The 57671-nt window shown below is 56.0% G+C and carries 45 protein-coding genes, 3 tRNA genes and 2 pseudogenes (2 of these 50 only partly in view); 15 read left to right on the plus strand and 35 right to left on the minus strand.

What is annotated here, in order from left to right:
- From KQI12_RS05145 to KQI12_RS05175, 7 genes are all read left to right on the plus strand, one after another.
- Positions 1-10, plus strand: the 3' end of a protein-coding gene (locus tag KQI12_RS05145) for a D-alanyl-D-alanine carboxypeptidase family protein (RefSeq protein WP_216571069.1). Its footprint begins 1130 nt before the window's first position; the window shows 10 of its 1140 coding nt (coding positions 1131-1140); the start codon falls outside the window, past its left edge; it ends in the stop codon at positions 8-10.
- A 262-nt stretch (positions 11-272) separates the two neighbouring features.
- Positions 273-2261 carry a 1,4-alpha-glucan branching protein GlgB gene (glgB, locus tag KQI12_RS05150; protein ID WP_216571071.1) on the plus strand — a complete coding sequence of 663 codons (1989 nt, stop codon included), beginning with the start codon at positions 273-275 and terminating at the stop codon, positions 2259-2261.
- A 74-nt stretch (positions 2262-2335) separates the two neighbouring features.
- The gene (locus tag KQI12_RS05155; protein WP_216571073.1) at positions 2336-3553 is read left to right on the plus strand and encodes a glucose-1-phosphate adenylyltransferase; all 1218 of its coding nucleotides are present in this window, start codon (positions 2336-2338) and stop codon (positions 3551-3553) included.
- A complete protein-coding gene (gene glgD, locus KQI12_RS05160) occupies positions 3550-4671 on the plus strand; it encodes a glucose-1-phosphate adenylyltransferase subunit GlgD (protein ID WP_216571075.1) in 1122 nt (373 codons plus the stop codon). Before KQI12_RS05155 ends, glgD begins: the two co-directional genes overlap by 4 nt.
- A gap of 115 nt (positions 4672-4786) precedes the next feature.
- Positions 4787-6385, plus strand: a complete 1599-nt coding sequence (glgA, locus tag KQI12_RS05165; protein WP_216571077.1) for a glycogen synthase GlgA — start codon at positions 4787-4789, stop codon at positions 6383-6385.
- Positions 6386-6435: 50 nt separating this feature from the next.
- Positions 6436-8880 (plus strand): glycogen/starch/alpha-glucan phosphorylase, encoded by a 2445-nt coding sequence (locus tag KQI12_RS05170; protein ID WP_216571079.1) that lies wholly within the window; start codon positions 6436-6438, stop codon positions 8878-8880.
- 179 nt (positions 8881-9059) lie between these two features.
- Positions 9060-9133, plus strand: a tRNA-Gln gene (locus KQI12_RS05175).
- A 149-nt stretch (positions 9134-9282) separates the two neighbouring features.
- Here KQI12_RS05175 and KQI12_RS05180 read toward each other — a convergent pair.
- Positions 9283-11046, minus strand: a complete 1764-nt coding sequence (locus KQI12_RS05180) for a carbohydrate-binding domain-containing protein (RefSeq protein ID WP_216571081.1) — start codon at positions 11044-11046, stop codon at positions 9283-9285.
- Positions 11047-11078: 32 nt separating this feature from the next.
- Complete coding sequence (locus KQI12_RS05185) at positions 11079-11408, minus strand: hypothetical protein (RefSeq protein WP_216571510.1); 330 nt, start codon at positions 11406-11408, stop codon at positions 11079-11081.
- Here KQI12_RS05185 and KQI12_RS05190 point away from each other — a divergent pair.
- Both KQI12_RS05190 and KQI12_RS05195 read left to right on the plus strand, forming a co-directional pair.
- Positions 11409-11519: pseudogene (locus KQI12_RS05190) on the plus strand (DNA-binding response regulator); the annotation flags it as partial. It abuts the gene before it with no gap.
- Entirely contained in the window at positions 11516-12805 is a 1290-nt protein-coding gene (locus KQI12_RS05195; RefSeq protein WP_216571082.1) for a cell wall metabolism sensor histidine kinase WalK, read from the plus strand. The pseudogene KQI12_RS05190 and the gene KQI12_RS05195, both read left to right, overlap by 4 nt.
- 67 nt (positions 12806-12872) lie before the next feature.
- On the opposite strand, the gene KQI12_RS05200 is transcribed toward KQI12_RS05195, so the two are convergent.
- Positions 12873-13247 carry a DUF4186 domain-containing protein gene (locus tag KQI12_RS05200; protein ID WP_216571084.1) on the minus strand — a complete coding sequence of 125 codons (375 nt, stop codon included), beginning with the start codon at positions 13245-13247 and terminating at the stop codon, positions 12873-12875.
- Positions 13248-13434: 187 nt separating this feature from the next.
- Between KQI12_RS05200 and KQI12_RS05205 the strand changes: the two genes are divergently transcribed.
- Positions 13435-13956 (plus strand): TIGR04002 family protein, encoded by a 522-nt coding sequence (locus tag KQI12_RS05205; protein ID WP_216571086.1) that lies wholly within the window; start codon positions 13435-13437, stop codon positions 13954-13956.
- Positions 13957-14026: 70 nt separating this feature from the next.
- Here the strand turns inward: KQI12_RS05205 and KQI12_RS05210 are convergent, their stop codons facing one another.
- The 3 genes from KQI12_RS05210 to KQI12_RS05220 all read right to left on the minus strand — a co-directional run bounded on the left by KQI12_RS05210 (position 14027) and on the right by KQI12_RS05220 (position 19125).
- Entirely contained in the window at positions 14027-15865 is a 1839-nt protein-coding gene (locus KQI12_RS05210; protein ID WP_216571088.1) for a hypothetical protein, read from the minus strand.
- Positions 15866-16085: 220 nt separating this feature from the next.
- A complete protein-coding gene (locus KQI12_RS05215) occupies positions 16086-17330 on the minus strand; it encodes a dicarboxylate/amino acid:cation symporter (protein WP_216571090.1) in 1245 nt (414 codons plus the stop codon).
- 262 nt (positions 17331-17592) lie between these two features.
- The gene (locus tag KQI12_RS05220) at positions 17593-19125 is read right to left on the minus strand and encodes a hypothetical protein (RefSeq protein ID WP_216571092.1); all 1533 of its coding nucleotides are present in this window, start codon (positions 19123-19125) and stop codon (positions 17593-17595) included.
- A 208-nt stretch (positions 19126-19333) separates the two neighbouring features.
- Between KQI12_RS05220 and KQI12_RS05225 the strand changes: the two genes are divergently transcribed.
- Both KQI12_RS05225 and KQI12_RS05230 read left to right on the plus strand, forming a co-directional pair.
- On the plus strand, positions 19334-19492 hold the full coding sequence (locus KQI12_RS05225; RefSeq protein WP_216571094.1) for a hypothetical protein: 159 nt from the start codon (positions 19334-19336) through the stop codon (positions 19490-19492).
- Between the two features lie 157 nt (positions 19493-19649).
- Positions 19650-22127 (plus strand): excinuclease ABC subunit UvrA, encoded by a 2478-nt coding sequence (locus KQI12_RS05230; RefSeq protein WP_216571096.1) that lies wholly within the window; start codon positions 19650-19652, stop codon positions 22125-22127.
- A gap of 287 nt (positions 22128-22414) precedes the next feature.
- Here the strand turns inward: KQI12_RS05230 and KQI12_RS05235 are convergent, their stop codons facing one another.
- From KQI12_RS05235 to KQI12_RS05260, 6 genes are all read right to left on the minus strand, one after another.
- Positions 22415-23464, minus strand: coding sequence for a type IV pilus twitching motility protein PilT (locus KQI12_RS05235; protein WP_216571098.1), 1050 nt, complete (start codon positions 23462-23464; stop codon positions 22415-22417).
- A gap of 29 nt (positions 23465-23493) precedes the next feature.
- Positions 23494-23832: a flavodoxin family protein gene (locus KQI12_RS05240; protein WP_216571100.1), complete on the minus strand. Its 339-nt coding sequence runs from the start codon at positions 23830-23832 to the stop codon at positions 23494-23496.
- A 331-nt stretch (positions 23833-24163) separates the two neighbouring features.
- Positions 24164-25543, minus strand: coding sequence for an MATE family efflux transporter (locus KQI12_RS05245; RefSeq protein ID WP_216571102.1), 1380 nt, complete (start codon positions 25541-25543; stop codon positions 24164-24166).
- Between the two features lie 504 nt (positions 25544-26047).
- Positions 26048-26491 (minus strand): hypothetical protein, encoded by a 444-nt coding sequence (locus KQI12_RS05250; RefSeq protein WP_216571104.1) that lies wholly within the window; start codon positions 26489-26491, stop codon positions 26048-26050.
- 486 nt (positions 26492-26977) lie between these two features.
- Complete coding sequence (locus KQI12_RS05255) at positions 26978-27568, minus strand: hypothetical protein (RefSeq protein WP_216571106.1); 591 nt, start codon at positions 27566-27568, stop codon at positions 26978-26980.
- Between the two features lie 147 nt (positions 27569-27715).
- A tRNA-Pro gene (locus KQI12_RS05260) sits at positions 27716-27791 on the minus strand.
- A 151-nt stretch (positions 27792-27942) separates the two neighbouring features.
- Between KQI12_RS05260 and KQI12_RS05265 the strand changes: the two genes are divergently transcribed.
- Positions 27943-28395, plus strand: coding sequence for an SWIM zinc finger domain-containing protein (locus KQI12_RS05265; protein ID WP_216571108.1), 453 nt, complete (start codon positions 27943-27945; stop codon positions 28393-28395).
- 78 nt (positions 28396-28473) lie between these two features.
- Here KQI12_RS05265 and KQI12_RS05270 read toward each other — a convergent pair whose 3' ends face one another.
- Both KQI12_RS05270 and trmB read right to left on the minus strand, forming a co-directional pair.
- Positions 28474-30084 (minus strand): Na/Pi cotransporter family protein, encoded by a 1611-nt coding sequence (locus tag KQI12_RS05270; RefSeq protein ID WP_216571110.1) that lies wholly within the window; start codon positions 30082-30084, stop codon positions 28474-28476.
- 204 nt (positions 30085-30288) lie between these two features.
- Positions 30289-31008, minus strand: coding sequence for a tRNA (guanosine(46)-N7)-methyltransferase TrmB (gene trmB / locus KQI12_RS05275; RefSeq protein WP_253290814.1), 720 nt, complete (start codon positions 31006-31008; stop codon positions 30289-30291).
- Positions 31009-31294: 286 nt separating this feature from the next.
- Here trmB and KQI12_RS05280 point away from each other — a divergent pair.
- Positions 31295-31370, plus strand: a tRNA-Pro gene (locus KQI12_RS05280).
- Between the two features lie 184 nt (positions 31371-31554).
- Here the strand turns inward: KQI12_RS05280 and KQI12_RS05285 are convergent.
- The 9 genes from KQI12_RS05285 to KQI12_RS05325 all read right to left on the minus strand — a co-directional run bounded on the left by KQI12_RS05285 (position 31555) and on the right by KQI12_RS05325 (position 40164).
- Positions 31555-32736, minus strand: coding sequence for a DEAD/DEAH box helicase family protein (locus KQI12_RS05285; protein WP_216571114.1), 1182 nt, complete (start codon positions 32734-32736; stop codon positions 31555-31557).
- Positions 32737-33211: 475 nt separating this feature from the next.
- A complete protein-coding gene (locus KQI12_RS05290; protein ID WP_216571116.1) occupies positions 33212-34789 on the minus strand; it encodes a site-specific integrase in 1578 nt (525 codons plus the stop codon).
- Positions 34753-35955, minus strand: coding sequence for a site-specific integrase (locus KQI12_RS05295; RefSeq protein WP_216571118.1), 1203 nt, complete (start codon positions 35953-35955; stop codon positions 34753-34755). The genes KQI12_RS05290 and KQI12_RS05295 overlap by 37 nt, the downstream gene beginning before the upstream one ends.
- Positions 35956-36258 (minus strand): hypothetical protein, encoded by a 303-nt coding sequence (locus tag KQI12_RS05300; RefSeq protein ID WP_216571120.1) that lies wholly within the window; start codon positions 36256-36258, stop codon positions 35956-35958.
- Positions 36259-36375: 117 nt separating this feature from the next.
- Positions 36376-38343 carry a MobP3 family relaxase gene (gene mobP3, locus KQI12_RS05305; protein WP_216571122.1) on the minus strand — a complete coding sequence of 656 codons (1968 nt, stop codon included), beginning with the start codon at positions 38341-38343 and terminating at the stop codon, positions 36376-36378.
- The gene (locus tag KQI12_RS05310) at positions 38331-38744 is read right to left on the minus strand and encodes a hypothetical protein (RefSeq protein ID WP_253290815.1); all 414 of its coding nucleotides are present in this window, start codon (positions 38742-38744) and stop codon (positions 38331-38333) included. Before KQI12_RS05310 ends, mobP3 begins: the two co-directional genes overlap by 13 nt.
- Before the next feature lie 91 nt (positions 38745-38835).
- Complete coding sequence (locus tag KQI12_RS05315; protein ID WP_216571124.1) at positions 38836-39078, minus strand: hypothetical protein; 243 nt, start codon at positions 39076-39078, stop codon at positions 38836-38838.
- Positions 39079-39544: 466 nt separating this feature from the next.
- Positions 39545-39958: a helix-turn-helix domain-containing protein gene (locus KQI12_RS05320; protein ID WP_216571126.1), complete on the minus strand. Its 414-nt coding sequence runs from the start codon at positions 39956-39958 to the stop codon at positions 39545-39547.
- Complete coding sequence (locus KQI12_RS05325; RefSeq protein WP_050618000.1) at positions 39955-40164, minus strand: AlpA family transcriptional regulator; 210 nt, start codon at positions 40162-40164, stop codon at positions 39955-39957. Before KQI12_RS05325 ends, KQI12_RS05320 begins: the two co-directional genes overlap by 4 nt.
- Positions 40165-40670: 506 nt before the next feature.
- On the opposite strand from KQI12_RS05325, the gene KQI12_RS05330 reads away from it, so the two are divergent.
- The gene (locus KQI12_RS05330) at positions 40671-41627 is read left to right on the plus strand and encodes a DUF6076 domain-containing protein (RefSeq protein ID WP_216571128.1); all 957 of its coding nucleotides are present in this window, start codon (positions 40671-40673) and stop codon (positions 41625-41627) included.
- Positions 41628-41716: 89 nt separating this feature from the next.
- On the opposite strand, the gene KQI12_RS05335 is transcribed toward KQI12_RS05330, so the two are convergent.
- The 12 genes and pseudogenes from KQI12_RS05335 to KQI12_RS05385 form a co-directional block, all read right to left on the minus strand.
- Complete coding sequence (locus KQI12_RS05335; protein WP_216571130.1) at positions 41717-42574, minus strand: Bro-N domain-containing protein; 858 nt, start codon at positions 42572-42574, stop codon at positions 41717-41719.
- A gap of 16 nt (positions 42575-42590) precedes the next feature.
- Positions 42591-45428, minus strand: a complete 2838-nt coding sequence (locus KQI12_RS05340) for a UvrD-helicase domain-containing protein (RefSeq protein ID WP_216571132.1) — start codon at positions 45426-45428, stop codon at positions 42591-42593.
- 189 nt (positions 45429-45617) lie between these two features.
- Positions 45618-46181: a hypothetical protein gene (locus KQI12_RS05345; RefSeq protein ID WP_216571134.1), complete on the minus strand. Its 564-nt coding sequence runs from the start codon at positions 46179-46181 to the stop codon at positions 45618-45620.
- 11 nt (positions 46182-46192) lie between these two features.
- Positions 46193-46381, minus strand: a pseudogene (locus KQI12_RS12445) (hypothetical protein); the annotation flags it as partial.
- Positions 46382-46637: 256 nt separating this feature from the next.
- Positions 46638-47354, minus strand: coding sequence for a M48 family metallopeptidase (locus KQI12_RS05350; protein WP_216571136.1), 717 nt, complete (start codon positions 47352-47354; stop codon positions 46638-46640).
- On the minus strand, positions 47354-50479 hold the full coding sequence (locus tag KQI12_RS05355) for a type I restriction endonuclease subunit R (protein WP_216571138.1): 3126 nt from the start codon (positions 50477-50479) through the stop codon (positions 47354-47356). Before KQI12_RS05355 ends, KQI12_RS05350 begins: the two co-directional genes overlap by 1 nt.
- 38 nt (positions 50480-50517) lie before the next feature.
- The gene (locus KQI12_RS05360; RefSeq protein ID WP_216571140.1) at positions 50518-51369 is read right to left on the minus strand and encodes a hypothetical protein; all 852 of its coding nucleotides are present in this window, start codon (positions 51367-51369) and stop codon (positions 50518-50520) included.
- A 73-nt stretch (positions 51370-51442) separates the two neighbouring features.
- The gene (locus tag KQI12_RS05365; protein WP_216571142.1) at positions 51443-52078 is read right to left on the minus strand and encodes a hypothetical protein; all 636 of its coding nucleotides are present in this window, start codon (positions 52076-52078) and stop codon (positions 51443-51445) included.
- Positions 52071-52748, minus strand: a complete 678-nt coding sequence (locus KQI12_RS05370) for a hypothetical protein (RefSeq protein ID WP_216571144.1) — start codon at positions 52746-52748, stop codon at positions 52071-52073. Before KQI12_RS05370 ends, KQI12_RS05365 begins: the two co-directional genes overlap by 8 nt.
- A 15-nt stretch (positions 52749-52763) precedes the next feature.
- Positions 52764-53981, minus strand: a complete 1218-nt coding sequence (locus tag KQI12_RS05375; protein ID WP_216571145.1) for a restriction endonuclease subunit S — start codon at positions 53979-53981, stop codon at positions 52764-52766.
- Positions 53975-56425, minus strand: coding sequence for a type I restriction-modification system subunit M (locus KQI12_RS05380; protein ID WP_216571146.1), 2451 nt, complete (start codon positions 56423-56425; stop codon positions 53975-53977). Before KQI12_RS05380 ends, KQI12_RS05375 begins: the two co-directional genes overlap by 7 nt.
- 74 nt (positions 56426-56499) lie before the next feature.
- A protein-coding gene (locus KQI12_RS05385) for an RNA-binding domain-containing protein (protein WP_216571148.1) crosses the window boundary here: on the minus strand, positions 56500-57671 show its 3' portion. It continues 286 nt past the right edge of the window; the window shows 1172 of its 1458 coding nt (coding positions 287-1458); its start codon lies off the right edge, out of view; it ends in the stop codon at positions 56500-56502.

Consider the following 57671-nt stretch of genomic DNA (forward strand, 5'->3'; position numbering starts at 1 on the left):
GGCTGGGTGACAAGACCGGTCTCCGCCGTCCATACGGCGGGACACCGTCATTTTGGACCGTGTCCCGTTTTCCCGTTGTTTCGGCAGATCGTTTCCTGTAAGATAGTTTTTACAAAAGCAAAGCCCCATGGACTTGACGCTCATGCGTTTGTGTTGTATGATTTTTACAGATCGTGGCCTACGTTTTTGGTGAGCCGTCATCATTCCAACGGCACTTCTGAACTTGTCAGGTCAATTTTTGGATGTTTGATGTACGAAGGAGCGATCCTCATATGAAGCATGCCGCGAACCGCGAACCAGCGCTGTCCGCGTTCCTGGAGGGCAAGGCCGTCCGGGCGCAGCAGTATCTGGGTTCGCACGCCGAAACGAGAGACGGCGCGGACGGCTATGTGTTCCGCGTCTGGGCCCCTCATGCCGAAGCCGTGGCCGTCATGGGCGACTTCAACGGCTGGAGCGACTCGGACCATCCCATGGTGCCCCTGGGCGGTGGCGTCTGGGAGACGTTCATCCCCGGTCTGGCCCGCTATGACACCTATAAGTACGCGGTCCATACCAGAGACGGCCGGGTGCTGGCCAAGGCTGACCCCTACGCCTTCCATGCGGAGACCCGTCCCGGGACCGCCTCCAAGCTCTACGAGCTGGGGGACTATGTCTGGGGCGATGACGCCTGGCTGGCCCACCGGAGGAAGGCGCTGGTCTATGACCGGCCCCTGAACATCTATGAGCTCCATCTGGGCTCCTGGCGGCGCACCGGGGACGACCAGTTCCTCAGCTACCGGGACATCACCCGCTATCTGGTGCCCTATGTGAAGGAGATGGGCTTCACCCATGTGGAGCTGCTCCCCGTGACGGAGTTCCCGCTGGACGACTCCTGGGGCTATCAGTGTACCGGATACTTCGCCGCCACCAGCCGGTACGGCACCCCTGACGACTTCATGTATCTGGTGGACCAGCTCCATCAGGCGGGAGTCGGCGTCATCCTGGACTGGGTGCCCGCCCACTTCCCCAAGGACGCCTTCGGCCTCTATGAGTTCGACGGCCGTCCCTGCTATGAGTACGAGGACCCCAAGAAGGGGGAACACGCCGACTGGGGCACCCGGGTGTTCGACTACGGCCGGAACGAGGTCCGCTCGTTCCTCTACTCCTCCGCTCTTTTCTGGCTGGAGGAGTTCCATATCGACGGCCTGCGGGTGGACGCAGTGGCCTCCATGCTCTATCTGGACTACGGCCGGGGGCCCGGCCAGTGGACGCCCAACGCCTTCGGCGGACACGAGGACCTGGATGCGGTGGAGTTCCTCCAGGCGCTCAACTCCCATGTGTTCCAGGACCACCCCGACGTGCTCATGATCGCGGAGGAGTCCACGGCGTGGCCCCGTGTCTCCCACCCGGTGGGGCCGGGCGGCCTGGAGGGCGGACTGGGCTTCAACCTCAAGTGGAACATGGGCTGGATGAACGACATCTGCCACTACATGAAGATGGACCCCTATTTCCGGCAGTTCAACCACAAGGACATCACCTTCTCCCTGATGTACGCCTTCTCGGAGAACTTCGTCCTCCCCCTCTCCCACGATGAGGTGGTCCACATGAAGGGTTCCCTCATCAACAAGATGCCGGGGCCGGACGAGGAGAAATTCGCCGGGGTCCGGGTCTTTTATACCTATATGCTCACCCATCCGGGGAAGAAGCTCCTCTTCATGGGGGCGGAGTTCGGGCAGTTCAATGAGTGGCATTTCGAGCACTCTCTGGATTGGCACCTGCTGGAGCAGGAGCGTCATCAGCAGCTCCAGACCTTCTTCAAAGCCGCCAACGAGTTCTATCTGGAGCGGCCGGAGCTGTGGGAGCTGGACTTCTCTTGGGAGGGCTTCCAGTGGCTCTGCGCCGACGACGCTCAGGGCAACTGCGCCGCCTTCCTGCGGAAGGACAAGAAGGGCCGGAGCCTGCTGGTCCTGTGCAACTTCTCCCCGGTCCACCGGGCGGGCTATCGGCTGGGCGTCCCCTGTCCCGGCCGGTATGAAGTCTGCTTCGATACCGACGATCCCGCCTTCGGCGGCTCTGGCCTGGGGGACCACGCGCCCCTCAAGTCGGAATACGTCCCCTGCCATGGGCAGGAGCAGTCCATCTCCGTGGATCTCCCCCCCATGGGGGCCGTGATCCTGCGGTGTACCAAAAAATTCCCGCCCCGCCGGAAGAGAGCGGAGCTCCATCCGGCGGCCAAGCCGGTCCCGAAGCGCCGTCCCCGGGCCAGCCGGTCCGAGGGCTGATCCGACGGATATCCCAAGCACGTCCCGGATCGGCCGGGACATCTCAGAACAGCAACGCGAGAGGTGAATCTGTCATGAAAAAGGAATGTGTCGCTATGCTCCTGGCTGGCGGACAGGGCAGCCGTCTCCATGCCCTGACCAGCCATGTGGCGAAGCCCGCCGTCCCCTTCGGCGGAAAGTACCGCATCATCGACTTCCCCCTGTCCAACTGCATCAACTCCGGCATCGACACCGTGGGCGTGCTCACCCAGTACCGCCCGCTGGAGCTGAACGCCTATCTGGGCAACGGTCAGCCCTGGGATCTGGACCGCAGTGACGGCGGCGTACATATCCTCCCCCCTTATATGCGGGAGGGCGAGAAGGGCACCTGGTACAAGGGCACCGCCAACGCGATCTTCCAGAACATGGGCTTCATCGAGCTCTACGATCCCGACTATGTGCTGATCCTGTCCGGCGATCATATCTACAAGATGGACTACGCCAAGATGCTCTCCTTCCACAAGGCCAGCGGCGCCGCCTGCACCATCTCCGTGCTGGAGGTCCCCATGAAGGAGGCCTCTCGTTTCGGCATCATGAACGTGGACGAGCACGACCAGGTCTATGAGTTTGAGGAGAAGCCCAAGCATCCCAAGAGCGATCTGGCCTCCATGGGCATCTACATCTTCACCTGGTCCAAACTTAAGGAGTACCTGATGGCCGACGAGGCCGACGAGAAGAGTTCCAACGATTTCGGCAAGAACATCATCCCCGCCATGCTGGCCCGCCAGGAGAAGATGATGGCCTACCGCTTCCAGGGCTACTGGAAGGATGTGGGCACCATCGACTCCCTGTGGGACGCCAACATGGACATGCTCTCCCCGGAGAACGGCATGGACCTCTACGACACGGAGTGGCCCATCTATGCCCGCACCCCCACCAAGCCCCCCCACTATACCGGCAAAGACGCGGTCGTGGCGCACTCCATGCTCACCGGCGGCTGTGAGGTCTATGGCACCGTGGAGAACTCGGTGCTCTTCCACTCGGTCCGGGTGGAAGAGGGCGCGCGGGTGTCCTACTCCATCCTCATGCCCGGCACGGTCGTGAAAGCCGGCGCTGTGGTGGAATACGCCATCATCGCCGAGAACACCGTCATCGGCCAGAACGCCAAGGTGGGCACGCCCCCGCCAGAGGACGTTCCCCGTGACGACTGGGGCATCGCCGTGGTGGCCCAGAACCTGAAGGTCGGCGACCGGGCTGTGGTCCCCGCCAAGGCCATGATCACCCGCAACGTGAAAGGAGGGAAGGAGAAATGATCAACAAGCTCCACGGGATCATCTTCGCTTACCGCTCCAATCCCAACCTGCGTGAGCTGACCCAGCACCGAAACACCTGCTCCATCCCCTATGGCGGACGCTACCGCGTGGTGGATTTCATGCTCTCCAACTTCGTCAACGCCGGCATCTCCGACGTGGGCCTGATCGTACACGCCAACTATCAATCCCTGCTGGACCATGTGGGCTCCGGCAAAGATTGGGACCTGTCCCGCAAGCACGGCGGCCTGCGGATCCTGCCCCCCTTCGGCTACGCCAACAAGCGGGGCGACGGGAACAACTACCACGGCCGCATGGACGCCCTGGCCGGGGTCTACTCCTATATCAAGCGCATCCGGCAGGAGTATGTGATCCTGGCCGGCGGCGATCTGGCTGTGAACCTGCCCATCGCGGAAATCTTCCAGTCCCACATCGACAGCGGCGCCGACCTGACCGCCGTGTGTACCTCCAAGCTCAACGGCGATCCCCGGAGCTGTGACTACTTCACCATGGGCCCGGACGGCTTCGCCTCTGATGTGGCGGTGCGCCCCATCGCCCCCGTCGGCATGGAGTCTCTGGAGGTCTACATCCTTTCCAAGGAGTTCCTGCTGTCCCTGGTGGACTACTGCGTGGCCCACAACATCTCCTCCTTCGGCGAGGGCGTCCTGCTGAACATCATCGGCAGGAAGAAGATCAATATCTACCCCTTCGACGGCTACGCCGCCCGCCTCCAGTCCGTGCCCGGCTACTTCGCCCGGAGCATGGAGCTGCTGGACCCGGAGGTCCGCCGGGAGCTCTTCGTCCCCGAACGGCCTATCAAGACCAAGGACCAGTCCAACCCCTCTACCTACTACGGCCCCGACGCCCGGAGCGCAGACTCTCTGGTGGCCGACGGCTGCATCATCGAGGGTGAGGTGGAAGACTGCATCCTTTTCCGCGGCGTCAAGGTGGAGAAGGGCGCCCGGGTGTCCCACTGTGTGCTGATGCAGGGCAGCGTCATCCGATCGGACGCGGTACTCAAGTACGTCATCACCGACAAGAACGTCACCGTCAGCCCCGGCCGGATGCTGATGGGGCACTCCAGCTATCCTCTGGCCATCGCCAAAAACGAGACCGTGTGATCCTTCCGGCGGGATGGGAGAGGCGGCGGACGTGTCTGCGTCTCCCCTTCTCCTGTTCCGGCCGGTCGTTCTGTCCTTAAAGGACGGTCCTTACAGAAAGGAGCCTCATCCGATCATGAACATCCTATTCGCTTCCTCCGAGGCAGCCCCCTTCATCAAGACCGGCGGCCTGGCCGATGTGGCCGGGAGCCTCCCCAAGGCGCTGGCCGCTCTGGGACATGACATCCGCGTCATCCTTCCCCTCTACGAGGGCATCGGGCCGGAATGGCGGAGCCAGATGGAGCACCTCTTCCACTTCCACGCCACGCTGGCCTGGCGGAAGCCCTACTGCGGCATCTTCCAGCTCAAGCGGGATGGTGTGACCTACTACTTCGTGGACAACGAGTACTATTTCAAGCGCTCCGGCATCTACGGACACTATGACGACGCGGAGCGCTTTGCCTTCCTGTGCCGGGCCGTGGTGGAGCTCCCCACCCATCTGGACTGGCATCCCGACGTGATCCACGCCAATGACTGGCAGACCGCCCTGGTCCCCATCTATCTGCTGGAGGAGCGGGAGCGGGTGCCTCAGCTCCACGGCACCAAGTCGGTGTTCACCATCCACAACATCGAGTATCAGGGCCGCTACGGCCGGGAGCTGATCGAGGACGTGTTCGGCCTGGATGGCAGCTACTTCCACGAGCACATGCTGGCCTTCCACGGGGATGTGGATCTGATGAAGGGCGCGGTCTACGCCTGCGACTACCTGACCACTGTGTCCCCCTCCTATGCTGACGAGCTCCGCTACCCCTTCTACGCCCACGGGTTGGAGGGCGTCATCGCCGACAACCGCCACAAGCTCTGTGGCATCCTGAACGGGATCGATATGGACCTGTACGATCCCTCCTCCGACCCCGGACTGGCCGCCCCTTTCTCCGCCGACGACCTGACCGGGAAGGCGGCCTGCAAGGCGGCGCTCCAGCAGGCGGTTGGCCTGCGGCAGGATCCGGACATCCCCATCGTCGCCTGTGTCTCCCGTCTGGTGAAGCACAAGGGCTTCGAGATGGTGGCCGCCTCCATCCATGAGATCATGGCCATGGACGTGCAGATGGTGGTGCTGGGCACCGGCGAGTGGGGCTTCGAGGAGGCCTTCCGGCAGGCGCAGGCCATGTACCCCGGCCGTTTCTCTGCCAACATCCTCTACTCCGCCTCCCTCTCCACCGCCGTGTACGGCGGCGCGGATCTGTTCCTCATGCCCAGCATCGCGGAGCCCTGTGGTCTGAGCCAGATGATCGCCATGCGCTACGGCACCCTGCCCGTGGTCCGGGAGACCGGCGGCCTCCGGGACAGCGTCCGGCCCTACGGCACGGAAGGGGCCAACGGCTTCTCCTTCGCCGACATCAACGCCCATGACATGACCTGGGTCCTGCGGGAGGCGGTCAATCTCTACCACGACGACAAGCCCGCCTGGAAGGCGCTCCAGCACAGTGCCATGACCGCCGACTTCTCCTGGAAGCAGTCCGCCCGGGACTACCTCCAGGTCTATCAGTGGGCCACCGGTCTCCCGCTCCCTCAGGAGGAGTCTGCCTCCCCGGCCGCAGAGACGGCCCCGGAGCCCGATGCCCCCGCCGTCGAGACGTCCGTGTCCGCAGAGCCCGCCGAGGCCCCTGCCCCCAAGCGCGGCCGTTCCACTGGGCGGAAGTCCGGCGGACGGAAGGGCCGCTCCGGGCGCTGATCCGTCTGCCCCTATCATCGTACATCGCACACATTCGGGAGGAAGAGCCTATGCACCCCTATACCAAAAAAGAAATGATGGATCTCATCACCGGCAAGCTCCGCCGCAACTTCGGCCGGGACGTGGACGAGGCCACCAGTCTCCATATGTTCAAGGCCTGCGCCCTGGTGATCCGAGACATGATGTCCGAGCGGAACATCAAGACCCAGGACAAGCTGGCCAAGAGCCACGCCCGTCAGGTCCACTATCTCTCTCTGGAGTTCCTGATGGGCCGCTCCCTCATGAAGAACGCCTATAACTTAGGCGTCCTGGAGCCGCTGAAGGAGGCCATCGAGGGGCTGGGCTTCTCCGCCGCCGACCTTTTCGAGTCGGAGCCGGATGCCGGTCTGGGCAACGGCGGCCTGGGCCGTCTGGCCGCCTGCTATCTGGACTCCATGACCACGCTGGACATCCCCGCCACCGGCTACTCCATCTGCTATGAGCTGGGCATCTTCAAGCAGAAGATCGTGGACGGCCAGCAGGTGGAGGTCCCCGATAACTGGCTGGGTATGGGCGACGCCTGGCTCATCCCCAAGATGGACGAGATCGAAGAAGTCCGCTTCGGCGGCCATGTGGAGGACGTGTGGGACTGCCACGGGAACCACTCCGTGAAGCACACCGGCTATGACTCCGTGCTGGCCGTGCCCAAGGACATGGAGATCGCGGGCTACGGCACAGAGCAGGGCAACACCCTCCGCCTGTGGGACGCCAAGAGCCCCCAGCCTGTGGATATGTCCCTCTTCTCCCGGGGCGAGTATCTGAAGGCCGTGGAGCGTCAGGCCATGGCCGAGACCATCTCCAAGATCCTCTACCCAGAGGACAACCACTATGAGGGCAAGTCTCTGCGCCTCAAGCAGCAGTACTTCTTCGTCTCCGCCACGATCCAGTCCATCGTCCACAAGCACCGGGCAGAGTACGGCACCCTGCGAAACTTCCACGAGAAGCACGTGATCCAGATCAACGACACCCATCCCACGCTGGCGATCCCTGAGCTCATGCGGATCCTGTTGGATGAGGAGGGATACAGCTGGGACGACGCCTGGCACATCGTGACCCACACCGTGGCCTACACCAACCACACCGTGCTGGCCGAGGCGCTGGAGCGCTGGCCTCAGCAGCTGGTGATCGATCTGCTCCCCCGCATCTGGCAGATCATCGTGGAGATCAGCAACCGCTACCAAGCAGAGCTGACCGCCTATTTCCACGGGGACATGGCCACCGTGGAGAAGATGGCGATCGTCTGGGGCGGCGACGTGCGTATGGCCAACCTGTGCGTCTGCGCCTGCTTCGCCGTCAACGGTGTGTCCGCCCTCCACTCGGGTATCCTGAAAAAAGAGGTGTTCCACAACGCCTGGCTCCGTACCCCGGAGAAGTTCAAAAATGTGACCAACGGCATCGACCATCGCCGCTGGCTCTCCGAGTGCGATCCCAAGCTGGACGCCCTGATCCGGGACTGCTGCGGCGGGGACCGGTACCTCCTCCAGCCGGAAGCCCTGCGGGATCTGGAGAAGTATCAGGACGACGCCTCCGTGCTGGAGCGTCTGGACGCCATCAAGCAGGAGAACAAGCGCTCCTTCGCCGCCTGGCTCTCCCGGGAGAGCGGCATCGTCCTCAACACCGACGCCATGTTCGACGTACAGGTGAAGCGTCTCCATGAGTATAAGCGCCAGCTCCTGAACGTCCTGCACATCATCTCTGACTACCAGCATCTGCGGGAGGACCCCGGCTATCTGGCGGTGCCCAAGGTCTACCTCTTCGGCGCCAAGGCCGCGCCGGGCTATCAGGTGGCCAAGCGGATCATCCATCTGATCAACTCTCTGGCCGACACGGTCAACAGCGACCCGATCTGCAAAGACAAGCTCCAGGTAGTCTTTTTGGAGAACTACCGGGTCTCTCTGGCCGAGAAGCTCATGCCCGCCAGCGAGCTCTCCGAGCAGATCTCCACCGCCGGCAAGGAGGCCAGCGGCACCGGCAACATGAAGTTCATGATGAACGGCGCCCTGTCCATCGGCACGCTGGACGGCGCGAACGTGGAGATGCACGAGGTCTTGGGCGACGAGAACATCTTCCTCTTCGGCCTCCGGGCCAACGAGGTCAGCGAGCTCAAGGCCAAGGGTTATCGCTCCTACGAGTACTACATGCACGACAGCGAGATCCGCTCCGTGGTGGATGCCCTGTCCCGCGGGTTCCGCGACGGCGTGAGTTACGACGATCTGACCAAGCGGCTCCTCTTCGGCAATGGCTGTCCCCCCGACGAGTATCTGCTGCTGGCAGACTTCTCCAGTTATCGTGCCGCCCAGAAGCGTGCCTCCGAGACCTATCTGGACCGGAAGCGCTGGAACCAGATGGCCCTGCACAATGTGGCCCGCTCCGGCATCTTCGCCGCTGACCGTTCTATCCGGGACTACGCCCGGGACATCTGGAACGTGCCTGTGCGGACCATCGGAGAGGATTGACCCCCAAAGATCCACGACAGGGGACGGACCGACCAGTCTGTCCCCTGTCATTTTACACAATGACGACCCATTTTCCCCCCTTTCTCTTCATCTTTTTTCCATTCCTCTCTCTTTTGGAAAATATCCCTTGACTTTCCTCTAAAAGAGCGTATAATAAACGATGTTGTTTCGAATGAGATAGCGGGTTTGTGTAAGGGTAGCACAGCAGACTCTGACTCTGTATGTGAGGGTTCGAATCCTTCACCCGCTGCCATGATGACCGTCTGTGACGATATCTGTCTCAGACGGTCATTTATTTTACAGATCGAGCATCCGACATCCACACCCGATCCATTTCCGACCGCAGAACGAGGGCATCCCACCGGTGAGCGTGGGATGCCCTCGTTTTTTGATCTTGTCCGATCAGGATGCCCCGGCTTCTCCTTCCGTCTGCGGCCGGCCGGACGGAGCAGCCCCCCCCTCCGGGGGATCGCCCTGGGGACGCTGGCCGCCGGGTCCTCCCCTGCCGGGGCCGCCGCCCATCTCGTCTGTGCCGTTCTCTGACCCATCATTGGTGGTCACATCGCCGCCGTTGTTGGTGTAGGTCCCGTCTATATCGATGGCGGTATTGCCGTTGCCATTGCAGGTCAGCTCTAGCGTGCCGCCGTTGACGGTCAGACTGCCGTTGGAGTCGATGCTGTCTCCGTCGGAGACGATGGTGATGCTCCCGCCGTTGATGGTGATGACGCAGGACTCGTCTGCCTGTCCAGGGGCATTGCCGGAGTCCTTCGCGGCGGCGTTGATGCCGTCGTCACAGGACGTGATGTCGAAGGTACCGCCGTCGATGGTGACGGTCCGGCCCTCGATGCCCTCATCGCAATACGGGATAGCGAAGGCGCCGCCCCCGATCCATACGCCGGCATCGGAGTGGATACCGTCATCGCCGGCGCGGATGGTCCAGTCCCCTCCGCCGATCGTCACGTCGCCGCCGGCATGGACGCTGTCGTCCTCCGTGTCCAGAGAGAAGGTCCCTGCCGTCACCAGCAGAGCGCCATCGGACTTGATGCCCTTCCGACTGGTGCTGTCCGCGGCCTCTTCGGCGGTCTCCGCGGTCTCCCCTTCCGTGGCTAGATCGTCGTCCACGGGCTGGGTCTGGCCGGGCCCTTCCGGCGGTTGCTGGGCATCCTCCGGACTCTGGGGCGCACCGGTGGGAGGCGTGCCCGCCGTGCCGTCCATCTGGGGCCGCTGGCCGCCGGGGCCGCCGCCCATACCGGGATCCATCCGGTCCCCCGTCTTCATGTCAGCCGCCGCGCTCCCTCCGCCGGTGACGATGGTGGACTCGCCCCCGTCGATCTGAAGGTCTCCGGAGGCGCTGAGGCCGTCGCCCTGAGCAGTGAGGTCGAAGGCTCCGTCCGCGATGTAGAGGAAGCCCTTGTCCGTGTCCTCCCCGTGATCGGCGTGGATCGCGTCCTTGCCGGAGATGATCGTGAAGCTCCCTCCGGCAATGGCCACGTCATCCTTCCCGGCGAGACCGTGGGAGGCCGCTGTGACGGCGTAGGTCCCTCCGCCGACGGTCAGCTCGTCCTTGGACACGATCCCGTGTCCCGCGGGACTGTCCACCGTCAGGCTCCCGGAGCCGTTCAGCGTCAGGTCGCACTTGGAGAACACCACCGCGTCGATGTCGTTCTCATCGATGGCCTCGAAGGTCCCGCCGTTGGAGAGATGGTCCTCCGTGCCCTCCGCCGTGGTCAGGAATACCTTATCGGCACTCTTGCAGTAGATGGCGGCCGAGGAGGCGCTGGTGATGTCGGCGCCGTCCAGCACCAGCTGGACCTTGTCCTCCTCCCCGGCGTCCACGATCACCTGCCCTTCCGTCAGGATCCCGGAGAGGAGGTAGGTCCCCTCCTCCCGAATCGTGATCCGGCCGCCCTCGATGATCACAGCGTCCGACGCGCAGGAGGCCGTGGTCCCTTCCAGCGTCACCGTCACCGCCACCGCGGTCTCCGCGTCATAACTCGGGTCCAGATCCCGGTCGCTGAACAAGTCAGCGGTGTCGATGAGGGACGTCACCGTCTCCATCCCGGCCCCGTCCGCCGGGACATCCACGGCGGCGGTGGTCTGACATCCGGCCAGCAGGACGGCGGCGCAGAGGGCCGCCGACAGGCCGGCTTCCGTTCGTTTCTTCATGGCTTCCATATTCCTTTCAGGGCGTTTCATGTTTACAGTCCGGCGGACACGGTCTCCTGCTGGGCGAGGGAGAGCTCCAGATTCCCGTTCCGCAGGCGCAGGTCATCCAGGAACGCCTTCTCCCGGGCAGGGTCCCGGAGCGTCAGGTCGTAGGTCAGCTTGAACAGGCTGCCCATGTTGGTGGTGCGCACCTGCTTGAGTTCATAGTGGGACGCATAGCGCTCCAGCACCGGGTCGAACACGCCGGTATAGTCCAGATCCTCCGGGACGGTGATATGGAGGGTCCGGCAGCCCCGCCGCTCCCCCATCCGCAGGGCGATGTAGAGCATGGACATCCCGCCCAGCACCAGCGTGAACAGCACCGCATATGGGTGTACATCTCCTATCTCCGCAAGAAGCTGACCGCCCTCCACGCGGACATCCAGATCAAGGCCACCCGGAACGCAGGGTATTCCCTGGAGGAGCTCTCATGATCCAGAAGCTCCGCCGGCGCTTCATCGCCGCCTCTATGCTCTCTCTGGCCGCTGTGCTCCTGGTCATCCTGGGGGGCGTCAACTGTATGAACTACCACCGTCTGATGGAGGACTCCGACACCATCCTCTCCGTACTGGCCGAGAACGGCGGGGCCTTCCCCAAGGCGGAGCCCGCGGACGGGAAAAAGGGCCCGGGCGAGAAGCCCTCAGACGCCCCCGGCGGCCAGAAGTCTCCGGACACGGATCCCCTGCAGCGGCATGGCTTCTCTCCGGAGACTCCCTATGAGTCCCGGTTCTTCTCCGTCCTATTGGCCGGAGACGGGACAGTCCTCTCCACCGACACCGGACGAATCGCCGCGGTGGACGAGGAGACCGCCCAGACCTATGCTCAGGCCATCGCGTCCACCGGACGGACCTCCGGGATCTATGGCCGCTACCGCTTCCTGGTGAGCCCTGAGGCAGAGGGCGACCGGGTCATCTTTCTGGACTGTGGCCGGAGCCTCACCAGCTTCCGCACCACGCTGGCCGCCAGCGTCACCGTCTCTCTGACGGGGCTGGGGGCGGTGCTGGTCCTGCTGATCGTCTGCTCCAGACGGATCGTCCGCCCGGTGGCGGAGAGCTATGAGAAGCAGAAGCGCTTCATCACCGACGCCGGGCATGAGATCAAGACCCCCCTCACCGTCATCGGCGCTGACGCGGATCTGCTGGAGCTGGACGTGGGCGAGAACGAGTGGCTCACTGACATCCGGCGGCAGGCCGCCCGCCTCACCGGTCTCACCAACGACCTCATCTACCTCTCCCGGATGGATGAGGAACAGCCCAGGCTCCAGCCGATCGAGTTCCCCCTGTCCGATCTGGCGGAGGAGCTGTGCCAGTCGTTCCAGGGACTGGCTCTGGCCCAGAAAAAGACGCTGACCGCCTCCATCCCCCCGGTGGTGTCCTGCACCGGAGATGAGAAGGCCATCCGCCAGCTCCTCTCCATCCTGCTGGACAACGCGGTGAAATATGCCCCGGAGGGCGGCTCCATCCAGGTGGCTCTGGAACAGAAGGACCGGGGCGTCCGCCTCTCCGTCTCCAATGATACGGCCCAGCCCGTGGACAAGCGCCATCTGGACGCCCTGTTCGACCGCTTCTATCGGGCCGACCAGTCCAGGAGCTCCGACACCGGCGGCTATGGTCTGGGCCTGGCGATCGCCCGGAGCATCGTCACGGCCCACAAGGGCAAGATCCGGGCGGAGCGCTCCGATCCTCACCGGCTGACCATCCTGGTGAGCCTGCCCGGATGATCCCACCAGCCTCTAAAAAAGTAAGACCGCGGCGCAGTCCCCCCAAAATGGACTGCGCCGCGGTCGTTCATGTCCGGTCCGATCCGGCGGCATCCAGCTCCCGGCGGAGCCAGGCCATCAGAAGCCGGACGATCCTCCTCTGCTGGTCCTCCGTCAGGGGACGTCCCCGCGGGACCCGGTACCACTTCTCCAGACATCCCCGGCAGCAGCAGGCACAGGCGTGCTGGGCCAGGAACACCGGGTGGCCCCGCATGGGCGTCTGTCTCCCGTCGTTGGCCGGGACAGCCGGGGCCAGGCGGGCGGCGATGAACCGCTCCGCATGGGCCTGGATCGTATCCAGCCCCTTGCCCTGGATGTAGGCGATGTCCTTGGCGGACAGGTGGAATTTGGACCGGAAGGGAGACCTCCGGAGCTTCTCCAACGCCTGATCGATGGTCTGCATGGCGCGCTCTCCTCTCTTTCCAGATGGTCCCTCTTCGCGGGGATGACAGGATCTGCCGGGACCCACACGCGCGCTCTCCTCCCGGCAGGGATCTGACCTTATAAAATATCTGCGAGCTGGGTATTCCAATGGAGCCAGGATGCGTCATAATAGAGCGCAAGAGAAATGAAGAGGAGGTCCTTCCATCATGTCATCCCGTGATACCCGTTCCGGTCTCCAGCTCCGCTGGCTGGTCACCGCCGCCATGTTCGCCGCGCTCATCTGTCTGGTGACGGCTTCCTTCCTGCACATCCCCTTCCCCGGCGGATACATCCACCTGGGCGATACCCTGATCTACTTTGCCGCCTGCCTGCTCCCCCTGCCCTATGCGGTGGCGGCCTCCGCCATCGGCGCGGCCATGGCCGATGTGCTGACCTATCCCTCCTGGGCGCTGGCCACGCTGATCATCAAGAGCCTCGTGGCCCTGATGTTCTCCTCCCAGGCCGACAAGCTGATGACCCGCCGCAACATCGGCGCCGCTCTGGCCGCCTGTCTGGTGTCCCCCACTGCCTACGCCATCGCCGCCGTCATCATGAGCGGCTCCATCTACAGCTTCCCCACCCAGTTCCTCGGGACGCTGATCCAGGCGGTGTGCAGTACGGTGCTCTTCCTGGTCCTGGCCCCGCTCTTCGACAAGTGCGGCCTCAAACACCAGCTCCTCCACGCCTGATCCCATTCTTTTCAGACAGATGACGGCGGATACGCTCTTGGGAGCGTATCCGCCGCTTTTCGCGCTCGCTCTATTTGATGGAAACTGCCTTCAAATGGCGCGGGAGGGAGCCCACGACGATCAACTTGTTCCTGTCATCATGGAGGAAGTAGATCCGGAGCAGGTTCTCCGGGGCGTTTCCTACCCCCAGATGATAGTCCAGCGGGCTCTCCACCGGCACGCCGGTATGTCCGGGGAAATATTTGATCTTATACTGGGCCGGAGTGAACTCCACCGTGGCCGTCCCGGTGGGCTTGATCTCGAAGGGGCGGCCGTATTTCTCCGAGCACCGGGTGAGCATCTCCGCCTCGGAGATCTTGGCGTACCGGCGGTCCCAGTAGTCCGTGGCCAGGAAATCCAGCGCGTCGCAGATCAGCGCCGCGTCCACGCCCTGGGCTGAGCGGTCAGCCAGGAGCGCCACCGCCTTGGGGTGGAGATACAGCCGGTCCCGGAAGTGCCGCTCCACCCAGGCCGCGATTTCTCCGTGGAGCGCGGGGCGGTCCATCCGCCGCTTGAGATAGGCGTTCTCCTCCCGCTCCTCTTCCAGCTCCTGGCAGAGTTTGGCCTTCTCCCGCTCGGACTCGGCCCGCAGCTCCTCCTTCTCCCGCTCCAGCCGGAGCTGGAACTGCTTCTGCCGGTCCAGCTTATCCAGGAGGGCCTGCCGCTCCCCTGCCAGCTGAGCCAGCTCGGCCTTATGGGCCGCCTCCATCTGCTCCAGCTTCTCCCGCCACTGGGCCTCGATCTGCTGAGCGGCGGCCTCCGCCTCCGCCGTGCGGCTCAGGAGGCTCTCCCGGGCATCTGAGAGGAACTTGATGGACCCGAAGGTCACCGCTTTCTCCCGGGGATAGGTCAGGCACCACTCCTTCAGCTCCGCCATGCGCTCGTTCTGCCGGACGGCAGAGGGACGGTAGCGGTCCACCCGGCAGGCCCCGCCGAAGCACATAGGCTCCAGCCGGACGATATCTCCGGCGCCGATCTCCGCCCCCGTCAGCTCCGCCAGCTTTTTCCGCAGCCCCTCCTCCACCAGATAGCACCGGCAGAAGGCGGCGGCGCTCCGGGCCAGTCCATCCATGTCATAGGGCGGGTCCACCGGGGCCCCGTTCTGCTGAGGGACCATCAAGGGATGTTCCTTATCGAATGGGACGAATGTGGACTGGGGCAGGAAGCTCTTGATCCGCTGATCCACCTTCAGCGGCGCCTTCTCCGGACAGAGCTGGGTGAAGAGCACCAGCGGGAGCTGGCCCCGCTTGTCCCGCCAGAGCCGCGCCACGGCCTTGAGCTGTTCCACGGTCCCGATCCGCTCTACCTGCTCTCGGAGAGGCGCGATCTGCCGCAGGCCGAAGGCAGGATCCCGAAGGAGCGGACGGATGAAGGCCAGCCGGTAGACCTCCGCCTTCTCCTGACTGCCGTCCGGATCAGAGATCCGCGTCTGGAAGCCGCACTCCAGCCCCTCACTGGTGATGCGGAAAGCCACGTTGGTCTCCAGCACCCGGCCGGGGACGGCTGGACGGGCCTGACCCTCGTTCCCCGGGTCGGAGCCCAGGTCCGGCTCTGTGATCTGCAGGGACCACATCCCCTGCTCCGGCGCGGACACCAGGTCGATCACGAAGCCCTCGTTCATATGGAGCGAGCATAGACAGCTGTCGTCTGTATCCAGATAGTCCGCCGGATCCGGAGCCTGTTCCAGCTCTGCCGGAGCGGCGGGCCCCAGCCGGTCCCGGAGCCACCGCATGACGGTGAGGGCCCCCAGCCGCAGACCCGCCTGAGGGGATGTCTTCCGCTCCCCCATCACCGCGAAGAGCTGATAGGTGGGATATACATGGTTCTTCAACAGTCGTACCGTATGATAAGAAGTGGTCGTCTCAGACATTTCAGGTCCCTCCAACGTGTCGCCTCGGCCTCATTTCTCCATCCTTCGTTTCGTCCGTTCATTATATCATATAGAGGTGATATTGGAAAGGCGGGCGGGCCGTAAAAACAGCTCCTCCGGACGGTCCATTCGTCCGGAGGAGCTGTCGTTCACGCAGAGGCCTGGGATCACTTCTCGTAGGGCTTGGCGAGGCCCGAACGTCTTATGCTCTTCTATCCGGTCAGCGCTCCGGACGGCCTTTCCGGGCGGCCCGGCGGTCCTCCATCTTAGAGACTACCACAGCGCAGGCGGCATCGCCAGTGATATTGATCGTGGTGCGGCCCATGTCGAACAGACGGTCGATGCCCGCCACCAGCGCGATGCCTTCCACCGGGATGTTCACGCTCTGGAGCACCATGGCCAGCATGACCATGCCGGCGCCTGGCACACCGGCGGTCCCGATAGAGGCCAGCGTGGCGGTGAGGATGATCGTCACCATATCGCTCAGGCCCAGCTGGACCCCGTAGCAGGCGGCGATGAACACAGCGCACACGCCCTGATAGATCGCGGTGCCGTCCATATTGATGGTAGCGCCCAGAGGCAGGACGAAGGAAGCCACCTCACGCCGGGCCCCCAGCCGCTCCGAACACTCCAGCGTGAAAGGCAGAGTGCCCATGGAGGAGGCCGAGGAGAACGCCATCATCATGGCGGGGGCCATCTTCCGGAAGAAGGTCAGGGGGCTCACCCCGGCCAGAGCCCGCATCGCGGTGGAATAGACCAACAACGCGTGGATGAAGTAGCCCACATAGGCCACCAGCAGGACCATCGCCAGCTTGCCCAGCACTTCGGGGCCATTCTCCGCCACCACCGGGCAGATCAGACAGGCCACGCCCACCGGGGAGAGACGGATGATCAGGTCCATGATTCGCTGGAACACCTCGCTGAAGCTCTCCACCACCCGTCCGGCGGTCTCGCCCTTCTCTCCGGCCAGCAGGATCCCGAATCCAAGGAACAGAGCGATCACGATGACCTGGAGCATATTGGCCTCCGCCATCGGCGACACTGCGTTGGAGGGGAAGATGTTCACGATGGTGTCCATGAGGCTCTGGCTCTCCGGCGGCGTGTACTCCAGACCAGTGGTGGCCAGAGGCGTGAACAGACGCAGGGCCTGCGCCCCGCTGGCCAGCAGGAGGGCGATCGCGATCGCGAAGGCGGTGGTACACAGATAGAATACCACCGTCTTGCCGCCCACGGAACCCACCTTGCTGATGTCGCCCATGGAGATGACCCCGGCGGCGATGGAGAACAGCACGATGGGGACCACTACGAATTTCAACAAGTTCAGGAAGATGGTGCCGAAGGGCTTGACATATCCCTTCGCGATATCGACACCTCCGGGCACCGCCATCAGGACGACGCCTCCCAGGACGCCCACACACAGGCCGGCAAAGATCCAGAACGCCAGCGGTAATTTCTTTTTTGTCAAAACGATCGCTCCTCAGGAAATGGGATGATGAGATCGATATCGGCTCGATCTCTCGGCCAGCCATATATCATATCATAGGATGATAGCCGTTTCCATTCGGAAAGATCGCCGACATTTCCTTACGAACATCACTGTCCTTCGGCAGATCTGCCACTCATGTCCGTTCTTCCGTCCTTCTTTTCTGTAAAGCAGTTTCACTATCCATTGCAAAGAGGACGCGATCTGTTCTTTTCTCTTGTCATCCTATGCCTGTAATGTGCTTCTACTTTCCATCCTTTCCGCATCGTCCGGGCAGGATCCGCAGGACTGAGCGGGTCTTTTCCGGCGGCCAGCGGGTCTCCGGATGGTCACTGACATAGACCGTGAGCACCAGGCCCTGCCGCAGTGTGCTGCCATAAGGGACCTCTACCCAGTCCCCCGGCCGGACCGGCAGATCCTCCGTGGAATAGGTACAGCTGTGCGGTCCGGGGCCAGTCCGGACCACGCACCAGCGGTACCAGTCGGATGCCGGGGCTGGAGTCTCCGTCTCGTCAGGAGGGATGGACGCCCTCTCCTCCCCTTTCGGCGTATCCCATGAGAGCAGATCCAACATGAAGTCATTGAAGTCCTCGTCTGTGGGATCCGCCTTGGACTCGATCCGTCCCCAGAGCGATCCGACCAACTCATCCTTTCCCTCCCGGTGGAGGGCTTTCAGGAGATCCAATTGAGGCAGGTCCACATAGGCAGACTTGCCAAAGAGCTGTTCGGTGAACCGCTCTGACCCGTCCATCTCCGTCAGGATCGGCCGGAGGAGCATCGGGTCCTTCTCCCCATCCAGCCAGATCTCCCACAGCCAGTCCCCGATCAGCTCCTCTGCGGTCTCACGGTCGCCCAGATGAGCCTCCTCCGTATCCAGCAGGAGCCGCCACATGGCGATGGCCAGCGCCGGATCCTCCCGGTAGATCTCCGGCAGGATGTCCCCCGGGTCCATGTCCCGCAGATCTTCCTCCGGCCACCGGTCTGCCAGTTGGGGCCAGACCGCCACCAGCAGGTCCCGCTCCGCCCACTCATAGACCGAGAAGTCCCGGTCCCGGACCAATGGCAGGAGCTTCTCCCGGTCCGGCGTCAGGACCGTCATCTCCTCCCAGCGCCGAGGCAGGGCGTCCGCGTCCATCAGTTCATCATAGAGCGTACCGCGCTCCTCCGCATCCCGGAAGCGGTCGTCCAGCTTCGACAGATCCAAACACATCCCCACCAGACCGTCGACTTCCGGGAGGGCCCCACCGTAAAAGGGCGGCAGGACCTCCCGGATCAGTCCGGTCCAGAAGGTCCCCAGCGTGTCCGCCGGCCCGATATGGAACTGCTCATCATACAGGACTGTCCCCGCCTGGACCGTCTGGAGGACGCCGCGCCTCTCTCCCGGACATCCCTCGAACAGGCCCTGGAGGCGTTCCAGATCCTCCTCAGTGGCCGGATGCTCCCGGAACGCACGGCTGGCGAGATGCGCCGTCATCCGCCAGGAGATCTCCTCTCCCCGGTCCCCCAAAAGCTTCCTCATATCGGTCTGGAGCTGGTCCCGGACCCGGCAGAGCACTTCGACCCGTTCCTTCTTCCGTTCCGCCTCCCGTCGGGCCTTGTCGAGGGCGGCGCTGGCCTCTTCCCGCGCCCTTTGGGCCGCTCTCAACTCCCCCTGCCGGCGGGCTTCCCGGAGGCGTGCCTTCCGTTCCTGCTCCTCCCGCTCGGTGACAGAGAGGAAATAGTACCATCGGCTCCGCTCGATGCGGCCCAGTGTCCCCTCCTGAAAGAGTTCCCCCATCACGTGCTCCCTCCCACGTTTTCTTTTTTCCTATGATATCATATCAGGCCGCAAAAAGATATCGCTCCGGCCCTCATGCTCTGGAATTTATGAGCCGCTCATAAGTTGACGGACCTCTTGTCCTGACCGAGCGGACCTATTACGATAGGGACACCCTGATGAATGGAGTTGACTATCATGCTGAACGAGAACGTGAAAAAGCTTCTGAGTGAGCAGATGTGGGATCTCTCTACCTGCGCCGGCGGGCAGCCCAACGTGGTGCCCGCCGGCCTTCAAGGACGTGACCCCCGAGGGCCGTCTGGTGGTGGGCGACGTGTTCCTGGACACCACGCTGAAGGACCTGACGACCAACAAGAAGGTCCTGTGAGCGGGACTAGCCCCCCTCATCCTCTCTTTCTCCGGAACAGGCGTAGGCCATACAGGTCTGCGCCTGTTCTTCTCACGGACCATCGTGCCTCCATTGGACGATCTCCGCCGATCGTGCTATGCTGTTTGGGAGAATGTCAGACAGGATGGGATTGCATATGATCGACAAGATACAGATCCGCGGCGCGCGGGTCCACAACCTGAAAAACATCGATGTGGATGTCCCTCTGGGCAAGATCGTTGGCATCGCCGGCGTGTCCGGCTCCGGCAAGTCCTCGCTGGCCCTCGGTGTCCTCTACGCGGAGGGCTCCCGGCGGTATCTGGAGTCTCTGTCCACCTACACCCGCCGTCGGATGGGACAGGCCGCCAAGGCCCAGGTGGACGAGGTCCTCCATGTCCCCGCCGCTCTGGCCCTCCACCAGCGGCCCGGCGTCCCCGGCATCCGCAGCACCTTCGGCACCGGGACCGAGAGCCTGAACAGCCTCCGGCTCATGTTCTCCCGGCTGGCCAGCCACCGCTGTCCCAACGGGCACTATGTCCCCCCTTCCCTGGCGGTGGCCGCCGGGCAGGCGCTCACCTGTCCGGAGTGCGGGGAGACCTTCTTCGCCCCCTCTGCCGAGGAGCTGGCCTTCAACAGTCAGGGGGCCTGCCGGACCTGTGACGGCACTGGTCTGGTGCGGACCGTGGACCGGTCTACGCTGGTGCCCGACGAGTCCCTGACCATCGACGAGGGGGCGGTGGCCCCCTGGAACTCTCTCATGTGGTCCCTCATGACCAATGTGTGCCGGGCCATGGGCGTCCGCACCGACGTGCCCTTCCGGGACCTCACCGAACAGGAGAAGCAGATTGTCTACGAGGGCCCCGCTGTGAAGAAGAGAATCTTCTATCACGCCAAGAGCTCTCAGCAGGCGGGTGAGCTGGACTTCACCTACTACAACGCGGTCTACACCGTGGAGAACGCGCTGGCCAAGGTCAAGGATGAAAAGGGCATGAAGCGGGTGGAGAAGTTCCTCCGTCAGGACGTCTGCCCGGACTGCGGCGGCTCCCGGCTGTCTGAGGCCGCCCGGGCCCCCCGGCTCCGGGGGATCGGTCTGGACGAGGCCTGCCGGATGACGCTCCACACGCTGGTCCGGTGGGTGGACGGCGTCCCTGCCAGCCTGCCGGAAGAGATGCGCCCCATGGCAGAGAGCATCCGCGCCTCCTTCCAGACCGTGGCCAAGCGCCTCATGGAGCTGGGGCTGGGCTATCTGACGCTGGACCGGGCTTCCGCCACCCTCTCCACCGGTGAACGCCAGCGGATGCAGCTGGCCCGGGCCGTGCGTGACCGGACCACCGGCGTTCTCTACGTACTGGACGAACCCTCCATCGGCCTGCACCCCGCCAACATCGCGGGCCTCACCGGAGTGATAGACGACCTGATCCGGGACGGCAACTCGGTAATCCTGGTGGACCACGATACCCAGATCCTCTCTAGGGCCGACTGGCTCATCGAGATGGGCCCCGGGGCCGGGGCCGGAGGCGGACGAGTGATCGCGCAGGGCACCATCCCGGCGGTCGAAGCAGATCCAACTTCTCAGATCGGTCCGTTCTTGGCGGGGAACGCGGCCGGTATCCCCCGGCCCGTCTGCCCGGAGGAGGCCCTTTTCGCCCTGGGCCGGATCCACCTCTCCACCGGGCCGATCCATACGGTGAAGCCTCTGGAGGCTGACATCCCCAAGGGACGGCTCACCGTCATCACCGGCGTGTCCGGCTCCGGCAAGACCACGCTGGTGCTGGAGAGCCTGATCCCCGGCCTCACCGCCGCCATCCAGGGCGGCAGGCTCCCGGAGCACGTCCGGGCCGTGGACCCCGCCGGGATCGGCCAGGTGAAGCTGATCGACGCCGCCCCGATCGGCATCAACGTCCGCTCTACCGTGGCCACCTACGCCAATGTCCACGACGAGCTGCGGAAGATCTTTGCCCGCACGCCCGACGCCAAGGCCCTGGGCTATAAGGCCGGCGACTTCTCCTACAATACTGGGAAGCTCCGCTGTCCCGTCTGCGACGGCACCGGGCAGATCAGTCTGGACGTGCAGTTCCTGCCCGACGTGGACATCCCCTGTCCCCAGTGCCGGGGCTCCCGGTACGGAAAGGACACGGGCCGGATCGTCTGCCGCACCAAGAGCGGCCGGGCCTGCACTCTGCCGGAGCTGATGGACATGGACGTCTCCTCCGCGCTGGAGGTCTGCGCCGACTGGAAGCTGATCCGCCAGCGGCTCCAGGTGCTGAAGGATCTGGGGCTTGGCTACCTGACGCTGGGCGAGGAGACGCCCAGCCTCTCCGGCGGCGAGGCCCAGCGGCTCAAGCTGGCCAGTGAGATGGGCCGGAGCCAGTCCGACTCCCTCTTCGTGTTCGACGAGCCCACCATCGGCCTGCACCCGCTGGACGTGCGGACCCTGCTGGGGGTGTTCCAGACCCTCATCGACAACGGGGCCACCGTGCTGGTGATCGAACACGATCTGGACGTGATCCGCAGTGCCGACTACCTGATCGACATGGGCCCCGGCGGCGGAGAGGAAGGCGGCCGCATCGTGGCGGCGGGGACGCCGGACCAGATCCGCCGGACCCCGGAGAGCCTGACTGGGCGGTATCTCTAAGCTTCTCCCGGAGCAGATCCCGGACATCCAGCCGGGGGACTTCCGCCGGACGTCCACCCTGCTGGAGAAGGCCGTCTATGGCGGGACCCCGCTGGAGCCCTCTGAGGAACAGACCGTCATCAGCCTCCTGTGGAAGCTGGCCGACCCCCGCCCCGGCGGCCGCCGCTTCCGCCGCCGGGCGCGGTACGGCTGGATGTTCCGGCGGTGATCCCATAAAAATATACGCGCGTATGCGGAGGAGACCGAGGCCCCTCTGCATACGCGCGTGTTTCTTGTTCCGGCTCCGGTCAGAAGCAGGCCCGGTGGAGGGCCTCCGGGTCGCTGGCCTTCTCCATAGCGTCCATCAGATCCACTTCACCGGAGCGGACCAGCTCCGCCAGAGCGTCGTCCAGGAGCATCATGCCCTTGCTCCGGCCGGTCTGGATCGTGCTGACCAGCTGGAAGGACTTGTTCTGCCGGATGAGGCTCCGCACAGCGGAGTCCCCCGTCATGATCTCGAACGCCGCCACCCGGCCTCCGCCCTTTCGGGGCAGGAGGGTCTGGCAGATGACGCACTCCAGCACATCGGCCAGCTGGATCCGAATCTGCTCCTGCTGGCCCGCCGGGAACACATCGATCATACGGTCCACGGTGCTGGCCGCGCCCTTGGTGTGCAGGGTGCCGAACACCAGATGGCCGGTCTCCGCGGCGGTGATGGCCGTGGCGATCGTCTCCAGATCCCGCATCTCGCCCACCAAGATCACATCCGGGTCCTGCCGCAGGGCGGCCCGGAGGCCGGCGGCGAAGCTCTTGGTGTCCCGGCCGATCTCCCGCTGGTCGATCACCGAGTGGATCCGGGGATGGACATACTCGATGGGGTCCTCCAGCGTGATGATGTGCCGCCGGGAGGTCCGGTTGATGTGGTCCATCATGGCCGCCAAAGTGGAGCTCTTGCCGGAGCCGGTGGGCCCGGTGACGATCACCAGTCCCCGGGGCTTCTCCGCCTGCCGGATGATGATCTGAGGCAGACGGAGTTGCTGGGCCGTGGGGATCGTCCCCGGCAGGAGGCGGAGCGCCAAGGCCGTGTGCCCCTGCTGATGGTAGATGTTGCACCGCATCCGGGCATCTCCGCCGATGGTGACGGCGAGATCCGTTTCGCCCACCTGTTCCAGCTCCGCCATCTGACGCTCGGTGGCCAGCTGACGGGCGATCCCGCCGACATCCTCTTCGGTCAGGGGTGCATCCCCCCACTCGGTGAGCTTGCCGTCGATCCGCAGGATCGGCGGGAGGCCGACGGTCAGATGGACGTCCGAGGCGTGCCGGGCCGATGCGGTCTCGATGAGTTCCTGTATCTCCATAGTTTCGTTCCTTTCCAACGTGGTCCGGCTCAGGACCGCCCGTCCAGGGCCTCTGCCTCTGCCAGTGCCGGAGACTGGGCCATGCTGCCCTTCTCTGTCATATCGGAGGCCAGAACGATGCCCATGTCCTCCCACTTCAGATAGGCGGTCATGGCCTTGAGCACCCGCTCCATATCGTCCCTCTGGATACACCGGCCGCCATGACTGTAACACCAGCGGCGTCCCATACAGCCTCTGATGTCCATATGGGCCACATCCTGGATCTGGACCTCGTGTCCCTTCCCCTCCGCGCCCTTGGCGAAGGCCTCTGCCATGAGCGCTGTGCTGCCGCCTTTCCGGGGGCTTCCGCTCCGTACGACGCTCTTCATCGTTCTCGTTCCTCCGGTGCGATCCTTCTCCTCTGGGCGCTATGGACTCAGCCGCAGCCAGTCGGAGGGGACCTGTCCTTCGATCATACCCCACTCCCCCGCCGCCGTCAACCGGAAATCGGCATTTCCCGTCCAAAAGGAGCGATATCTTACGGCACTGTCTTTGGGATGGGACATATGGCCCCCTCCCCTACGGCGCTCATGACTCAGTACTGCCAGACCTATCTCCTGCCGGAGGAGCTCCCCAAGCTGATGTCCTGGCTCTCCATCGAACCCTCATGGCGGCCCCGGAGGCGTTCCCCCAAAGCCGCTCTTTTCCATCGCTTCGCACTCACGCATCTTCTTTCCGGGTCCGGCTCACCGTCCTCATGACGCGGATCAGGATCAGCACCGTCACCGCGCAGGACACCACGTCCGCGATGGGCGCGGACCACAGGGCGCCGGTCACGCCCAGATAACGGGGCAGGAGGACCGCCAGCGGCACGCTCAGCACGATCTCCCGCAGGAGGGACAGGCACATGGACTCCGCCGGCCGGCCCAGCGCCTGGAGGAAGATGCTCCCCGCCTTCTGGACACAGCACAGGGGGATCGTACACAGGAAGATCCGGAAGGACAGCATCGCGAACTCCTCATAGAGGGCGTCGCCAGAGCCGAAGAGGGCCGTGATCTGGACCGGGAACACCTGGAAGCACAGGAGGGCGATGAGGCCCACCACGACCTCGGCCCACATCATGGTCCTGAGGATCGCCTTCACCCGGTCGATCCGTCCGGCGCCGAAATTGAAGCCCACCAGAGGCTGGCTCCCCGCGGCGATGCCCACCACCAGCGCGATCACGATCTGGAACACCTTCATGACGATGCCCACCACCGTCAGAGGGATATCCGCGCCGTAGACGGACCGGGCCCCATAGCGCACCAGCACATTGTTCATGGCCGCCATGATGACCACGATCGCCACCTGGGTGATGAAGCTGCTGATGCCCAGCGGCAGGAAGCGGCCCAGGAGCCTGACGTCCGGCCGGAAGCTCTTCCCGCTCAGGTGGAAAGACTTGCTCTTTCGGGCCAGATACCACACTGCCAGCAGTGCGGTGACGATCTGTCCGCTGATGGTCGCCAGAGCCGCGCCCATCATGCCCAGCCCCAGCCCAAAGATCGCGATCGGGTCCAGGATCACGTTCATGACGCATCCGATCAGCGTAGAGCCCATGGCAAAGGCCGGAGAACCATCCGCCCGGATCACCGAGTTCATGGCATTGCCGAACACATAGAAGGGGATGCCGGGCAGGAGATAGGCGAAATACTCCAGCGCATAGGACCGGTTGGCGTCCGTGGCGCCGAAGGCCGTCAGCACACTATCTCGTCCCACGCCGAAGATCAGCGTCAGGAGCAGTCCGGCGGCTACCGCCGCCAGCACCGCGTTCCCTACGCTCCGGTGGGCCTTCTCCGTGTCGCCCTGTCCCTGACAGATCGACAGGAATGCCGCACAGCCGTCGCCGATCATCAGGGCGAAGGCCAGCGCGATCACCGTGATGGGATACACCACGTTCGTGGCGCCATTGCCCAGATAGCCTACGCCCCGGCCGATGAAGATCTGATCCACGATGTTGTACAGCGCGGAGACCAGCAGGGAAAGGATGCAGGGGATGGCAAAGCGCAGCATCAGTTTCCCGACCGGAGCCTGCCCCAGCTCCTGGTTCGCAGTTTCGTTCATACCCATACCTCCAAGCATAAAAATGGTAAAAAAAGAAAACGGCATGGAGCTGTACCTACCAGTAGATGCTGTCCGAAAAAAGCTTCGGCCTTCACAGACAGCTACAGCCATGTCGTTTTGTTGTTTTTATCTTACCACAGATCCATCTCGGCGGTGTGTACGAAAAGCAGGGCATTTTCCGCCGATTGGAGTCAGGATCTTGCACAAGACCGCCCACCCTGGTGCGGATGGCCGGAGTGGACGGAACGTGTCAGATCAGGTAGGACAGGCTCACCAGCAAAGCAATGACTCGCTTACGACATCGGACAAGCTGTTACAGCGCAAGGCCGCTTTTCGCTCCATGGACTGCGCGGATCTGGACGAATACGACCAGAAACTTGGTCGTTGCGTGCCCCGCTGCATTTTCGCCTGTGACGAGGTGGCGGAACCGCTTGATAAGACCAGAACCGACAATGTATGACAGAGGCGGGAACATCTTGACCGATGCTCCCGCCTTGTATTTGCTCAAATCTTGGTTTGGTTGTTTGAATTCGATTCCTTATCAATATATCCTGTAATTTTGCGCTCAATGCCTATGCTATAAAAAACGGAGATCGTGAGCACGATCACGAAGCAAACGGCGATCCAAATAGGAATGATAACATCAAATACAAATCTTATAAATAGAGTTATAACGAAGAAACTGCCTGTAATGACCCAAGGTAAGTTTGTTTTGATCATCACATATTTCCCGAAAAGTTTCTGTGATACCCCTTGGTAGTTCTTTTCTATTCTTTCTTGCCGTTCGTTTTCCGATTTTGAAAGGCTAACGGATAAATACTTTATAGAAATGCCAATAGAAAGCAGCCATTGCCACCAATCGGCTTTTATGCTACCAAACACAAACAAAGGCAGAGGAGCAAGGAAAATAATACCCCATATAAAATATTTGACGTTGTATATTTTCATATCGCACCTCCACAAGCCGAAATCATCGGAGCAGTTTAGGTGATCAAAATATAGCACAAAGCAAAGAAAATGACAAGTGCGGGAGAATTTCTCCCGCACTTTTTCTTCAAAGCATATTGTCGACAGAAATGATAGATCCGAACACATTACCGGCTTGGATAATGTAGTTCGGATCATCATCACTTGCCTTGTGTTGACAGAAAAGATGCATTGCCCGCCAATCACGTCCCACCAAATCGAAGCCCAGCGTAAGCGGGTTCGATTTGGAAGCGAGGAGCAGCGGAGCGAGCGCACGATGAGTTTTTTTGAAAGCAAAAAACTCGTCACAAGCGATACGGAGCTTACGGCGAGCTGGTCGGAGTGTAATTATAGGATCTCAAAAAACACAGATATATCAACGGTTTGCTGGTAGTCGGCAAGAGGTATTCATTCTGCATTTAGATTATGCACTACAGGTTGATAGCAGGTTTCGTCCTTTTATTTTTCCTAGCATTCCTTGATTGTTACATCATACTGACTTTTGATCATATTTTTTACGCTATCCCGTTTTCCCCACAGATCATTAATCAAATACTTAAATGTGGCCATAGATATCCAGCAATAGTCCCCAACCCGTTCATTGAGATTAACTGGGCATGTAATAACGCATAAGGCTAATCCCCAAATAAAGCTTGGAGAAATGTTTAGATTTTGATCTTTATCGATAGCAAGTGGAACATTAGTGTTCCAAATAATTTTACTTTCTTCACCAGTTCCGTGTATTAAACCGCAACGCATAACATGATAAATAATCTGCTCCAAAGTGCAATACCCTTCGTAATCAGATTTAATATCCTTATGCGTAAAGGGAAGCTTAACAGCTTCTGTGATTAGTGATCCCATTCCGGTTACAACAATCATCCATATGTTTTCTTTAAGAAAACGTTTGTAACAAGAGGCAGAAGAATTTGGTTCGTTGTAATACTTTTGAGATGTTATATCTATTGCGATACAAATATCAGAAAGTGCCAATTCAATCTCGCCTTTTGACATGTGGTCTATCATCGATTGGACCCGTTGCCCAACAGAAACTGACATACTTTACACTCCTTTGCAACTTTACGAAGATGAAGATATTATATAGCAAAGTATGAATTTTGTCATCCTATTTGTTAGAAAACTGGCGGTTTTTGAAGAAAAATATAAAATAAAAAGTCCCGAAACCTTACGGTTTCAGGACTTTTTTGGTCCGAGTGGCGGGATTTGAACCCACGGCCTCATGGACCCGAACCATGCGCGCTACCAACTGCGCTACACCCGGATGGACCGATTCCTAATTATAGACAAGGAAGCCATATTTGTCAAGCATTTTTTCGGCAGCCGCCGCCTCCTCACGTTTGACTTGCTTTTTCGCCCGGATATCGGTATGATCTTATCAAGAGCCGTCCAGCTGTTATCATAAGGAGGAGACGATGAGCCTTTTGACTTCCGCCAGCGCGGCATCCCGCTGGCGTGGATACGAATATTTCAAAGAGGGTCGTGTATCGGCCCTGGAGGATCTGGGAAGTTCCCGCTTCCGCGCTTTGGTCGCCGGGCATCAGAGCAGACCATATGCAGTCACGATCGATCTGGCCCATCTCCGGCAGTCCTCCTGTACCTGCCCCCATGCCGCAGGCAGGAAGGTCATCTGCAAGCATATGGTCGCGGTGTTCTTCACCGTGTTCCCGGAAGAGGCCGCCCGATTCTATGCAGATGTCCTGCGGGAAGAACAGGAATGGGAGGAGGCGCAGGCCGACCGTGCAGACAAGCTGATCCAGTATGTCCGCCGCCTCAAAAAGAAGGACGCACAGGATCGTCTGCTGGAGGTCCTGGAGATCGGTCCTGACTGGCTCTGGGACCGCTTCCTTCGGGACTATGTAGAGTGAACCACAAACATATATCCCCTGACGCTGACATAGCTTTGCGCCAGGGGATGTCTCGTTCTTGGCCCGCCGCTCCTGTCCTCACGCCTCCGGGCAGAGGGCCTCTACGATATTGAGCATATGGTCCAGCATCCGCTCGATGTCGGTGAGGATCTCGCTGTACAGGATGCTCAACTCCGGGTCCACATGCCCCTCCCGCATTCGGCGGATCTGGGCGGCGCGGTACTGACGATTCTTCTCGTCGCTGTCCGCCTCCAGGATCGCCACGGTGTCCAGAGCCCGCTTCCGCTTCTTCCCGTCCTCGTCCTCGAAGTCGATCGCCAGGAAGGCATGGGTCACCAGTGTGCGCAGATTGTACAGCTCCTGCATGGTATCCGCATCCATATGGATGTGGCGCTTCTTCAGGGGCGCCAGATACTCCGCCATGTTCATGGCATGGTCGCCGATCCGCTCGATGTTCCCACAGACGATCAGCATCCGGTCGAACCGCTCGGAGTCGGCCTCCGGCATCTCGTGGGACGAGGTGTGTCCGATGATCCGGGTGATCTCCGCGTTGTACAGGTCGATCTGGTCCTCCTGCTCGGTCACCTTCTCCAGCTTGCTCTCATCCCGCTCTAGGAGGGCGTCGAAGGCCAGGGCCACATTCTCCCGGGCCAGCGCGAACATGGCGCTCTCCCGCTTCTGCACGGTAGAGAGGGCGATCGCGGTGGAGCCGATGCCGTGGTCGATCACATAGCGTTCGCTCTCCCCCGCCTCCTGATCCGGCAGGATCCGGCAGGCCGCCTTGGCCATCCAGTCGCCAAAGGGGAACAGTACCACCGTGGTCACCACGTTGAAGATCATGTGAGTGGCCGCGATCTGCCCCGGCACGTTGCTGGGGATCCAACTCTGGACCGCGCTGACGAAGGGCGTCGCCATACAGATCACCGTGAAGAGTGCCGCGCCCATCACGTTGAACATCAGGTGGATGAGCGTGGTCCGCTTGGCGGCGCGGTTGCCATTCAGGCTGGCCAGCACGGCGGTGACGCAGGTGCCGATGTTCTGTCCGAACAGGACATAGACCGCATTGTCCAGGCCGATGACTCCGCTCAGGGCCAGCGCCTGGAGGATGCCGATGCTGGCAGAGGAGCTCTGGATCACAGCGGTGAATACCAAGCCGGCCAGGATACCGAGCAGGGGGTTTGAGAAGCTGGTCAGCAGGTCGATGAAGGGCTGGTAGTCCCGGAGCGGCATCATAGAGGAGCTCATCATCTCCATGCCCAAAAAGAGGATGCCCAGGCCTGCCACGATCTGGCCCACACAGTTGACGTTCTGCCGCTTGACCATGGTGATCATCACCACGCCCACGAAGGCCAGCAGGGGTGCGATCAGGCTCACATCCAGAGCGATGAGCAGGCTGGTCATCGTCGTGCCCACGTTGGCGCCCATGATGACGCCCACTGCCTGCTGGAGGGTCATGAGACCGGAATTGACGAATCCCACTACCATGACCGTGGTGGCGGAAGAGCTCTGGATGATGGCGGTGATGCCCGCACCCACCAGCACGCCCAGGATCCGCTTGGAGGTCAACATCTCCAGGATGGATTTGAGCCGGTCACCGGCGGCGGCCTCCAGTCCGGTACTCATGATATGCATCCCGTACAGGAACAGGGCCAGTCCGCCAAAGAGGCTGAAAATATCTGCCAACTGCATATTCGTTTTTCTCCTTTTGTCCGCGGCACCCGCCGCGCTCGTACTCTACTTTTACATTCCGCACTTTATTATGACAAAAGGATCCCGGATCTTCAAGGATATTCTCTGTCTTTTTACGTGATTTTACATGTTCTTTACATTCGATCGCAGGACTGTCCTTCTCTGCCCGTTCCGTCCATATGGCAGGCCGTCTCCGGAAAGCGGTCAGTCGGCCTCGTCTTGAGGCTCCGTCTCCCCTTCCCCGCCGTGCGGCTTGTCCAGCGGATCGATCCAGCGGTCCATCTCCGCCGGAAGGGGCCCCATCGTGCCTACGCATCGATCGATGGGGATCCCCATCTGGTGGAACTTCTCCTCATAGTCGGTCATCACGCCGCAGATACCATTGGCGTGGAGGTCCCGGGTCACCTCGGACAGGGCGAAGCCCGCCTTGGGGAACTGGAACAGGGACCACTCGAACAGATCCTTATTATCGGTCTTGAAATGGATCTGGCCCTGGTCCCGCAGGACCTGACGGTAGCGCATCAGAAAATCCGTATGGGTCAGGCGGCGCTTGCTGTGGCGGTTGGAGGGCCATGGATCGCTGAAATTCAGGTAGATCATGTCCACCTCGCCAGGGGCGAAGTACTCCCGCAGGCGGGCGGCGTCACAGTCCACGAACCAAACGTTGCGCAGGCCCATCTGCTCGGCCCGCTCCATGGCGATGACCATGGCGTCCGGGACCCGCTCGATGGCCACGAACATACAGTCCGGGTGCTGAGCCGCCGTCTCTACCGTGAACCGTCCCTTGCCGCAGCCCACTTCCAGGCGGAGCTCCTTTGCCTCCGGCATAAGGTCGCGCCAATGGCCCCGCTGTTCCTCAGGGCGCTCGATCAGGACAGAAGCACAGCGCTCCATCCGGGTACCCAGATTGGGTTTTTTCCGCATTCTCAAAATCATTCACCTCGCGCTCCATCATAACATATGGAATTTCCCCTTGCAATCTTTTGTGGAATCGTTTATAGTATAAGTCAGTCTGTAGCTGGGTGTAGCGCAGTTGGTAGCACACCTGCTTTGGGAGCGGGTCGCTCCCCCTTCAAGCCGGAAAATGCTATGTCCGCAATCCCTTGATACGCCTACGATAAAGTCACTTTCCCCGCAAGTCGAGGTGGTCAAAAAAACCGCCTGACCACATGTTTGACCACATCTGGAGCAAAACTGAATACCCAAAAATCCGGGATTAGCGCAGTTGGTAGCGCGCTTGCTTTGGGAGCAAGATGTCGGGAGTTCGAGTCTCCCATCTCGGACCATTATAGACAAAACCTGCGTGTAACATAGTTATACGCAGGTTTTGCTGTCTCTTGTCTAGATTGCATCAAAACAGAGGTTAAAATCAGGATTCCATATCTCCTGTGTCTATAAAGTGCCTCAAAATGCGCGGGAATCTTATATGCCAAAGTCTGATAAGACTGTATTTCACAATAGATTGAAAAATTAGCAATACCAGGATTCAAGCAACTCACGGACTTCTTCGGAATGGATTCTCTCCTTCCAGCAGCCTATCTCCCGCTCAATGCGTTGCTTCTGTTTCAAATACTTTATGCCAGATACAAGGGGAAGAAGAGAACGCAAGTACTCAATGCGTTCCTGCATATCCGGAATCATACTGCCGATTCCGCCCCAATGGGACGGTTCTAAGGATAGTCGCTCAAAAACATCCGGATCGGCATTGAGAGCTAAGAACTTCTCCACTGCTTTTCTCCGCCGCTCACAAGATAATTCTTCTATCGCAGTAAACAGTAGGCACATCCGGTCCTCATCATGGCCATATTTTTCAATGATGTGTTGCATCCAAAGATCTTGCTTTACAACAATCTCCCAACGAGATGCTTCATGGTGCAATCCAGAAAGCTCATTTGCATCATCAACAAGAACCAGATAATTTTTTCCCTCTTCAATTGCAGATACCAGATCTTCATACAGCTGCAAGTTGTTGTTTTTTATGACAAACACAGTGTAACCATTTTTCTCTGCTAATTGCCGACATAATTCCAGCGCAAATCTGGTCTTTCCGACACCGGCAGGCCCAGCAATCAGCAAGACATCGTTATCGCGCAGAGCAGCCTTAGCTTTTTCCAATTCCTTTTCTCGAAGAAGGAATTCTGTTCCCAACGGAGCGGACATCTTGTTTGCATCATGCTTCGCCACAAACATTTCTAATGACAGGATTTGGCCTGAGTCGATGCTAATCCCCAAAAAATCCCTGGCTAAAATTGGGCACTCACGGAAGATATCATTTCCCAATTGATCCAGACCAATTAATGTCAGTACGACACCACGCTTTTCGCAGTATTCTCTAAGATATTGATCATCACCAGGCCCTAAGCGGCCATATGTATGGCAATATATAAGCTCTGCAATGTCTTCTTTAGAAACACCCGTCTTTTTTGAATCAAAGCATTTATCAATATCTTCAATTACTTTATTTAAAAAATTCGTTTTTTGTGTCGTATACATCACAAAGACATACTTATTTTCTGCGGTCAAAAAATAAGTATCAGGATTTCCCTTGGCTGTTTTATCTGTACCTGTATACATACCCAACGAATAAGCATTTTTATATCCTTTATAACTTAGATAGGCATCGCAAAGATTTTGGAATGCGCCTCCATCCATTTGATTGATTCGACTCTTGATATCTGTTAGCTTCGACATTGTTGTCCCCCACAAGCAAAATGGTTATAGCCGTTAGTTTTTAAGGTTCGATTCCATTTTAGCATTCCTTTTCATGACATGCAATTGTATGCCCTTTGGATTCGAAAATGATTTGAGGGTAACGAGCAATACAAACGGTTCGTTTTCTGAGCGGATCATTAACATCGAATCTTTTGGTAGAACATAACTGGAGTTTCCATTATTGATTTTACTCCAGATGAAGTTTATTTATACGGTATTGACTATTGGAAGGATGCACTGAAATACTCGGAAATGCTCATTTATGTAAATGTAGCTATACAGTCTGGACTAAAATCCGTCATAGAAGATAAACTGAAAAAAATCTTTCTGTCTGAAAATAGAGCTACATCTTATTAAATAATGGTTTTACCCTGTACTCAATCATTGCGCACAGGGCAATATTTACCTTTATCGTTTACGCTCTCCCCAGCATCGCCGCCACCATCCCATAGTGCTTCTTCACGGTATTTCTTGCCAGGCCGGTTCGTTTAGCGATGGTCGAGAACTCCGTGACCTCCGGGTGGAGGCGCATATAGTCCCACAGCTTGCGCTGCTTCTTTGTCAGCTTTTCCGGTGAGGCGATGCCCGCAAGCTGCTCCTTGAGATTTTTGCGTTCCTCGTTCATCTCCACGATCAGCGTCTTGAGCTTTTCCTCGCACTCCTCACGGGTATGGGCGTAGATGTTGCAGGAATGCTGTGTCCCGTCCGGCCATATAGGAGAATAGCGTCCCTCAAACAGGTGGTCATTAATCTCCGTGACGCAGCCGGTACCGGGCTTTCTTTTCTTCCCCACATAGGGCTGGAAGTCCACGATGCCTTTCCGCTCCGGCTCCGCTTCTTCCTGCGGTTCTGCCTTGCCGATGCTTCGGTCGATGCTGGCGGCGGCTGCCCGCTGCATATCGCCGGTGATGTGGGTGTAGATGTCCAGCGTTGTCACCGCGGACACATGGCCCAGCATGGCGGAGAGGGTTTTCACGTCCATGCCGTTCTCCAGCGCCAGTGTCGCGAAGGTGTGGCGCAGATCATGAAATCTGACACGCTTGCAGTCTGCCCGCTCCAGTATCGTCTGAAGCCGCTTGCGTGCCACGCCGGGCGTGATCGGTCGATCCGCCTTCACCGGGGACGGAAACATCCAGCGGGAGTCCACCGTCTTTTTGTACTCCCGCAGCACGGCCAGCACCGCAGGCGGCAGCACCAGTTTTCGCATGGACGCCTTGGTTTTGGGCGGGATGATCTGCAATTCGCCGTTTACCGTGTACGCCTGCTTATTGACGGTCAGCACACCGGTTTCAAAGTTCAGGTCGTCCCATTGAAGCGCTATCAGTTCGCCACGCCGCAGACCGGTGCAGAGATCCAGCAGGAACAGTTCGTAGTACCCGTCCGCCTGCGCCTGAATGAGAAATTTCTGCAATTCCTCCCGGTCAAGCACCTGCATTTCCTTTGACTTTTTCGGCGGCAGCTTGCAGCCGATGGCGGGGTTTGTACGGAGCAGGTCATCCCGCACGGCCCGTTCCAAGGCGGAGCGGCAGACCGCGTGGCACATCCGCACCATGCGGTCGGAAAGGCCCGCGCCGTATTGCTCCGTCAGACGCTTGCGGCCATTCTTTTTCAGCCGCCCGTAGAACTGCTGCAAATCATTCTGCGACAATTTGTTCAGCGGGATCTTCCCAATCTCCGGCAGGACATGGTTGTGGATGACGTTTTCGTAGTTGTTCTGTGTGGAGGCAAGGAGCGTCGGCTTGCTGTGGTTTTCGTACCAGTAGCACAGCCAGTCCCCGAACAGCATATCCGACTTAACTTTTCGGTCATTTCGCCCCACCATGCTTTCGGTGAGCTGCCGCAGTTTCTCCTGACATTCCCGCTTTGTTTTGGCGAGAACATTCTTCGTTTCGGGAAGGCCGCTGTCATCGTAACCGATGACAACGCGGCCCTCCCACCGGCCGTCACTGCGCTGTCTTACGGTGCCGGTTCCGCTTTTCCGTTTCTTTGCCAAGGTCTCAGCCCCTTTCCGAGCAAGTCTTCCATGAAGCCGCCAACGATGCCGCTGGCAGCTTTTTGCATATCTGGTGTGACGTGGGTGTAGGTGTCCAGCGTGAAGCTGGCGTTGGTATGTCCCAGAATCCCCGACAGGGTTTTGGCATCCACGCCGCTGGCGATGGCGTGGGTGGCGAAGGTGTGGCGCAGATTGTGAAAGCGAATGTCCGGCAATCCCGCCTTGTGTAAGATCGCTTTCATGTGCGTGTAGGCGCAGTTCGGAGACAGCGGCAGCTCCGGTCGGACAGGGTCTGGGAAGATCCATTGCGTGATTGCATTCTCTTTTCGGCGGCGCAGAATTTCCGCTGTGCTGCGGGGCAGGACGATGGTACGTTCGCCGCTGCGGGTCTTGGTCTTGCCCAGCATATCGACACCCAGCTTTCGGTTATGAAGGGTGCGGCGCACTTGCAGGACACCGTTCCGCGCGTCAAAGTCCTGCCACATGAGCCCGCAGATCTCGCCCCGCCGTAGGCCCGTGGTCAGCTCCACATAGAAGAAGTCACCCCATATCTTGTCTTCCCGCACGGCGTCCAGAAAGGTGTCTAACTCTTTGTCGGTTAGGACACGTTTCGGCGCATGGCTTGCCTTCGGCACCGTCGCGCCCACGGTAGGGTTCTTGGCGATGATATGCGCGTGGAGGGCATCCTCCATTGCCTGGTGGAAGATGGCGTGGAGGCGGTTGATGGTGGTGTCCGACAGAGCGGAACCAAACCTCGGATGCTCCCTGACCCGGCCATTCCCTTTCAGTCTGCGATAGAGCTTCTGCACATCCTGCGATGTCACCAGCGACACCTGTTTGCCGCCGAGCTGCGGCTTGATGTAGTTTTCGATGCAGCTTCGATACCCCGCAAGGGTGCCGGGGCGGACGGTGTTCTCCTTATAGTCCGTCAGCCAACGGTCCAGCCACTCGCCCAAAGTCATCCGGCTGTCCTCGGTCAGCTCCACATCCTGATAGCGTTCGATATTTTGATGGAGCTTTTCCGTCAGCTCCTTTTGTGTATGAGCATAAGCGTGCTGGAAGATGGGCGTACCGTTTTTCTTGTGGCCCACCACGATACGGCCTTCCCAGCGGCCGTCCTCCCGCTTGCGCACCATACCGTCACCGGACGGTCTTCGTTTTGCCATTCAGTCCTCCTGTTCCGCCGGATGGCAGATGTGTTCTTCTTCCTCCCGCTCGAAGGAATAGAGCCCATCTGCCTCCAGCTCTCTCGCCATGCCCCACGCCAGCTTGAAGCCCGCCGTGAAGCTCATCAGCGTGGATTCCGCCAGCAGTGAGTTTTGCGTGTCAATCATCCGGAGCAGCTTTCTGCGCCCCGCGGCGTCCATGTCCCGCCGCAGTTCCTCTTGGGCGTATTCGACCTGGGCGTACAGTTCTGGATGCGGCTGACGGTCGAAACGCTTTTGCAGGGCTTTCATGTAGTCATACATTGCAGCACCTCCTTTTTGGCAACCACAACACATACCACAACCCGGCGCACAAAGCTACTGTTTTCTGAAATGTTTCTTTGACTATTGCGGCGCAAAAACTGAACACCTCGACCCGCTTTACATATGGAATTTAATTGAAAATCCCTGTTGCTGTTCCAACTCATGATCGTCCGGCTTGTGGCCGAGGGCGACGCGCTTTTGCCGCAGCAGCGCCAGCCGCTTGCGGTCGATTTGGACACCGTTGGCAGCGGGAGCCGGGGCGTTGTCCCGGAAAATATTGCCCATGTGGTAGAGCAGCCGGGTGGCGGACAACAGGACGGAGGGCGGCTCCTGTTCGCCACGCTCCATGCGTTTCATGAAAAATTCCGCGTAGGTGTGGCCGTTATCCCGCGCCGCCGCGAACCATTCATAGGCAGCGTCCATGTCCTTTGGAACGCCCTCGCCCATGAGGGTCAGCTTTCCCAACAGATACTGGGCGTAGGCGCTGCCGTTATCCGCGGCCTGCCGCAAATATGACACTGCTGTTTCGGCATCTTTTATCGTATTTTTGCCGCTGAGATATTCCTTGCCCAGCCGGTAGGCGGCGAAATCGTTGCCGCTGTCAGCCGAGCGTTTCAGCCAATAGATTCCCTTGGCAGGATCGTGCACGTCGGCTTCATCGGAAAGGTACAACTTGCCGATGGCGTACTGTGCCGCGTCCAAGTCCTGCTCGGCCGCGCGTTCTAAGAACTTCTGTGCTTTGGCTGTGTCTGGTATCAGCAGTCCGCCGTCGCGGTACGCTGTGCCGATGATGTACTGCGCGTAGGCGTCACCGTCCTCCGCAAGCTGCTCCAACTGCTCTGCCACTTCGTCCCGTTCCTCCAGAGGGTAACTCTCATCGTTCGCCACGCCTTGCAGATTCTGACATTCATAACTCATGGCGTAGGTGCTGATCTGTTCGCCGTCATCCTGCATTTCCTCATCCTCAAAGGAAAATCTGTTCATGCGGATATGCTCCGCCTCACGAATGACCGCGTTCTTGATCTGGCGAAATTCCTTCTGCTGAGACAGCGGTGGACGCAGACGTTTCTTCCCCTCGGAGTAGTAATCCTCCACCTGGCATTGCAGCTCCCACCACGTTTGGTAGCACGCATCCACGGTGGGCAGCCGCGCCATTTGGTCGACGATCTCATCCACCAGCTTTTTCATGGGCTTTGGCAGATAGCCGTAGGTTTTCTTGCCGCCGACTTGACCGAGCTGCCGCGACAGATTCCAGATCATTTGCTCCGCCTCTGGGTGGATGCAGGTCATCTCCCGCATGGCCTTCGCCAATTCCAGCATGGCTTTCCGTGCTTCTGACACCAACTCGTCTCGCGATTTGCTTTTCTGTTCGTAGACGTGCAGCAGTTCCTGACGGAAGATCTGGTTGGTCAGCGTGGATTTGATTTGGCGGATACCGTCTTTGGACAGGTACGCCTGATTGGATTTCACCGACCACGCCATCATGTGGACATGGGGATGGTTTCCCTCGTCATGGAAGGCGGCGTACCAGCGAAAGTCCTCCGGTGGGATTTTCATTGCTGCGGCGATGTCATTGCGGTGGGTACGCAGCAATGTGCGCCATGCGTCCGCATGGTTGTAGCCAAGTCGCTCCGCGTCCTCCCGGTGGAGGGAGATGATGTGTGTCCACACGTTGCCGTTGTAGTGATCCAGTTCATCCGCGACAGCGGCGAGGTCAACGGCGTCGTTATCACCAAAGAGACCGTGTTCCCCCAGCCGCTCCGCCCTGGGCCGCAGGGCGATGTACTTGGCGTAGCCTTCCATGCCCTGTACCCGATCCCAATTCGATTCCAGCGTCAGCGTGATGAGCGCGGACGCATTTGCTTTTGTCGGGTGTGAGAGGTAGTCCTCGTACTCCATCAGCTCTTTGGCGTCAAGGAAATCCTTCACCAGCTTTGCAATGAGCTGCGTCTGCTTTTGGGTGGGCGGACGGTCATCCGGGATGATCTCCACCCGCTCCCGCGTGGCGATGTACTTGAGATACCCGCCAGCACTTTGCCCAGTGCCGCACTTGATATACGGACTCTTGACGATCAGCCTTGCCATGATTCGCTCTCCAACTCACGGAGCTTCTGTTCCAACCGCAGCTGACCGTTGGTGCGCTTGACGGCGGCGATGCTCTTGGCCCGCTCCTGCCGCAGCACTTCCTCGCTCACGTTGAGGCTTTGCAGGAGGATGGACATCGCCATGTCCATCTCCACCGCCTGCTTGTAGAGCAGCGACGCGATGCGATCCTCGAAGAGTTTCAGACGTGCGTCGATGGCGGATTGCACCGCACGGGGCAGCGTGGTGCTTTCGCCTGCGGCCAGCATATCCGCGTAGCAGTTCACCGCCTTTTCGATGAACTCGTTTTTGCTGCGGCAGTTATCTTCCTGATACCACCGCTCTATTTTGGTGGCTGTTTCATCCGTCATACGGAAGTTCAGCCTGTTTTCATTTTTGCTCATAATTCCCTCCAATCTGCCGTAAGGCACTCTCATTTTCGTTGAAACACCTGCGCTTGCGGGAACAAAGACGCCAGCCGCTCCAAAAGTTCTCTCAAAAGACGCCACAACCGACTGCGTTGAAACCCCCGTCAACTGCCCGCACTGCGGGCAGAAGTGATTGGGCGGAGCGTCGGTTCCGACGCCAGTCCTTTATCCTGCTTTTCGTCGGCGCAAGCTCCATATCCCTCATTTCCGCCGAAAGCGGCGAAAACTCACTCATTCCGCTGCGTCTCCTCTTCCCACCGAACCCGCTTCGCTGGGCTTCGGCGGGAGCCCTGTTTTCTTTGTTGACCATTGCTTGCAGGCATCTCCACCTCGCTTCCGACAAGAAACAGCACACGGTAAAAGTGCGGCTTCAACACCTCCGGCACAAACGCCGCAACGTTCGTTTCAATGGGTTGCGGCGGGTACACACGCCACCCCAGCCCCTAACCGCGCACACACCGGCTCACACGGCGAAACACGGGGCGTTTCGGATGGGGGTGCTATTACTACCCTCGGAGTGTTTTGCGCGGTTCGGAAACCCTGCGTGGCCGGGTGTCAGAGCGGCAAACTTTGCCGCTTTTAGGCCTTGGTCAGGGCGCTCCCGGAGAACGCAGAGAGCCTGCGTAACAGCGATGCGCTCATGCGCGTCGCTGTTACGAGGCGTCGCGGCCCCGCTGGGCTGCGTGATCCCGTTGCTGTTTCTCTCACCGCATTGATGGGCTTCACGGTTTTGTCTGGCCACGATAACAGCATGCAGAGAAAGATACTCGCCGGTTTCACACGTTGGTCTGTTCCATGCGTCTTGCCACTCGCTGCCGTTCCTTTGCCCTGTCCACAGCATCCATCTGCCGCTGATAAAACTGGTCGATGGAAAACTGGATCGGCAGGATCGTGTAGAGCAGACTTCCGTTTTGCTTGCGCCCGTCCCTCGTGATGATGCTGGTGCGCTCTGTGCGGATGAGCCCGCGTTCCTCCAACTCCTGCACATACTTCCGCACGGTGTTGTTGCTCATGCCCACCGCCTTGCCGATGGTGGCATAGCTGGGATAGCACTGGTAGGTTCTGCGGTCTTCGATGCGGAGCAGGTAACCATAGACAGCGATCGCGCCGTGAGACAGACCCAGCTGATAGATCTCATTGGGCAGAGGAAAATAGTTCTTGACCGGATCGCGCTTTGTCCAAGTTCTCATCTGGCACCTCCAGTCTGCCGCTCTACCCACTGTTGGAATTTATCCTTGGGCACCACGAACCGACTGCCGATGCGCACAGACGGAAATACTTCTTCGTGCATCAGCTCGTAGGCGCTGGAGATAGACACGCCCAGTACCTTTGCCACCAATTCCGCGTTGAGGAACAGCGGCAATTCATCGTAGCTGTGATAGGTTGATATTTTCAAAATCGTTACCTCCAATAGAATTCAGAGAAAAATTACTTGCGTTTCGGAGGTCCCTCTGTTAGACTGTTTGCAGATGGAGTCTGCGTTTTCCGAAACGCGGCGCGCCGCTGGACTGCTGCAACAGTTCAGCGGTTTTCCTTTTTGTAGGAACGATTGATGTTTCTTCCCCCTTCCATGATGGTTTCGTGCCACGCACCGTACCCGTTCCTGCCCTGCGGCCTTGTTTGACCTGCACGGCGTTTTCAACTGCCCTGGCACGCTCGACCGCTTTACCGCGGCGTCCTGGCGTTACTTCTCCGGCATGTATCATCTCCGGTGATGGGTATTCAGTTGTCGAGGTGCAGAGACGACCGAATTTTTCTCTTGACTTTATCGCCCATACAGGTTAGACTTATTTTTGAAATAAAGAATATTCGGTCTATGTACTTAGACTAACAGAAATGAAAAAATCTGTCAAGACCGATAAATGAACGGATTGTAAATAAGTCTAAAACAGGAGAGTGAAAATGATCTCTTTTCAATTCGAAACCTACATTGCGGATGGTGCGGAGCATTATAGCTATGGCGCGGACTACGGAAAGGGCATGGTGCAGACATCGAAGACCGTGTCGTTTCCCGAGAGCTTGCTGTCACTCGTTGACATGAACATCGACGAGATCGAGCCGGCGATCCGGCAGCTCAACGAGGTACTCTGGCAGCTTACGACAACACGGGAGAAACAGTATGCCGAGGAAGTAAACGCACTGTTGGATGAGCTCGAACTGCGGCACATCTATTTTCAGCAGTTTGCGCTGGACTGGAGGTATCGGCTGTCACGGGCGGTGATCTTCGAACAGTACACGGAGGATATGCTGCCACGCAAATATCTCTATGCGTTACCGGACACCTTGCGACGGATGCAGGGACAGATTGTGGAGCTGTTTGAAAATGTGCTGGATGCGGACAACAGCGACGAGCCGACCTCGAAGCGAATGGTCGACTATTATCAGCGCAGCGGCGAGACGGCATTTCGATTCTATCCGCAGTCGATTGGGTTTGAGTTGATCGGTGAAGTGTTTACCGAGGTTCTGACGCCAAATAACATCTACGATATCCTCGACTTCCAGCTCCGCGCCTGTGTGAAGCAGGAAATTAAGATGCGTCGCTGCAAAAACTGCGGCAGGTACTTTGCGGTGATGCGGCATGGCGCGACGGAGTACTGCGGTCGCGTGGCCGACGAGCGCGGGCGCACCTGTCGGGAGGTCGGGGCCATCAATACATGGACGCGCAGCAAGCGGGACGATGAGGTATTCAAGGTCTACCGCCGAGAGTACAAAAAGCGCTTTGCGTGGATCAAGGCCGGACGGATCACCGACCAGCAGTTTTACGATTGGAGTGAGCGGGCCAGAGCGGAGAAGGATAAATGTGAGCAGGGCCTGATCTCCCAGAAGGAACTGGAAGCCTGGCTGAAAGAATCCAAATGAAAAACCGTGTGCTGACCTTGCGGTCAGCACACGGTGTTCTTTGTCTATAGCGAGGCAGATTTTACCCCGCCCCATGTGGGATCTGAATGCTATTTTTCTTTATTCCCCGCATCTTCCAGCAGATTTGTAACCACTTCGCTGAGCTGTGCGGCGTTCTTGGAAGTGATGACAGGAACGCCGGTCTGCGTCTCAATGGCCTTCCGTGTGTCGCCAGCCACCTTGCCACCAGCACGGGCCACGTCGATGTTCTCCGAAAAGGTTGCCGGTGCCTTCTGCTTGGAAATTTCCGTGGTGGTGGCCTCCGCCAGCATATTCAGCACCAGCTCCAGCGTGGTCATGTTATCACGAAGGTTTTCCTTTTTCAAACCTTTTAGGTTTTTGTACTGGCGGGTAGACATTCCCGACCACGCGCGTGAGATCTCATCGGTGAGGATGGCGTATTCCACGCCCTTCTGCACGCCGCGGGCATCCCATTCATCGGTCAATTCTTTGCGAACTTGGATGGCTTGCAGCCGCTGGTTGATCCACTCGCGGGTATAGCCCTTTTTGAGATAGGTTTCCAACGCCCGCTCGATGGTCAACTCCGGATCGATGGTTTCCTCAATACGCTCCCGGCCGACCTGTGCCAGCCAGAGTTTGAACGGTTCTGCTTTAGGGGAAGGAATGGACTGGATGATGCGGAGAAGTTGCTCGGTATCGGCCACATCGGTCAGGCGTTTTTTACCATCATGAGCCGTCATTTTCAAACCGTGACAATTTGTCACGGTTTCATTGCCCTCGGCCTTCAACCGTTGTTTGAGTTTGCGCCAATACGCCGTGGGATCAACGCTGTCCGTCAGTACACCAACCACATCGACAATGGAGAAGTACCATTCTTCCTTTTCTTCATCCCACGCCGTGCGGATACGTTGGTTTTCAAAAAGCTGGATTTTATCGTTTGGCTCCATATATGCATTCTCCTTATTAATCATCCTTCATATGTCCGCTCTCTAACGGCACCATATAGGTGCACTTCTTTTCTTCGTTAAGATAGTTGGTGCAACCATAGAATATGTCACCATTCTTCGGATTCTTTTTGACGATTAAATAACCATCTGTACATTTAGGACATTTCAAAATGTCATGCATATGCGTCCTGTCATTGGTCATGAAGTCGCAAAGTTCTGCCTCGTTTGTACATATCCAGAGATTCAGGCCATAGTTTTTATTAAACTCGTACTTTAGAGGAAAACCGCATACGGGGCAGCGCAAGTTAAACAGGTCCACTACTTGCATATTGAGCTCATCATCATGTGGAATATTGAAATCCTTAATGAGTTCTACAAGAAATCTGGATGGTTTCGTTTTAGGTGCCGCGATATATACCCTGTTTTTTGTCCGTGTCATCGCCACATAAAACAATCGCCGCTCTTCTGCAAAGGGCATGCTATTGTCCTCATATGTAACGAGCTTAATAATAGGATCATCTTCTATCTGGCACGGGAACCCGAATTTTCCTTCGAACATATTGATCAGAATTACGTTGTCATACCCAAGTCCCTTAGAGCTATGCGCCGTCATAAATGTTATCTTTGCATTTGGATACTTCTCGCTTCTAATCGCACCGCCCGGCAATTCGCTGAACCGATTTGTTCGGTATAGCTTGTACATATCATAATTGTATCGTCCGATCAGCAAAATCGAACTCTGCTCGCCATACTCAGATATAATCTCGCCAATGACATGCTCGATGGTATCTGCAAGTCGCTCCATTGGTTTGATACTATCATCGAAAACTTCAAGAACAATCGGGTTCTCAAGATGCTTTGGAGAAATCAACTGCTTTCGGATTTGCGAAGTATTTCTTTGTACAAAGCCTCCAGCAATATCGATAAGTTCCTGAGAATTACGGTAGGTATGAGTAATCTTCAACTCCGTTCCAGCCCCCATAAGCTCCAGGAAACGAGTAAATAGCGTTATATCAGAGCCAGAAAAAGCATATATCGACTGCCAGTCATCACCGACCGCAACAACCTTCGCCTGTGTAATTTGAGATAGCCTTTTCGTTAGATTGAATCTCTGACGAGCAATGTCTTGGAACTCATCAATGATGATGTACTTGTAAGGGAGCGTGACATTCTGCCGCTCAATCTCCTGCAAATAGAAGTGTGCATCATTTATCATGTCTGCAAAGTCTATCTGATTGCGTTGTTTCAGCACGGATTGATAGTGGTAATACACCTGCTCGGCAATATCCAGAAACAGAAGCGTTCTCGGATTGTCTGTTCTTTCTCGCAAAATAGCGAAGCCGCCATCGTCATAACCGGTTGTTTTGTATTGCTCAATAAACTTCATCATAAAGATGATCAGCTTATAAATATACTTATCTTTTCCGGTTGCTACAATTTTCTTATAAACTTCCTTCAAATTACGAGGCTTTAAGATAAAGCCTTCTTTTTCAAGAACTTCTTTCAGATGGTCCAGGAGAGGACGTCGATCCGTATAGAAGGACCATGTTTCCAGCAATGTAGTTTTATTGGTCTTATGAATACGGCGCTTATCACTAATGGCGCGAAGATAACGCTGCCGCTGCTGCGGAGTAAACAGGCTGTTGTAGCCGCTCTCGCTGAGTGCATAGTGCTCCAGCCAAACGCTGTGCTCCCCCTGTGAAATATAGAAATCAGGTGTGTATTTTTTGTTACGAGAAGGCGATCCAAAGGGATACACTCTTTCATACTCATAATCCAGTCCGTTCAGATACAGGAAATTTGCAATTTGTACTTCCTGCATGGAACGCAGATATTCTCCCGTTATGGTCCGAGTCTTTTTCGTGCGCTGCTGTTCGACTTTTTTAATGTACTCGCCCAGCCCACTTTTCAGTGTTTCAAAGTCCTGCGCCGCTTTGTAAAGGTGGTATTGATTCAGATCCGTAAATTTGAAGACATCCTCGGACAGATCAAAATAATATCCCAAGAACAAAACCAGGTTACGCATAAGCTGCTTGTTGTGAAAAATTGTCTTTTCCAGCATATCAAAAATAATCTGCTGGGAAGAAAAATTGATCTCAGGCGGTTCTGCCGAAAACTGCTTTACAATATCATACGCAAAAGCATGGAAGGTACAGATCTTTGCCGGAATGCCAAGTCCCTTATTGATACGATCACGCAGTTCTCCAATCGCCTTGTTCGTATAGGAGATCACAATGATCTCTCCCGGATCTATATTCTTTTTCTCAACCAGATACTTGACCTTTGCAGCCATCGTTGTGGTTTTTCCCGCACCTGCGCCAGCTACCAACAGGCAGTAGTCATCATCGGTAATTACTGCACGGCGCTGCTCTTCATCCAACTGGATATTAGGGTCAATCTGTTTTAGGATATTGTCAAAATAGTCTTTATCCCGCTCCAGCGTGCGGTCCACATATGTGGTATTATGCGCCGTAATATCTCCATCCAAAGATTGCATCTGGCGCAAGAAACGGCGCAGTGAGTCGATATCAACTCGTATCGCCGCAGCGTTATTGCAGACATATTGAAAAATAAGCTTATTGGTTAGGCTCTCGTTGTATTTTCCATATGTATCCCGCAACCTCTGCGCATCTCTGTGCGAAATATAGTGTTCTGCTGAAAACAACTGGGCGTGGTCTCGTTCGAAAGAAATCAGGACGTTTTGCAGATTTTTGTAATCCAGTCCCGCCTCTTTCATGTGCGGAGTATTCTTACTCAAAGAGGAAAAGTATGATGCTGGCAGCCCGCAGTGAGGGCATTTTTCAGCTCTGTCGGAAATTGAATTTCCACACTCCGGGCAACGAATTAAGGCCATATCTGTGTCCTCCTTGTGGCATCGCAAAGTAAACTATGCGTCAAATCCAAGCTTTTTCAGTCTTCCTCGTACCGCCGATGCGCTGCGCTTTAGGGTAATGGCGATCTCACTCACTGGTACGGACTTCTTATATAGGTCAATGAGGCAGTCATCATGATCTTTCGTCCATGGAGCGCCTTGCATCTCTGTCTACATATTCTCTGCTGTGAGAATTGCATCCAGATTGTCTATGATAAAATGCTGCGCGGCATTGTTGTAAACGACAACCTGATAGGGTCCGTTGCTGCTCGTTCGTTCTTCCACGGAAATGCCGGTTTCTTCGCCAATTTTCGTTGGCCTTTTCGTACGCTTTCCGTCTGGTGTGAGCGCGCATTCCATCATTCCAATTTCCGTGAGCCATGTGAGAATTCCTGAATAGGTAAGTTTTTGCATAGTGTCATTATCAGCCAGAGCGTTTATCCGCTTGGCAATTTCGCTGGCCGGAATAGGCACCTCAGAATAGACAAACTGGCTTCTTTTCTCAATGGGGATTTCAAGAGGAAGCTTTTTAGGTTTCTTATTCACAGCCGTCTTCGTCCCGCCGTTTTCAATTACCTGCCGCAACACGTCAGATATGAAGAAAAAGCAACGCGATAACCGGACATTGTTGATAAGATCATCGTCTGGTGCCATGGTGTCATCGATGGGATTGATGCCATTCGCCAGCTTGTCCATATACATTTTTGCCCGTTCTATTTTTTCAAGTTCCGTCATACGTTCCTCCTTTACCCCACTACCAACTTACTTGTCTTCTTCAAAAACTTCGCTGGGATTGGACGGGCCAGCTGCCAGGTGATATTCATCGGCCTGCTGCCTGTGTGCTTCACGTAGTTCGCCGTGCCCAGATAGGTGTACGCCTCCGCGCCACCGGTCACACGGTCTGACTTAAACTCACAGGCGAACAGTAACACCTTAAGTACATTCTACTTCTGTTTGTATTTGTGCTGAGAGTTTTTCTCTTATGGCGATGGTAACCTTGGGTATCCCATAAAACTAATCTGACCAATAACTCCATCCTGGCTGGCGATGTATCTTTTCACCAGCCTATTTCGTTATGCTTTTTTCGGTCTCGTAAATTTTGCGAAACTTTTTTCATTTCGGCTACTGACTTTTGTTTGCATGACTCCCCACATCAAAAAACTCAATTGCCATTTTACCAGACATTGTTCGTCATTCTTCAAAATCGGAATCCATATAATCCAACTTACTTTCGTTCAACAGCTTCTTTCGCTCCTGCCATTGCGGCATATACTGGTTTAAAATAGCGACAAACTCCGGACCATGACTTTTGACTTTCAGATGTGCCAGCTCGTGCAGGATTACATATTCAAGACTCTCTATCGACTTCTTCGCCAACTGAAGATTTAGCCAAATTTTTTGTGTGTTTGTGTTGCAGGTGCCCCATTTGGTGGTCATATATTTGCTTTGCCAACCGCTACAGTAAAGCCCCGTAGTTTTCTCCCACTTGGGAAGATATTTCGCCACTTCCTGTTTCAAGAGGTTGCGGTACCATTCATTTACGAAGCTCTCTCTCTGCTTTGGACTGCTTTCTTTTCTAACCGTCAGAATAGCCTTGTCACCCGAAAGTGTGAGAGCATTGCCTTTGTAGCTGTATTCCACTTGAAGAAAGTACTGCTTACCCCAAACATATAATGTTTCCCCGGACACATACTGCCGCTCGCTTTGACGCGGCTGCTGTTGAAACTTCTCCTGTTGTTTTTTGATCCAGCCGAGTTTTGTCCGAACGAACATCGTAATTGCTTCATCCGTCAGTTGCGTGGGTGCCGATACACGAACCCTGCCGTCCGGTGGAAGCACAGAGAGATGCAAATTTTTAATATTTTTTCTGATAACTTCCACAGGAATATTGAAAATAACTATTTGCATCAGTACTCCTCTTGTTCCACAACAATTTGATAAATTCGCTCCACTTCGCTATCGTCATTCAAAAGTTGATAGAGCGCTCGCTTGATTTTATTTGCCTTAACCGGATTATTTCGGAAACCATCGAGCCGCGCCTTGACAATGGCTTTGTGCAGCTTCAAGGCAGTCGCCTCATCTTCTCCGCAATTATCATAGAGCGCCCGCAGTGCGCCATTGGAACGAATACTCTCAGGGTACTTTGTATTCTCCTCGGGCTTTGCAACATTTTTCGCCAGTTCCATGTATGTGTCCAGCAACTGCCCGTAGGCAATCACTCCGCGGCGGCGGTCAAGTATCAACTGCTCCAGGATTTCAGACATTTTTGCGTAATAAGCAGGGTTGATGACCATTCGCTCAACAACCTTTTTGCGGATGTTGTTCTCAATGGTTTCTGCCGCACTCTCCTGCTCGCCTTTTTGCTCGCTCTTCAGCTTATTTTCCTGCGAGATGATGAAATCAAGCAGGGTAAAGTCATCCATGCTGCCGATCTTTTGCGACTCGCTGGCTGAGATGTAGTTGTCAATCAGATACCGCATACCCGGTTCGTAGGCTTTCAGATCAATAAAATCGCCGCTGGCCCTACCAATCGTGTCACGCATGTTCACATAGAACGCAACCCTGTCGTCCAATGCGCTTTGCTCGGAAAGGGTATACCCTAAATCCGTCATACGAGGCTTTAACTCCGCAAAAGCGCGAATCAAGCGTCCAACGAGCTTGTACAACTTCTCACGAATGCGGGCAAAGGCATCGTCCTGATTTTCGTCGCGACCACTTTCACCGCAGAAATAGTGGATATAGTCGAGCTCTTTTCTGGGCAATTCGACGCCCTCGCAAAGCTCATCCAATTCCTCCAGGGTATCAACGAAATACTTTTTCGCTTCTGTTGCTCTATCTTTCAAAAGCCCATCGACATCCTCTGCATCATAGCTTTCAAAGGCACCGGCGGTATACTTGTTCATGGCATCCGCCAAGTCTCCGAATAGTTCCTTGTAATCTACAATATAGCCAAAGTCTTTGCTCTCGCCATCCAGACGATTGACTCGGCAGATCGCCTGGAACAGGCCGTGGTCATGCATCGCCTTATCGATGTAGAGGTAGGTACAGCTGGGAGCATCGAAACCGGTAAGCAGCTTGTCAACTACGATCAGCAGTTTCATGTTTGCGGGTTCGTCCACAAACTTGCGTTTTGCTTCCGCTTCAAAAGCTTCTACTTTTTTGGCAATCTGCGTCTTGTCCTCCGACGGGTCAACGCCGATCATTTTCAGATAAGTGCTGTATTTTTCAAATGTTTCGGTTTCTTCCTCGTCGCTGACAGTATCCGTTCTTAAATCACCGGCTTGCGGCGCATAAGAAGAAATAATCGCACATTTCCGGAAACCCTTGCTTTGGAAAATTTCATAATATCGGCATGCTGAATACACAGAACCGGCCACAAGGATAGCATTTCCGTTTCCGTCCATCAGTCGTGCCTTGGTGGCAAAATCAAAGATGATATCATTGGCGATTTGCTCCAAGCGGGAGCGAGAGGAGAAAATCTTTTGCAGGTTACCCCAATATGCTTTGAGTTTTGCTTTTGCTCTGGGGGCCAGCCCAACGGTTTTTGCCTCAAACCATGCGTCGATTCTATTCTGAGAGGTCATGCCCTGCGGCACATCTCTGGCCTCGTACCGCAGATCCAGCACAACGCCGTCTCGAACACCTTCGTTGAACTTGTAGGTATGGATATATCCGCCGAAGGTTTCCAGACTGGTCTTTTTGTCCTTCTTCAAAAGCGGCGTGCCCGTGAAACCGATAAAGATGGCATTGGGAAGGATCGTCTTCATGGCCGCGTGGAGCTTACCGGACTGAGTGCGGTGGCACTCATCCACAAACACCACAATATCACCCTTTGCGGAAAAATCCTTGGGCAATGCGTTTTTCAAATCTTCGATGTATTTTTCGTAATCTGTTTCTGAGCTGTCGCTGCCGCGCTTTCCGAATTTATGTACCAGAGAGCACAGAAGACGGTCATCGAAAGCATTCAGGCGTTCAAGCAGATCTTTTCCACTCTTAGTGCGGACGATATTCTCATCCACACCCTTGTAATTCTTTTCGATTTGCTCATCCAATTCCTCGCGGTCGGTAACAACCAATACACGCGCATTGGGATTATTCTCCAAAATCCACTTGGAGAACCACACCATCGTCAGACTCTTGCCGCTGCCCTGGGTATGCCAAACGATGCCGCCGCTCTTCTTGTCCGTCAAACGATGCTGCGCCCGCTTGATGGCATAGTACTGATTATAACGGCAAACCTTTTTGATGCCCTTATCGAAGATCACAAAGTTATGGATCAGATCAAGGAAACGCTTTTTGTAAAACAGCGCAAAAATCTGCTTTTCCAACTTGCCGGGAATACTCTCGCAATATTCCTCAACCTCAATATCCACAATATTGCGTTCCGTCTGATGCTCGGTAAAGCCGTCGTCTTTCCATTCCAGATAGTGCTTTTCCGGGGTAAGCAGCGTACCATAGCGCAAGCCCTCACTGTCGTTACCGGCCATGCAGAACTGAATGGTGGTAAAGAAATCTTCGATGAAATTCGATTTCTGGTTGGTCAGATTCTGCCGGATGCCGTTGGACACGGATACGCTACTCTTTTTCAGTTCGATCACCGCAAGTGCGATGCCGTTCACATAGAGAACGATATCCGGGCGCTTGGTGTTGTTGCTTACAATGGTGACTTCTTCCGCAATGTAGAAGTCGTTTTTGCTGACGTCTTCAAAGTCAATAAAATATACCGTCTTAGGGGACTGCTCCACAGACTCTTTGACCTTAGCACCGTATTTCAGCAGACTGTAAACCTCTTTGTTGGCGTGGTACAGGCCCTGCTGCAGATTGGTAGAGGTCTTCACCAAGGCATCCACTGCATTGGATGCAAGCTTTTCGGAGTAGCCTTGTTTCAGCAGCCAGGCATGCAGCTGCTCCTGCATGATATTGCGGTTTTCACTGTCATGCAGGTTCCCCAGATATGTATAGTGCAGCTTGTCCCGAAAGAACTTGACCACACGGTTTTGCGTTTTGCGCTCGCTGTCGCCAATGTTGGGCATAGTGTATTTGCCTCCTTTCGAAGCTAATACAAAAGTATTCATTGCGGATCATCAATGAAGGTTAAATATTGATGTCCAAGTTTCGTTATCCTATATGACTCGCTTCTGGAAATTCGTTTCAGCTTGGGAACTTTGACTTCTTTAGGCTTCTTTGCATAAATTTGCTTTATAAGTTCCGTAAGCGTTTTGCCAAGGGTATCAAGATTTTCATCTCGGTTTGCTTCGTTTTTACTTTCCAGCATACCCAGGCGACAGAGCTTTTCCCGAATAAAACTATACTGTGTTTCGTCTATATTTTCCTCTCTCATAATATCCCAAAAACTCTCATGCTCTTCTTCTCCTATTTCAATTGTAGGCCGGTATAATCTGAGAACACGAATATCTAATTCATTCATTTGGGACAATGTATGGAAGAAATTAAACACAACATCGTCATTGGGGTTCTCGACCCCCATCAAATTGATATACCCATTGATATTGTCCTGAACCTTCTGCTCTTGATTTTCGGAAATGATATTATCGAACAGAGCGTCGCGGTAAGGACCGTCAATAAATTTCTGCCGAACAGTCGGATCGAGTTGAGTAAGGCGCTGTTCTACGATTTCCTGCCTCTGCATCACGGAATTCAACATTTTTACTATATTTCTTTCAAAACGCTTTTGCTGATAAGAAAGCTTTACTCCTAAAAAAGCTGGGGCCACGGCACCGAGAAACCCACCCGTTAAGGCTTGAATAGCTGCGCTAACAGCCTCATTCCCAATGATACTCGCCGCGGCCATTCCGAGCTCCGGGAGATTGTCAAGAAGCATTGAGGCACCAACTTCCAATGAAGTTTCTGCAAGGTCCTGTGCTACACCCTTCGCTTCCGATAATTCGTTTTTCTCTTTCATTTTTATACCCTTCTCATAGTATATTTGCGCTGATACTTATCCAATGTAGAGAACTCTCCCGACTGAACAATTATTACGTATCAATCCCAAACCAAATGCAAACAAGAGCACCGATTACAACAACAGCAATCGGAACCAATATTTGCCAGAAAAGCTTGGACACCACTTTTTCTTTTTCGGGTGCGGGATTGGATATTTCACACTCAGTCTCAATAGTGTTCTTTGATCCAATGGCGCTGTTTGAAATCTTATTACCGTCACCAATATGGACACTGTTATCCTCATACTGAATAACGGTAGGAGGCGACGTGCGAGGGGAAGCCTTTTTCTTGGCAAGAAGTGCATCGCGCAGACTAATTACCAACATTTCATCTTCCGAGGACAGTATGAATTCCTGCTGCTCTGATCCAGACGAACGATTCGCGTAAATGCTCACAAGTGTCTGAATCCAATTTTTCGAGACAAAAGCGGTCATGGTTTTCACGCGGATGGTCTTTCCAAAAGCATATTTTTTGAATTCGTCAATGGATTTGCACTCATATGACATATCTTCTGAATCAAATGAGATCACACAATTAAGAGTAAGATTATTTCGGTCTTCAAAAACAAACCTTAGGGCATCCCTTATCCATTCGTATGTAGACACCACATTGTCGTAAGAGTCGATGCGGTGTTCATTATCCCGATACTTATATGAGATATCAGCCATGCCCCTTACCTCCACCCAAAATTCCAGAACCCTCGAGTTTGTTTTTATCGCCTATATTAACGCTGTTGTCTACATAAATGTATTTATTGATGGTTGTATTTGTTGCGGCAACTTCTTCAGGCGAAATACTATCTGTATCAATATCCAAATCGTCAAGACATCCATAAGTCTTGTCCAACTTAATGAATATTTTCATCAGCAACATTTTGACAGTGTTGAGTACACCTTCGAAAATGTTCAAAGGCACAATCTGCTTAATGGAATAACACTGTATCCCGCTCATCTTAAGTACCATACTGGCAGCCCATGTCAAGTCACGACCAACTTCATTTGGGGTAGGATTATTTACAAAACCCTCAATGGTTCTGATTCCGTCTGGAATAGGGAGGTAAAAAGTGGAAGGATCTTCTGTTTTCATTATTTCTAACAGTGGCAAAGGCGCGTCGGTAACCTTGTAGCTTCCATTGATGCCACTATACTTGAAAACTGTATTTTTGGCATAACGGTACTCCGGAAGCATGTTTTTTCCATATCCGTGCAATTCACATTCTGCCCACTGCTGTAATTCATCGTTGCCAATATCCGATGCAATGATAAAAAGGCGGCTTAATGCCACATCCAGAGAAATACTGTTATTAGCAAGTTCTTTGATTATTTTGCTTTTAGCCACAAATTGTCCCCTCCTTTACACCAGTCTGATCTTACCCGTCAGAAGCTGCTGCATCATGCCTTGCTTGACCTGACGGTATTTTCCAAGTTTGCTTTCCAGCAACTCGATTTCTTTATCCATGCCTAAAAGGATATCAGCAATCGCTTGTTGCTCTTCAATATTTGGAATCATTACGTTAATACTGCTGAGCGCGTCCGCATGGATATGGACTACGGCATCTCCCTGACCTTTTTCCGCTCGCTGCTTGCAGACATCTGCTGTGTTAAGCAGCGTTCCCATAAAGGCAGGATCGAGCTGAGTCGCAGGTCTGAAAATTAAAATATCCCCGCCAGCATACACATCTGTTTCATGGATAATAGCCGCACATTTGCCAATCTCTTCTTTTGTTTCGCCAGAGGCAGCGAATAATATATCTCCTCTGGATACCCTTTGTGCATTGGCGGCAACTTCTTCGGAGATATGAGAGAAATAGTTTGTGACATAATTTTGGTGTTTCGTATAAAGCTCGCCGTATCTGACTGCAGGAAGATTGCCTGAGTTAGATTGGTTTCGACTTATGCCCGTCCCTTTAACAAACACGCCAAGAGAACCAAGCTTGCATTTGTTCCATTCACCCTCGAATCCCGGCAAGCGGCGCTTGCCTGTCAGCAGTTCCTGCATTGCGCCCTGCTTGATGGCTTTTTTCTTGGCAATTTGCTTTTCCAGTAATAACATCAATTCATCAATGTCGGTAAGAGAATGCGCAATTGCCTCCTGCTCGGGTTTTGGCGGGACTACAATTTCAATAGCAGACAGTTGCTTCCCGTTAGTCAGTGCTCTGGTTGTGTATGTGCATCCCATAGTGATTGCATTCCGCACCGCCTCGGTCGTAAAGCAGTACTTACAATATTCTGGCGTGAACATGTCATTTTTAGGCCTGCCACGAAGGACAAAGCCGCTAAAAACGCAATCGTCAATATTGTCTAACAAGACCGATGACATTCCAACTTCTTCCGGTGTTTCAGATGTTCTGGTGAAAAAGACATCATTTTTTTGTGTCTCAAATCGACGAATTTCGCCACGAGTAAGACTAACCTTACCACACACATCGTTTTTCTTCAGACCACGCTTTTTATATACATCCGTATAATTGACAATAGGTGTGCCATATCCAAAAAATTCTTTGCCTTTATTTAGGCCGTTCTTAAAATCCAAAAAATCTCCAATTGTGGCTGTATCCCATGGCTTCACCATACAAATCCCATCCTTTCCAGGTGGGCTTTAACTTTGGACTCATAGTCAGCAACGGCAGCAAACAGTTCGGGCAGAGTATTCTCATACCGCTCCAGCAGCTCCACAATGCGGTTGGTCATCTGGTGGGAAGTGGTAACATACAACGACTTGATTCCTTCAAAGATGGTAGCGTACCATTTGCGGTTTACCAACAGGTCCAGAATCTCATCATCGGTCAGCAAAGCATACTTTGCCCGAACCTTTTCCTCCAGTTCGGCGTTCATTTCCTTGACGGCCTTATTCTGCTTGGAAAGGGACTCCGTCAAATCCGCAAACTGCTTCAATACCGCATATTCTTCGCCCTTGGAATCAGTCTTTTTCAGCACCTTCAAACGGATGGCGACAGCCTTGGCGTCCACCTTGTCCTTGTCGTTCAGGTATTCTTTTAGATATCCATCATCGCCGGTCTGCTCCTCCACAAACTCGTCCAGTCTGCTCTGGGTCTCCTCGGCAATGGCCTGTGCCTCATTGATTTTCTTGCGCTCAAGGGCAAAGAACACGGACTCGATCAGCGCCTTGGGCAGCAACACGCCCTCCCAACCAATCACCCTTTCCTGACCCTTCTTCTTGCCGGAGGTATATTCGCCCATGATATTCTCCCATGTCCGGGCAGCACCGTAGCCGTCCACTGACACAAGATAAACATCGTCACCCATGACTTCGTGCCAGTAAGAAAGCAGCACTTCGTAAACATCGTATTTATCCACCAGCTCCAGGCCATGAAAGCATCCTATCAACTGCTCCGATAGTTCCACAATATAGGGCTTGACTTCCGTATTCTCATCAATATTCCGGAGGCCATAATCCACCATCTGCATCCATGCATCAAATGCATTATCGATGCGCTCGGCATAGGCAGAAAACTCAGGGTCATGATAGACCATATTGCGGATATCCTCTTTGGGAATGTTCAGCTGATAATAGCCATCCCGCAGCTGAGAAAACAGCTTGTCTTTCAGACCGGGGAACAGTACCCAATACTTCTCCATGGAATCCACATCTGTCGCAGGAATACCGCCATGCAGATGTCCATCAATGTCCTGTAAATCTTCCGGGGTGGAGCTGTCAATATAACGGGGGATATTCAGGTTATACTCATTTTTCTTTTTGATCTCGTCATTGGGAACGAAACGGGCATACTTGGGATCGTCTGTGATTTGCTGATTGAATGTGGTGACGATTTTGTAGATGTCCCGCTCACGAAGGCGGTTCTTGTTGCCGTCCTTAACGAAGTCATGGCTGGCATCAATCATAAAGATACCCTTGCGCTCGACGGCATCAGCCTTATCGATGATGATAATGCAGGCAGGGATACCGGTGCCATAAAACAGGTTGGCGGGCAGGCCGATGATGCCCTTGATATAGCCCTTGTCAATAATAGCTTTGCGGATAGTCGCCTCCGCATTGCCACGGAACAGAACACCATGGGGAAGAATGACCGCAGCCTTGCCGGTGCTTTTCAAAGACTTCAAAATATGGAGTAGCCACGCAAAGTCGCCGTTCTTTTCAGGCGGTCTGTCGCCATAGCCATCAAAGCGGCCATAATCCTTAAGACCATCCGTCCAGTTTTTCAGAGAAAACGGAGGATTGGCCACCGCAAAGTCGAAACGCTTCAGCACCTCATCATCGGAACCTTCTTCAAAATAGCGGGGAGCAGAAAATGTATTTCCTGCTCTGATCTCACCGGCAGCCTTGTTGTGCAGGACAAGGTTCATCTTGGCGAGACCTGCGGTGGTTACTTCCTTTTCCTGTCCCCAAATAGCAATCTCGAAGGGGGCTTCATCCGCTGCTCGAATCAGAAGTGAACCGGAACCGCAGGCAGGGTCATACACGGAGTAACCCTCGTCGCGCTCCTCGATGCTGTCGATGCCAATCACTTTGGCAAGAATACGGGAAACTTCGGCCGGTGTGTAGAACTGGCCCTTGCTCTTGCCGCTTTCCGTGGCAAAATGGCGCATCAGATATTCATAGGCATCGCCAAGAATATCGTCACCGCTGGCTTTGTTCTTTTTGAAATTGAATTCGTCACGCTGGAAAATGGCAATCAAGCCGGTGAGCTTATCCACCATTTCTTTGCCGCTGCCCAACTTAGCTTCATCATTGAAATGGGCATTGTCGATCACGCCGCGGAGATTGTTCTCCCCGGCTTCTGCCAGCTTGGCAATGACCTTATCCATTTCTTCACCGATATTTTTATTACCCTTCAATGCAACCAAATCGTTGAAACTGCCGCCTTTGGGAACCGTAATATCGGCATATTTTACGCCCTGAAACTTGTCCGTAACATATTTCACGAACAGCAGGGTCAGGATATAGTCTTTATACTGAGAGGCATCCATGCCGCCCCTCAGCTTATCACAGCTCGCCCAAAGAGAACTGTACAGCTCATTTTTCTTTATTGCCATGTTCGTTTACCACGCTTCTCTTAATTTGATATTTCTGCTTTCCCGCAAATTGGCTTTACGGAAACTGCGTTGTGTTATCTTTTCAATTTGTATACACGGTTCTTATTGCCGCCCTCTGCAATAACAACACCTTCATCCAGCAATCCCTTCAACAGCTGTTTGGCTCGTGTACTCTTAACACCCAGCAGTTCTGCAATATCAGCACTTCTGGCCGAAATATGATCAGTAAGGTATGCAACGATTTCTTCTTTCTGCCGCGCAGATTTTATCGTCGCTTTTTTATCGTCACTCTTTATCGCCGCTTTTTTATCGTCACTCTTGGAGAATAAGAGCGTTAATGTTGTCCGCTCCGGCTCGAGTTGCTCTGTAATCTCCGGAGTTGTCCAATTTTGCTCGCGCCAGACGCGGAAGATATTCGGAATGCCACTACCAGCACGCTCACCGATATCGATCAGGTTGAACATTTTCAGCATCGTTCCGTTCCGCGGATCAGAAACACCGCCGCTCTTTGCGGCATCAATTTCGATGCGGAAGCTACCTGGGTTGGACATCGTAATGCTATTACGCTTTTTGACGATGACCAGCCCCTGTCTGCCGTAATAATCGGCATTCACCAGACAGTTGGCCAGTGCTTCACGCAGAGCCTGATGCACAGGGGTATCATCCACTCTGGTGCCGCCATCCATTTTAAACGGTACCTTAATGTCCTGAATCAGCTTGTTATAGACGCGGAAATAGAAGTCGTACACATTGCCGCTCCAGTCTCCGGAGGAGGAGATGATGCGGTCAGTCCAGCGGGTATCAGCGTCATACTGTTCCTGATAGTCCAGAAAGTAAGCATTGAATTCCCGCACAATGTCGTATTCATTGCCGAACATGAGAAGTCCAGCAGAAGTGGGATGCTTCTTCCCATCAGAGCCGATGCCCACAGCGCCCAGCTTCAGAAGGAAATCTTCATCCTCCAGCGCCTCCCATACATGACCGGGGCGGGAGAGGCGCATCCTCTGGCGATAGCTGCGAATGCTCTCTTTGTTGAACACAGTCATGTCCATTTCATTCAGGATGAGCATGTCCTGGGTTTTCACGGAAGCATCCCGCACCATGGCCTGATATTCTTCTTTGGTGCAACGGTAGTCGCCCTCACCGTTGCGGCGGTAGGTGCAGAGTGGGTTGCCATCCACATAAACCGGCTTATACGAGCGCTCTGCACGGGGAACATTGATGACCACAATGCGGTCGCCATCTA

It is taken from the genome of Pseudoflavonifractor sp. MSJ-37, from assembly GCF_018917965.1.
Taxonomy (GTDB): Bacteria; Bacillota; Clostridia; order Oscillospirales; family Oscillospiraceae; genus Pseudoflavonifractor_A.

Excerpts from the sequence above, each read along its gene's own strand:
- glgB (WP_216571071.1), top strand. The coding sequence starts at position 273 with ATGAAGCATGCCGCGAACCGCGAACCAGCGCTGTCCGCGTTCCTGGAG.
- KQI12_RS05155 (WP_216571073.1), top strand. The coding sequence starts at position 2,336 with ATGAAAAAGGAATGTGTCGCTATGCTCCTGGCTGGCGGACAGGGCAGC.
- glgD (WP_216571075.1), top strand. The coding sequence starts at position 3,550 with ATGATCAACAAGCTCCACGGGATCATCTTCGCTTACCGCTCCAATCCC.
- glgA (WP_216571077.1), top strand. The coding sequence starts at position 4,787 with ATGAACATCCTATTCGCTTCCTCCGAGGCAGCCCCCTTCATCAAGACC.
- KQI12_RS05170 (WP_216571079.1), top strand. The coding sequence starts at position 6,436 with ATGCACCCCTATACCAAAAAAGAAATGATGGATCTCATCACCGGCAAG.
- KQI12_RS05180 (WP_216571081.1), bottom strand. The coding sequence starts at position 11,046 with ATGAAGAAACGAACGGAAGCCGGCCTGTCGGCGGCCCTCTGCGCCGCC.
- KQI12_RS05195 (WP_216571082.1), top strand. The coding sequence starts at position 11,516 with ATGATCCAGAAGCTCCGCCGGCGCTTCATCGCCGCCTCTATGCTCTCT.
- KQI12_RS05200 (WP_216571084.1), bottom strand. The coding sequence starts at position 13,247 with ATGCAGACCATCGATCAGGCGTTGGAGAAGCTCCGGAGGTCTCCCTTC.
- KQI12_RS05205 (WP_216571086.1), top strand. The coding sequence starts at position 13,435 with ATGTCATCCCGTGATACCCGTTCCGGTCTCCAGCTCCGCTGGCTGGTC.
- KQI12_RS05210 (WP_216571088.1), bottom strand. The coding sequence starts at position 15,865 with ATGTCTGAGACGACCACTTCTTATCATACGGTACGACTGTTGAAGAAC.
- KQI12_RS05220 (WP_216571092.1), bottom strand. The coding sequence starts at position 19,125 with ATGGGGGAACTCTTTCAGGAGGGGACACTGGGCCGCATCGAGCGGAGC.
- KQI12_RS05230 (WP_216571096.1), top strand. The coding sequence starts at position 19,650 with ATGATCGACAAGATACAGATCCGCGGCGCGCGGGTCCACAACCTGAAA.
- KQI12_RS05235 (WP_216571098.1), bottom strand. The coding sequence starts at position 23,464 with ATGGAGATACAGGAACTCATCGAGACCGCATCGGCCCGGCACGCCTCG.
- KQI12_RS05240 (WP_216571100.1), bottom strand. The coding sequence starts at position 23,832 with ATGAAGAGCGTCGTACGGAGCGGAAGCCCCCGGAAAGGCGGCAGCACA.
- KQI12_RS05245 (WP_216571102.1), bottom strand. The coding sequence starts at position 25,543 with ATGAACGAAACTGCGAACCAGGAGCTGGGGCAGGCTCCGGTCGGGAAA.
- KQI12_RS05250 (WP_216571104.1), bottom strand. The coding sequence starts at position 26,491 with ATGAAAATATACAACGTCAAATATTTTATATGGGGTATTATTTTCCTT.
- KQI12_RS05255 (WP_216571106.1), bottom strand. The coding sequence starts at position 27,568 with ATGTCAGTTTCTGTTGGGCAACGGGTCCAATCGATGATAGACCACATG.
- KQI12_RS05265 (WP_216571108.1), top strand. The coding sequence starts at position 27,943 with ATGAGCCTTTTGACTTCCGCCAGCGCGGCATCCCGCTGGCGTGGATAC.
- KQI12_RS05270 (WP_216571110.1), bottom strand. The coding sequence starts at position 30,084 with ATGCAGTTGGCAGATATTTTCAGCCTCTTTGGCGGACTGGCCCTGTTC.
- trmB (WP_253290814.1), bottom strand. The coding sequence starts at position 31,008 with ATGCGGAAAAAACCCAATCTGGGTACCCGGATGGAGCGCTGTGCTTCT.
- KQI12_RS05285 (WP_216571114.1), bottom strand. The coding sequence starts at position 32,736 with ATGGATGGAGGCGCATTCCAAAATCTTTGCGATGCCTATCTAAGTTAT.
- KQI12_RS05295 (WP_216571118.1), bottom strand. The coding sequence starts at position 35,955 with ATGGCAAAACGAAGACCGTCCGGTGACGGTATGGTGCGCAAGCGGGAG.
- KQI12_RS05300 (WP_216571120.1), bottom strand. The coding sequence starts at position 36,258 with ATGTATGACTACATGAAAGCCCTGCAAAAGCGTTTCGACCGTCAGCCG.
- mobP3 (WP_216571122.1), bottom strand. The coding sequence starts at position 38,343 with ATGGCAAGGCTGATCGTCAAGAGTCCGTATATCAAGTGCGGCACTGGG.
- KQI12_RS05310 (WP_253290815.1), bottom strand. The coding sequence starts at position 38,744 with ATGAGCAAAAATGAAAACAGGCTGAACTTCCGTATGACGGATGAAACA.
- KQI12_RS05315 (WP_216571124.1), bottom strand. The coding sequence starts at position 39,078 with ATGGTCAACAAAGAAAACAGGGCTCCCGCCGAAGCCCAGCGAAGCGGG.
- KQI12_RS05320 (WP_216571126.1), bottom strand. The coding sequence starts at position 39,958 with ATGAGAACTTGGACAAAGCGCGATCCGGTCAAGAACTATTTTCCTCTG.
- KQI12_RS05330 (WP_216571128.1), top strand. The coding sequence starts at position 40,671 with ATGATCTCTTTTCAATTCGAAACCTACATTGCGGATGGTGCGGAGCAT.
- KQI12_RS05335 (WP_216571130.1), bottom strand. The coding sequence starts at position 42,574 with ATGGAGCCAAACGATAAAATCCAGCTTTTTGAAAACCAACGTATCCGC.
- KQI12_RS05340 (WP_216571132.1), bottom strand. The coding sequence starts at position 45,428 with ATGGCCTTAATTCGTTGCCCGGAGTGTGGAAATTCAATTTCCGACAGA.
- KQI12_RS05345 (WP_216571134.1), bottom strand. The coding sequence starts at position 46,181 with ATGACGGAACTTGAAAAAATAGAACGGGCAAAAATGTATATGGACAAG.
- KQI12_RS05350 (WP_216571136.1), bottom strand. The coding sequence starts at position 47,354 with ATGCAAATAGTTATTTTCAATATTCCTGTGGAAGTTATCAGAAAAAAT.
- KQI12_RS05355 (WP_216571138.1), bottom strand. The coding sequence starts at position 50,479 with ATGCCCAACATTGGCGACAGCGAGCGCAAAACGCAAAACCGTGTGGTC.
- KQI12_RS05360 (WP_216571140.1), bottom strand. The coding sequence starts at position 51,369 with ATGAAAGAGAAAAACGAATTATCGGAAGCGAAGGGTGTAGCACAGGAC.
- KQI12_RS05365 (WP_216571142.1), bottom strand. The coding sequence starts at position 52,078 with ATGGCTGATATCTCATATAAGTATCGGGATAATGAACACCGCATCGAC.
- KQI12_RS05375 (WP_216571145.1), bottom strand. The coding sequence starts at position 53,981 with ATGGTGAAGCCATGGGATACAGCCACAATTGGAGATTTTTTGGATTTT.
- KQI12_RS05380 (WP_216571146.1), bottom strand. The coding sequence starts at position 56,425 with ATGGCAATAAAGAAAAATGAGCTGTACAGTTCTCTTTGGGCGAGCTGT.